General features: G+C 52.9%; 41 protein-coding genes (2 of these 41 cut by a window edge). 29 read left to right on the top strand and 12 right to left on the bottom strand.

Annotation, left to right across the window (positions count from 1 at the left end; all coding sequences use genetic code 11):
- From AB1L42_RS20595 to AB1L42_RS20580, 4 genes are all read left to right on the top strand, one after another.
- Positions 1–456, top strand: partial view of a hypothetical protein gene (locus AB1L42_RS20595; protein ID WP_367060769.1) — the 3' portion only. Its footprint begins 165 nt before the window's first position; the window shows 456 of its 621 coding nt (coding positions 166–621); the start codon falls outside the window, past its left edge; it ends in the stop codon at positions 454–456.
- Entirely contained in the window at positions 449–817 is a 369-nt protein-coding gene (locus AB1L42_RS20590) for a transcriptional regulator (protein ID WP_367060766.1), read from the top strand. Before AB1L42_RS20595 ends, AB1L42_RS20590 begins: the two co-directional genes overlap by 8 nt.
- Positions 818–999: 182 nt before the next feature.
- Positions 1,000–2,268, top strand: coding sequence for an NAD(P)/FAD-dependent oxidoreductase (locus tag AB1L42_RS20585; RefSeq protein ID WP_367060763.1), 1,269 nt, complete (start codon positions 1,000–1,002; stop codon positions 2,266–2,268).
- 77 nt (positions 2,269–2,345) lie between these two features.
- Positions 2,346–3,524: an HRDC domain-containing protein gene (locus tag AB1L42_RS20580; RefSeq protein ID WP_367060760.1), complete on the top strand. Its 1,179-nt coding sequence runs from the start codon at positions 2,346–2,348 to the stop codon at positions 3,522–3,524.
- 134 nt (positions 3,525–3,658) lie between these two features.
- On the opposite strand, the gene AB1L42_RS20575 is transcribed toward AB1L42_RS20580, so the two are convergent.
- Complete coding sequence (locus tag AB1L42_RS20575) at positions 3,659–4,498, bottom strand: phytanoyl-CoA dioxygenase family protein (protein ID WP_367060757.1); 840 nt, start codon at positions 4,496–4,498, stop codon at positions 3,659–3,661.
- An 89-nt stretch (positions 4,499–4,587) separates the two neighbouring features.
- Here AB1L42_RS20575 and AB1L42_RS20570 point away from each other — a divergent pair, with 89 nt between their 5' ends.
- The 4 genes from AB1L42_RS20570 to pabB all read left to right on the top strand — a co-directional run bounded on the left by AB1L42_RS20570 (position 4,588) and on the right by pabB (position 11,547).
- The gene (locus AB1L42_RS20570) at positions 4,588–7,413 is read left to right on the top strand and encodes a DUF1549 domain-containing protein (RefSeq protein ID WP_367060754.1); all 2,826 of its coding nucleotides are present in this window, start codon (positions 4,588–4,590) and stop codon (positions 7,411–7,413) included.
- A 686-nt stretch (positions 7,414–8,099) separates the two neighbouring features.
- Positions 8,100–8,537: a branched-chain amino acid aminotransferase gene (locus AB1L42_RS20565; protein ID WP_367060751.1), complete on the top strand. Its 438-nt coding sequence runs from the start codon at positions 8,100–8,102 to the stop codon at positions 8,535–8,537.
- Positions 8,538–8,672: 135 nt separating this feature from the next.
- Positions 8,673–10,115 (top strand): DUF6513 domain-containing protein, encoded by a 1,443-nt coding sequence (locus AB1L42_RS20560; RefSeq protein ID WP_367060748.1) that lies wholly within the window; start codon positions 8,673–8,675, stop codon positions 10,113–10,115.
- Positions 10,108–11,547: an aminodeoxychorismate synthase component I gene (pabB, locus tag AB1L42_RS20555; protein WP_367060745.1), complete on the top strand. Its 1,440-nt coding sequence runs from the start codon at positions 10,108–10,110 to the stop codon at positions 11,545–11,547. The genes AB1L42_RS20560 and pabB overlap by 8 nt, the downstream gene beginning before the upstream one ends.
- Positions 11,548–11,668: 121 nt before the next feature.
- On the opposite strand, the gene AB1L42_RS20550 is transcribed toward pabB, so the two are convergent.
- Complete coding sequence (locus tag AB1L42_RS20550) at positions 11,669–12,454, bottom strand: glucose 1-dehydrogenase (protein WP_367060742.1); 786 nt, start codon at positions 12,452–12,454, stop codon at positions 11,669–11,671.
- Between the two features lie 195 nt (positions 12,455–12,649).
- Between AB1L42_RS20550 and AB1L42_RS20545 the strand changes: the two genes are divergently transcribed.
- From AB1L42_RS20545 to AB1L42_RS20535, 3 genes are all read left to right on the top strand, one after another.
- On the top strand, positions 12,650–14,119 hold the full coding sequence (locus tag AB1L42_RS20545) for an AAA family ATPase (RefSeq protein WP_367060739.1): 1,470 nt from the start codon (positions 12,650–12,652) through the stop codon (positions 14,117–14,119).
- A 77-nt stretch (positions 14,120–14,196) separates the two neighbouring features.
- Entirely contained in the window at positions 14,197–15,477 is a 1,281-nt protein-coding gene (locus tag AB1L42_RS20540) for an MFS transporter (RefSeq protein WP_367060736.1), read from the top strand.
- A 1-nt stretch (position 15,478) separates the two neighbouring features.
- Positions 15,479–16,219, top strand: coding sequence for a TIGR04283 family arsenosugar biosynthesis glycosyltransferase (locus tag AB1L42_RS20535; protein WP_367060733.1), 741 nt, complete (start codon positions 15,479–15,481; stop codon positions 16,217–16,219).
- Here the strand turns inward: AB1L42_RS20535 and AB1L42_RS20530 are convergent.
- On the bottom strand, positions 16,212–18,773 hold the full coding sequence (locus tag AB1L42_RS20530; protein ID WP_367060730.1) for a hypothetical protein: 2,562 nt from the start codon (positions 18,771–18,773) through the stop codon (positions 16,212–16,214). The genes AB1L42_RS20535 and AB1L42_RS20530 overlap by 8 nt on opposite strands.
- 57 nt (positions 18,774–18,830) lie before the next feature.
- Positions 18,831–22,352 (bottom strand): efflux RND transporter permease subunit, encoded by a 3,522-nt coding sequence (locus AB1L42_RS20525; protein WP_367060727.1) that lies wholly within the window; start codon positions 22,350–22,352, stop codon positions 18,831–18,833.
- Positions 22,353–22,790: 438 nt separating this feature from the next.
- On the opposite strand from AB1L42_RS20525, the gene AB1L42_RS20520 reads away from it, so the two are divergent.
- The 3 genes from AB1L42_RS20520 to AB1L42_RS20510 all read left to right on the top strand — a co-directional run bounded on the left by AB1L42_RS20520 (position 22,791) and on the right by AB1L42_RS20510 (position 26,962).
- The gene (locus AB1L42_RS20520; protein WP_367060724.1) at positions 22,791–23,879 is read left to right on the top strand and encodes a DUF5658 family protein; all 1,089 of its coding nucleotides are present in this window, start codon (positions 22,791–22,793) and stop codon (positions 23,877–23,879) included.
- Between the two features lie 215 nt (positions 23,880–24,094).
- On the top strand, positions 24,095–26,206 hold the full coding sequence (locus AB1L42_RS20515) for an elongation factor G (RefSeq protein ID WP_367060721.1): 2,112 nt from the start codon (positions 24,095–24,097) through the stop codon (positions 26,204–26,206).
- Positions 26,207–26,503: 297 nt separating this feature from the next.
- Entirely contained in the window at positions 26,504–26,962 is a 459-nt protein-coding gene (locus AB1L42_RS20510; RefSeq protein ID WP_367060718.1) for a transcriptional repressor, read from the top strand.
- 85 nt (positions 26,963–27,047) lie between these two features.
- Here AB1L42_RS20510 and AB1L42_RS20505 read toward each other — a convergent pair whose 3' ends face one another.
- Positions 27,048–28,061, bottom strand: coding sequence for a hypothetical protein (locus AB1L42_RS20505; RefSeq protein ID WP_367060715.1), 1,014 nt, complete (start codon positions 28,059–28,061; stop codon positions 27,048–27,050).
- 333 nt (positions 28,062–28,394) lie between these two features.
- Here AB1L42_RS20505 and AB1L42_RS20500 point away from each other — a divergent pair, with 333 nt between their 5' ends.
- Positions 28,395–29,108 carry an ion transporter gene (locus AB1L42_RS20500; RefSeq protein ID WP_367060712.1) on the top strand — a complete coding sequence of 238 codons (714 nt, stop codon included), beginning with the start codon at positions 28,395–28,397 and terminating at the stop codon, positions 29,106–29,108.
- Positions 29,109–29,138: 30 nt separating this feature from the next.
- Here AB1L42_RS20500 and AB1L42_RS20495 read toward each other — a convergent pair whose 3' ends face one another.
- On the bottom strand, positions 29,139–30,134 hold the full coding sequence (locus AB1L42_RS20495; protein ID WP_367060709.1) for a neuromedin U: 996 nt from the start codon (positions 30,132–30,134) through the stop codon (positions 29,139–29,141).
- A gap of 410 nt (positions 30,135–30,544) precedes the next feature.
- Between AB1L42_RS20495 and AB1L42_RS20490 the strand changes: the two genes are divergently transcribed.
- Together AB1L42_RS20490 and AB1L42_RS20485 are read left to right on the top strand one after the other, a co-directional pair.
- Positions 30,545–30,820 carry a hypothetical protein gene (locus tag AB1L42_RS20490; RefSeq protein ID WP_367060706.1) on the top strand — a complete coding sequence of 92 codons (276 nt, stop codon included), beginning with the start codon at positions 30,545–30,547 and terminating at the stop codon, positions 30,818–30,820.
- A 130-nt stretch (positions 30,821–30,950) separates the two neighbouring features.
- A complete protein-coding gene (locus AB1L42_RS20485) occupies positions 30,951–31,397 on the top strand; it encodes a hypothetical protein (protein WP_367060703.1) in 447 nt (148 codons plus the stop codon).
- Positions 31,398–31,419: 22 nt separating this feature from the next.
- On the opposite strand, the gene AB1L42_RS20480 is transcribed toward AB1L42_RS20485, so the two are convergent.
- Together AB1L42_RS20480 and AB1L42_RS20475 are read right to left on the bottom strand one after the other, a co-directional pair.
- Positions 31,420–32,532: a glycosyltransferase gene (locus tag AB1L42_RS20480; protein ID WP_367060700.1), complete on the bottom strand. Its 1,113-nt coding sequence runs from the start codon at positions 32,530–32,532 to the stop codon at positions 31,420–31,422.
- Positions 32,533–32,671: 139 nt separating this feature from the next.
- On the bottom strand, positions 32,672–33,103 hold the full coding sequence (locus tag AB1L42_RS20475) for a hypothetical protein (RefSeq protein ID WP_367060697.1): 432 nt from the start codon (positions 33,101–33,103) through the stop codon (positions 32,672–32,674).
- Between the two features lie 332 nt (positions 33,104–33,435).
- On the opposite strand from AB1L42_RS20475, the gene AB1L42_RS20470 reads away from it, so the two are divergent.
- Positions 33,436–36,030, top strand: a complete 2,595-nt coding sequence (locus tag AB1L42_RS20470) for a zinc-dependent metalloprotease (protein WP_367060694.1) — start codon at positions 33,436–33,438, stop codon at positions 36,028–36,030.
- Positions 36,031–36,215: 185 nt separating this feature from the next.
- Here AB1L42_RS20470 and AB1L42_RS20465 read toward each other — a convergent pair whose 3' ends face one another.
- A complete protein-coding gene (locus AB1L42_RS20465; RefSeq protein WP_367060691.1) occupies positions 36,216–36,539 on the bottom strand; it encodes a hypothetical protein in 324 nt (107 codons plus the stop codon).
- A gap of 802 nt (positions 36,540–37,341) precedes the next feature.
- On the opposite strand from AB1L42_RS20465, the gene AB1L42_RS20460 reads away from it, so the two are divergent.
- The 5 genes from AB1L42_RS20460 to AB1L42_RS20440 all read left to right on the top strand — a co-directional run bounded on the left by AB1L42_RS20460 (position 37,342) and on the right by AB1L42_RS20440 (position 41,538).
- Positions 37,342–37,734, top strand: coding sequence for a hypothetical protein (locus AB1L42_RS20460; RefSeq protein ID WP_367060688.1), 393 nt, complete (start codon positions 37,342–37,344; stop codon positions 37,732–37,734).
- A gap of 16 nt (positions 37,735–37,750) precedes the next feature.
- Entirely contained in the window at positions 37,751–38,221 is a 471-nt protein-coding gene (locus tag AB1L42_RS20455; protein ID WP_367060685.1) for a hypothetical protein, read from the top strand.
- A 603-nt stretch (positions 38,222–38,824) separates the two neighbouring features.
- A complete protein-coding gene (locus tag AB1L42_RS20450; RefSeq protein ID WP_367060681.1) occupies positions 38,825–39,130 on the top strand; it encodes a hypothetical protein in 306 nt (101 codons plus the stop codon).
- 43 nt (positions 39,131–39,173) lie between these two features.
- Positions 39,174–39,821 carry an ankyrin repeat domain-containing protein gene (locus AB1L42_RS20445; RefSeq protein WP_367060677.1) on the top strand — a complete coding sequence of 216 codons (648 nt, stop codon included), beginning with the start codon at positions 39,174–39,176 and terminating at the stop codon, positions 39,819–39,821.
- 433 nt (positions 39,822–40,254) lie between these two features.
- Positions 40,255–41,538, top strand: a complete 1,284-nt coding sequence (locus AB1L42_RS20440; RefSeq protein ID WP_367060672.1) for a PQQ-binding-like beta-propeller repeat protein — start codon at positions 40,255–40,257, stop codon at positions 41,536–41,538.
- A gap of 37 nt (positions 41,539–41,575) precedes the next feature.
- Here AB1L42_RS20440 and AB1L42_RS20435 read toward each other — a convergent pair whose 3' ends face one another.
- Positions 41,576–42,994, bottom strand: a complete 1,419-nt coding sequence (locus AB1L42_RS20435; protein ID WP_367060667.1) for a DUF1501 domain-containing protein — start codon at positions 42,992–42,994, stop codon at positions 41,576–41,578.
- A 93-nt stretch (positions 42,995–43,087) separates the two neighbouring features.
- The gene (locus AB1L42_RS20430; protein ID WP_367060664.1) at positions 43,088–45,238 is read right to left on the bottom strand and encodes a PSD1 and planctomycete cytochrome C domain-containing protein; all 2,151 of its coding nucleotides are present in this window, start codon (positions 45,236–45,238) and stop codon (positions 43,088–43,090) included.
- Between the two features lie 310 nt (positions 45,239–45,548).
- Between AB1L42_RS20430 and AB1L42_RS20425 the strand changes: the two genes are divergently transcribed.
- On the top strand, positions 45,549–47,519 hold the full coding sequence (locus AB1L42_RS20425; protein ID WP_367060659.1) for a YjhG/YagF family D-xylonate dehydratase: 1,971 nt from the start codon (positions 45,549–45,551) through the stop codon (positions 47,517–47,519).
- A 598-nt stretch (positions 47,520–48,117) separates the two neighbouring features.
- On the opposite strand, the gene AB1L42_RS20420 is transcribed toward AB1L42_RS20425, so the two are convergent.
- Positions 48,118–48,951: a sugar phosphate isomerase/epimerase family protein gene (locus AB1L42_RS20420; RefSeq protein ID WP_367060652.1), complete on the bottom strand. Its 834-nt coding sequence runs from the start codon at positions 48,949–48,951 to the stop codon at positions 48,118–48,120.
- Positions 48,952–49,320: 369 nt separating this feature from the next.
- On the opposite strand from AB1L42_RS20420, the gene AB1L42_RS20415 reads away from it, so the two are divergent.
- The 5 genes from AB1L42_RS20415 to AB1L42_RS20395 form a co-directional block, all read left to right on the top strand.
- Positions 49,321–50,691: a hypothetical protein gene (locus AB1L42_RS20415; protein ID WP_367060648.1), complete on the top strand. Its 1,371-nt coding sequence runs from the start codon at positions 49,321–49,323 to the stop codon at positions 50,689–50,691.
- A gap of 317 nt (positions 50,692–51,008) precedes the next feature.
- Entirely contained in the window at positions 51,009–53,450 is a 2,442-nt protein-coding gene (locus tag AB1L42_RS20410) for a hypothetical protein (RefSeq protein ID WP_367060643.1), read from the top strand.
- A gap of 22 nt (positions 53,451–53,472) precedes the next feature.
- Positions 53,473–55,866: a hypothetical protein gene (locus AB1L42_RS20405; RefSeq protein ID WP_367060639.1), complete on the top strand. Its 2,394-nt coding sequence runs from the start codon at positions 53,473–53,475 to the stop codon at positions 55,864–55,866.
- 46 nt (positions 55,867–55,912) lie between these two features.
- A complete protein-coding gene (locus AB1L42_RS20400) occupies positions 55,913–57,670 on the top strand; it encodes a hypothetical protein (RefSeq protein ID WP_367060634.1) in 1,758 nt (585 codons plus the stop codon).
- Positions 57,667–57,671: the start of a hypothetical protein gene (locus AB1L42_RS20395; RefSeq protein WP_367060631.1), read on the top strand. It continues 1,054 nt past the right edge of the window; the window shows 5 of its 1,059 coding nt (coding positions 1–5); the start codon lies at positions 57,667–57,669; its stop codon lies beyond the right edge, outside the window. The genes AB1L42_RS20400 and AB1L42_RS20395 overlap by 4 nt, the downstream gene beginning before the upstream one ends.

Raw genomic sequence — 57,671 nt, 5'->3', positions numbered from 1 at the left:
GCCCGGTTTGTTTACTACTGGGCGACAATTGCGATTTTGAATCTCGTGATCGCAGGAGCGGTTTTGGTTTGGCGGAGTCGCACGATTTCGACTCGAAGTGATCGGAAACTCTTCAGATCCGCAATGCTTGCGATGTTCCCGTCGCTGTTGGCGGGTGCTGGAGTCACCTTCGCAATTCTGAAAGTTGCAGAAGATCAGATCTGGATGCTGCCTGGACTCTGGGCGATTCTTTTCGGCTTGGGGGTTTGTGCATCGCAGTTTGTTTTGCCGCAGTGGACGCTGTTGAGCGGTGCTTATTACATCCTCAGCGGAAGCGCGGTGCTGTCTTGGGGAAGCAGACCGCTCGACGGGACAGAGATGGTGGTCACCTTCGTCGTGGGTCAGGCACTTAGCGCGTTCATTCTTTATTGGACACTCGAACGACCATCGCTTTCTGCGGGAGGAGCCCATGACTGAGTCAGGAAGATTTGCGTTTGAGGGGCTTGACCGCATGATCCATGAGCGAGCACGCTTGGGGATCATGACCTCACTCATGATGTCCCCCGATGGAATTCCGTTTCCTGAGTTGAAGGAACTGTGCGATCTGACTGATGGAAACCTGAGTCGGCATCTCAAGGTTCTCACGGAAGGTGGGCTGATTGAATTGAATAAGAGCGGCTCGGGCCGAACGAAACAGACACTCGTGCAAATGACGTCATATGGACGCGAGCAATTCTTAAGCTACCTCTCAGAGTTGAAGAGTGTTGTTGAGGAAGCTTCCACCGCCGCTGAGCATTTTCCCAACACGACGAAAGTCCAACCAATCCCGGGGGTTTAATTCCGCACGCTGTGCCCTTCGTTCCCTCTGAGATTCAGAAGGTTCACGAATTACGTTCGTTTGCTCGATGTCAATTAACCAACTCCAACATTGCAGTCATCATTTGCACTTATACTTTGCAATACCAAGTAAATTGTAATCCACGTTTCCAGTTCGTTATGGTTCAGTAGTGGAGAAGTTCGATGCCTGACGTATCCAAGGGATCTTCAAGATCGGAGTGCCAGAAATCCTATGACGTGGTCGTGATCGGGGCTGGGCTCGCTGGGCTGGAAGTCACGCGAAGGCTGGCCCAACTGGGACGAATTGTGTTACTGGTTGACGCGAAACAAGACCTTCGCCAACGGGTCCACACGACCGGGATTTTTGTCCGCAGGTCCCTCGAAGATTTTTCGTTCCCCGACGAACTGCTCGGCCCGCCGATTCGGGACGTCTCGCTTTATTCTCCGAGTGGAAAGTCCTTCTCCATTCAAAGCCCGCACTGTGAGTTTCGAGTCGGGAAAATGGGGCAACTCTATTCCAGGATGCTCGAAGACTGTCAAAGCGAAGGTGCCCAAGTCCGTTTAGGGACGAGATTCTCCGGCATCGAGTTATCGCCTTCGGAATGTCTCAAGGCAGTCTCAAGTGACGAGGGCTACGACATCGCTCTTCAGTCTGCCAACATAACCGATCGCATCCGCACGCGATTTTTGATCGGGGCAGATGGCGTCGACTCCCGAGTCGCTCGGGCTCTGAATTTAAGCCAGAACAAGCGCATGATCGCTGGCGTGGAGAAGGTCTTTGAGAGCATAAGTAACTGCGAAGCTCCGAGAATGCATTGCCTGATCGATCCCAGACTTGCACCGGGGTATCTGGCCTGGGTGGTCGACGATGGTGAAGAAGTCCACGTGGGGGTTGGTGGGAACCCTCAACGATTCTCCCCGGTTCAGGCACTCGAGGAGTTCGAATCATGGAATCGGCGCTGGATGGGCGTACCCTGTGGTCGCTTAATTGAAAAGCGTGGCGGGCGCATCCCAGTCGGCGGGCTCTTGCCGCAAATCGGTAGTCCCCGCGGCCTGCTCGTTGGAGATGCTTCCGGAGCGGTCTCTCCTCTCACAGCTGGAGGGCTTGACCCGTGCCTTCGACTGTCGCAGTTTGCAGCGGGTGTTGTCGATGATCTGCTCGATGGAAACCTCAATGACATTACCAAGTTGTATCACTCTCGGATCTGGAAGCGACGCTTTTTGAAACGAAAGATGTTGAGAACGATTCTGGAATCAATTCGCAGCCGTTCGATGATAGATTTCGGTTGGTTACTACTGCAAACTTCTCTGGGGAGAGCCTTCACGCAACGAATTTTCTTCGGTCGCGGTTCTTTCCCGGATTCGCCTTTCCATCGAATCACAAACGAAGATTCTCAGAAATTGGTCACGGCATTTCCGGGACAGCTGCGGGGAATGGATCTGGGAAGATGATTGCGAGAAAACTCTCTCTCGTTTAATCTGGCGATCTCATTTCTCAACGAAGTTCTTCAGCTAGATCCGCCAACACTGTGTCATTGCTGACTTCACAACCAGAATTTGAAAGACTTTGCGAACGAATTCGAAAAGCAGGTCTCGTTGCATTCGATACCGAATTCGTCTCCGAATCGTACTATCGACCGAAGCTCTGCCTGCTCCAATTCGCAGTCGATGACGTCATTTGTGCCGTCGATCCCTTGCGCGTCGACAATCTGACGTCCTGGTGGGACATCATGATTGATGACGAAACCACCGTAGTGGTGCATGGCGGACGCGAAGAGATTCGTTTTTGTCAGTTCGCGACAAACGATCGACCGCGCAAACTGGTCGATACGCAGATTGCTGAGGGCCTTCGCTCACGTGGGTATCCGCTGTCTCACACGAATCTCGTTTCGAGAGTGCTCGGAAAGAACGTGAAGCACGGGAAGGAGACACGCACGGACTGGGAACGTCGTCCGCTGCTGGACAGACAGCTTAGTTATGCTCTCGATGACGTACGCTATTTGCGAGAAATCTGGCAGACGCAAGCTGAGTCATTGGAAGCGGCCGGTCGCTTGAACTGGGCGTTGAGCGAATTCGAGAGATTCGTCCAAACCATCATCGGGGAAGAAGATCGTGACGGTTGGCTAAAGCTTCCCGGGTATTCGCGGCTCAGTCGGCGCGATATGGGAACCGCTCGCGATTTGTTTCTTTGGCGTGACAGACTCGCTGAAATTGAAAACAAACCCGCCCGCAGAGTTCTAAGAGATGATCTGTTGGTCGACGTCGCCAAGCGTCATCCAAAGACGGTCAAAGAACTCAACATGGTTCGCGACATGAACCGGCGAGATTATCAGCGTCACGCAAAAGATATTGTCGACGTTGTGAAAGAATCGCTGGAGAGCCCTGACGAGGATCTTCCGGTCTCAACCAGGAACACCAGCTACCCGTCGCAAGACGAAGTGCTGGCTCGAATCCTGGGACTGGCGCTGGCAAACCGTTGCCAGGAACTCGGCTTTTCCATGCCGCTTGTCGGGACAAGTGCGGATCTCAAAGAATTGGTTCGCTGGCACGTCTTCGATAAGCGACAGGGACCAACTCCTAAACTCTTCGATGGATGGCGCGGAGAAGTCTGCGGAAGCATTCTCATCGACGTGCTCGATGGAAACGTGACCCTTCGCGTCGCTGATCCAACGTCAGAGAATCCGCTCAGCTTCGACGTCGATCGATAAAACAGCCCACAGAATGAGGGCTCAATCGAAGATGGTCTCTCGCGATTGTCTGATCCAGGCCGAGTTAGTGATCCTCTTCCCGCGAGCACCTCAGTCACAAAACAACTGAGATGCCCAATCTAGAGCAGTTTCATCTAGTCTTCAGTCGGTCGATTCCGATTCGACCAGTTGCCTGCAGGGTCGGAACCTCGAACGAGAACGCCCTTCTCGTTCCATCCCAGACCAGCGACGACGTCCGTTGAAGCGTACCGAAGCGTCAGTCCACATCGGCGACGATCGCTCATGTTCGCTTCGGATCCATGGAGCAGCAGATCGGAGTGAATTGAGATTTCGCCCGCTTTCAGCTCGTCGTAAACAACGTCGCCGTATTGCTCCGGATTCTCGACGGTTTGGTTCAGGACGTTGTGGTCGCCGGGCGCACTTGGCCGGTAGGTCAGATGTCCGGAGTGGTGACTTCCGCCGATGAATTTCATGCAGGCGTTTTCGATATCCGCATCATCGATCGCTAGCCAGACTGTCACAGCTTTGGATGGGCTGAGCGGCCAATAGCTCGCATCTTGATGCCAAGCGACTGCTTTCCCGTCTCCGGGCATTTTGCAAAAGAAGTGAGAGCCCCAGCCGACAACATTCTCCCCGAGGATGTCGCTGACAGCTTCCACAATTCGGCTGTCCGTCAGGATGTCGTAAACGTTTCCATACTTCAGGTGGGCGGAACTGATGGAATAGCTGTCCCCGCCGGATGCGATGACTTTATTCAGAAGGTCATCGAAGTAACTCCTCATTTTGGTGACTTCCGCGTCATCAAAAATCGGAATCGGCCGAACGAAGCCGTTCTCATTGAAGTGTTCGACTTGATCCGCAGTCAGCCGTGACGGATTCTGGACCGTGCTGGGATGAAACTTGAGATCCCGATCCATCGAGTCGAGCTCGTCCTGGCCAGGCAGAATTTGAAAGTTGGTTTTGTCGGCGTTCATGTGGCTTCCATTCAATTCAAGACACAAGTCTGACAATATGGTAGTGTTGTTGACATCCGGAAAGAAATCGAAGTTTGTCGGATTCTGATATGTTTTCAAAGTGTCGAGAACGCGCCGGTCGGATTGGCGCAACCGCGATCGTGGGCATGCTCTTCGTTCTGCCAACAGAATCATTCTCGCAGCAGAACGCAGATGTGGATGGGCTCGCGGGATCTGCTCAAGAGATCGAGTTCTTCGAGAAGAAAATCCGCCCGATTCTGGTGGAGCACTGCTACGAGTGTCATTCGGCCGACTCAAAGTCGCTTCGCGGCGGGCTTCTCGTCGATCACTCCGCAGGGTTGCTGGAAGGAGGAGATTCCGGACCCGCACTGGTTGCAGGGAATCCCGCTGAGGGAACGTTGATGGAGGCACTTCGATATGAAACATTCGAAATGCCTCCTCGACAAAAACTCCCGGACGAGGTGATCGCCGATTTCGAAGAATGGATTCGCAGTGGAGCGGTCGACCCGAGAACAGCCGCTTCGACTCGACACGATCGAGCGGGCATCGATCTCGAAAAAGGAAGAGAGTTCTGGAGTTTCCAACCACTCAAGCGACCGGTCCCTCCTTCGACTGAAAACTCAAGCTGGCCAGAGAGCGATATTGACCGATTCGTCTTGGCGCGACTGGAAGCTGAAAACCTCGAACCACTGCCGCCAGCGAATGATCTCACCCTGCTCCGCCGGTTGTACTTTGATCTGACGGGATTGCCTCCGTCGGTCGAGGAGATTCATCAATTTGAGGCAGACAGCAGCGAGAGTCGGATCGAGAATGTTGTCGATCGACTGCTGGAGTCTCCGGAATTTGGTCGACACTGGGGGCGGCACTGGCTCGATCTCGCTCGCTACTCAGACTCGACAGGCGGCGGCCGCTCCATGCTTTACGGATCAGCCTGGAGGTATCGCAATTACGTCATCGATGCATTGAATCGAGATACTCCGTACGACGAATTTGTGCGTCAGCAGATTGCTGGTGATTTACTGGAAGCTGATGATTATCAGGAGCGACAGCGACAACTTGTCGCCACGGGTTTCCTCGCTCTCGGACCACACAATTATGAAAACCAGGACAAAGAACAGCTGCGGATGGACATCGTCGACGAGCAGGTCGACACCATTGGCCGCGTCTTTCTGGGAATGACCATCGGTTGCGCGCGCTGCCATGATCACAAATTCGATCCAATCCCCACAGCCGACTACTACGCGATGGCTGGCATTTTTCGGAGTACACAATCGGCAATTGATGGGAACGTCTCCAAATGGGTGACGACAGCTCTTCCTCAGTCGCCTGAAGTTGAAAACACTCGACGACGAATCGAAAAAGAAATCGCTCACGTTCAGAAGCGAATTCAAAAGTTGTCGACGACTCTGGAACACCTGGAAGCGGAACTGCCGCGAATTGTTGTCGATGATCCACAAGCCATGCTGTCTGGTCGCTGGAAGACGAGCGAGTCCGTAGGAGGCTATGTCGGTGAGGGGTATCAGTTTTCCGATGATCCCACAGCGCGCGCGAGATTTGTGATCCCCACGGACGAAGCTCGCTATGAAGTTCAGATCAGCTATACCTCGCACGCAAATCGTACTCCGCACGGAAAAATTGTCGTCGCTTCAGCTGGAGAGACGGAGACCTTTGAAGTCGATCAGCGTCAGCCGCCTCAACTTGAAGGGGCATATCAGCCTGTCGGTGAAGTGCAATCTTCCGGCGAAGTCCATCTAACAATCGAGTCTTCCGGCAAAGGCATGACGATTGTTGATTCTGTTCGACTGATCAAAAAGCCAGATCCTCAATCTGAGTCTTCAGACAATCTCGATCTAAGCGAGAGTGCTGTTCAATACGAACGCACAAGCCGCGAGTTAAACGGGTTTCGTGCGGAACTCGAAGAACTGACAAAACAGCTTCCGGAGCCGGGACCGCTTGTGATGTCCGTCTCCGACGAAGGTGAAATCAGCGACTACGCGATTTGCATCCGGGGCAATGTGCATCAACTGGGAGAACCGGTCCAACGTGGTTTTCTGTCAGTCATTGCTGAAAGAGGACAGAAACTCCCCGGTGACCAAAGTGGACGACTGGAGCTGGCGAATTGGATCGCGAGCCCCGACAACCCATTGACCGCACGTGTCTACGTAAACCGCATCTGGCATCATCTCTTCGGGTCAGGTCTGGTGCGAACCGTGGACAATTTTGGGTTACCGGGTGAGGTTCCTTCACACCCCGAATTGCTCGATCATCTGGCCATGGACTTCATCGAAGGAAATTGGTCCACAAAAAGTCTGATTCGCAAGATTGTTCTGAGTCGCACATATCAGCTTTCGTCCGACATACCTGAACTGAACCATCCCGACCCGGATAACCGCTTGTTCTCCCGGCAGAATCGTCGGAGATTGACTGCTGAATCGATTCACGATGCGTTTCTGATGTTCAGCGGAGAGCTGACGTTTTCAGCTGTGGAAGACTCAGTTCGTCCCGAGACGAAATCCGAGTACGGCTATCAATTCGAATTCGGAACACGTGCTGTCTACCTCCCCGTCTTCCGAAACCGTTTGCCGGATTTGATGGGCGTGTTCGACTTCCCTGATCCCAATCTGTCGGTTGGAAGACGTGTTTCAAGCACGGTTTCGCCACAATCTCTGTTCCTGATGAACAGTGAATTTGTTCTCGATCGTGCGAACGCGACTGCGGAGCGAGTTCTCGAACACGAAAGTTCGGTTTCTGATCGACTGCGGTGGGTTGGGCTACTCATTCTCAACCGTGAACTCTCTGAAGAAGAAGAGCATTTGCTTGTTGATGCAGTCGCCTCCGATCCTGATTCAGTCGATCGCTGGTCAGCAGTCTGCGCCACGCTCATGCGCAGCATCGACTTCCGTTACCTCCGGTAAGTCCAATTTCATGGCGGCACTGAGGTCGCCGACTTTCTGCTCGCACGTCCGAGCGAAGGGAAAATTATCCACGACGACGTGAGGTCTCGCTGTCATTGAATCGACAGCAAGGTGGCATTGTCTCTCATCGTTCAGTTTCGGCTTCGAACTTCAGATTCTGACGATTTCGAGTCTGTGAGATAAACAATTTGATTCAGATTCTTAGCGCTGCCGGTGAATCGATGATCGACCTGAATCGCGGCTCGTCGTTTTTGAGGCGTCGTAACGTCCGACAGGTCAATTCTTTGAGACGTTTGAGCTACGCGCGGCTCTGGTCTGATTGTAGTGATGGCATGGGTTCTGCGGTCATTAGCGAATGCAATGATTGCAGCGGTTGAATGGAGTCTTGGGTAGACGTCTTACTAGTAAAAGAGGGGGCGGTGGCGGAGCGATGTGCGGCTTGGGCGGAGATTCTCCACATCGAGATTGACCCACTCTGGCAGCACAGGAGAAGACGCATGTCGGGCGACCTGAGAATCCGAAGACTTTGCGAATTCGGGGCAATCCTCGAGAAACTGGCTTTGTGATCACGGTCTTCCTGGAACCGGGTCGTTTCGATCACTGGCAATCAGATTTCTTGAGGACCCCCCTTTACTCCCTTTGCAATTCGCATTTCTCTGTGACCGAGATTCCTCGTGAGGCATAAAATGGCCAACTTCCTGAAGCAGCTGTTGTCAGACGAATCCGGGTTTGTTGTTTCTTCCGAACTTGTTCTGGTTGGAACGATCGCGGTCACGGGAACGCTCGTCGGCCTCGTGGAAGTTCGCAATTCAGCTGTGAACGAACTCAACGATCTGGGCGACAGCCTGGAGAATCTCAACCAATCGTACTGCTACGGCGGTCTTGCTGGTTGTCGGTCAGCGACAGCTGGCTCTCAATTCATCGATCAAGTTGATGTGATCGAAGAGAGCGACTTGAATGTCATTTACGAACAGCCCTCCGAGCAAACGTCTGTCGAGGGCTCTTCGGCTATCGAACAATCCGGACCAATTCGATTTCCGACTCCTATTCGCACACTCCCGCCGACACCAGAGTACATTCAGATCGATCGAGTTCCGACAGCTGAAATCACTGACTCGATCTAAACACGGGCATCGATGCATTTGGGCTCGTCTCGAACACACACGTTGTGTGCGAGGTCGAAAGCATAGCGATTTCGTTTCACCGTGGTACGATCATCGTTTCGTCGATGACTTCGTCCGCTGTAATATCCAATCGTTATGAATTCGCCCCCCACGAACCCGATTCTGAAATCTGGTGATCGTATCCTCTTTTTGACTGGTCGCCTGGCTGAAAACCTGGTTCGGCGGGAAGTGGAAGCGATCACTTCAGATGCAGAGTTCTCAGGCGAAATACACGTTCTCGGAATTTCCGTCGCTGCGCTGATGCATGTTGACTGGCTCCTGAAGAAGCTTCCTGAAAATCTCGGTCAGTACGATGCAGTCATCGTGCCCGGTTTGTGTCGGGGAGATCTGGCAGAACTCACCGAACGCTATGGAATGCAATTTCTGAGAGGACCGAAGGAGATTCAAGAGCTTCGAAACTTTCTCGGCCGGGGATCGAACCCTCCTCCTTCCCTCGAAGCCTTTGATATCGAGATCATCGCCGAGATCAATCACGCACCGCTTAAGACGCGTGATGAAATACTGACTCTGGCCGATCACTATCGAAATTCCGGAGCTGATCGAATTGATCTGGGATGTGTGCCGGGACAATCCTGGGATGAAATCGATGCATGTGCTCAAGAGCTTTTGCAGGCAGGCCATCGGCTGTCAGTTGATAGTTTCGAACGTCACGAAGTCGAGTTGGCAGTCGCTGCCGGTGTTGATCTGATCCTTAGTTGCAACTCAAGTAATCTCGACTGGGTCTCCGGGCTGGGAGCTGAAGTCGTCGCGATTCCTGACGATCCACAGAATCTCGACAGTCTCTGGAGAACGATCGATGCTCTCGATCGAAAGAACTGTAGATTTCGCATCGATCCCATTCTCGAACCAGTCGGGTTCGGGTTCTCTCAATCGCTCGCTAGGTATTATGAAACTCGCCGGCGACTTGAGAGTTGTGACGTGATGATGGGGATCGGAAATGTGACCGAACTCAGCTCCGTCGACAGTAGTGGAGTCAATTTTTTGCTCGCTGCGATCTGTCAGGAGCTTTCAATCAACAGCGTACTGACGACCGAAGTGGCTCCCTGGTGTCGGTCGTCGGTCAAAGAGTTTGACATCTCACGTCGAATGGTGAAGTACGCCATCGACGAACGCACACTCGCAAAGCGGATCGATGCCGACTTGTTGATGTTGAGAGACGAACGAGTCGCGACGATGGGGCCGGAGGAGCTCGAAAGTCTTGCTGCCCAACTGCGTGATTCAAACTTTCGAATTTTCGTGGAAGGTGGCAAGCTTCACATGATGAATCGCGATGGATATTGGACTGGGACCGATCCGTTCGAACTATTCGACGATCTGGAACAGGCGGGCGTTTCCATCGACGCGACACATGCCTTTTATCTCGGATACGAACTCGCGAAGGCTGTGACAGCGATGACGCTGGGCAAGCAATATAGACAGGATGAAGCCTTGAGTTGGGGCTTTCTGACGATCCCTGAAACCAGCGCGGTCGATCGACGCCATCAACAACGCAAACGTGGTTTACATAAGCATGAATAGGCTGCCGATCGTACTGGAGCTGAGTCCGGTTCCCGATGTCGCTGACGCCCTACAAGAGTTCTCGGAATCACGAGATCTTTTGCTTCTGGAGAGTGCGCGACGTGATCGCAAGCTCGGCCGTTATTCGTTTCTTTGCTTCGAACCTGAACAGGTTTTTGAACTGGAAAATGCGAGCTACGGATGCGATCCCTTTGAGCAGATTCGTGAGTTGAGTCGATTATCTCAAGTCGAAACGATTCCGGATCTGCCTCCGTTTCAGGGAGGTTTCGCGGGGTTATTGAGCTATGAGTTAGGTCAGGCCTGGGAAGAACTTCCCGACACGAAAGCGAACGAAGCTCGGTTTCCGGATCTAGTCGTCGGAGTTTACAGAACCGTCATCGCCTGGGACCACGAACTGGATCGATGTTGGGTTTTCAGCCACGGAGATTCCAAGCTGAATGGTCAATCGCAAGTTCGCTCTGCGACGGAGTGTGCTGAAGAAATTCGCAAATGTCTCAACTCATTAGATGGACTGAAGAGTCGGTCGGAACGGGTGAGTCCTTCAACACTAGATCGAGAGAGCGGGTTGGATTTAAGCGGATCGCTTCGAAGTAACTTTACGAAGGAGCAATATCATCAAGCAGTTCAGAAAGTGATCGATTACATTTATGCTGGAGACTTATTTCAGGCAAATCTCTCTCAGCGGATGACAGCTGAAGTTGAAGCAACTCCCGTAGAGACCTATTTACAGCTTCGAGCAGTTAATCCAGCTCCGTTTGCGGGTCTTTTTCAGCATGATGACTGGGCAGTAATTTCATCATCTCCTGAGAGATTTCTTCAGAAGTGCCAGGATCGAGTCTGGACACGGCCGATTAAAGGCACGCGTCAAAGGTATCCGATTCCGGAAGCAGACTTATTCACTCGAGAAGAGCTGCGCGAAAGTTTAAAAGACCAGTCCGAGAATTTAATGATCGTTGATTTGCTTCGCAACGATTTATCGCGAGTCTGTCTGCCGGGCACCGTGAAAGTCCCGGAACTTTGCAGCATCGAAACTTACGAAACTGTGACCCATCTTGTTTCGGAAGTAACGGGTCAGCTTCGCAAGGACGTTGATTTCTGGGATCTGATTCAAGCGACATTTCCTGGTGGATCGATCACTGGAGCTCCGAAGATTCGTGCGATGGAGATTATCTCCGAGCTCGAAGGGGTTCCACGCGGAGCGTATTGCGGAAGTTTCTTCTACTGTGGATTCGACGGAACTGCCGACAGCAGCATTCTGATTCGGACAATGACCCAACGCGGCAGGTCGTTGTCGTTCTCTGTTGGGGGTGGAATCGTCGCCAGTTCCAGCCCTTCCGCTGAATATGAAGAGACACTTCACAAAGCTAAGGGAATGATCGAGTGCGTCAGGCGATTGATCGAGATGAATCAATCTCGTGAGGAATCGATTTAACGATCTATGAATGATGGTTTAGAGCATTTTCTGAATTTGTGTGCGCGATCTCGCACGAGCAAGCACAGCCTTTTAACTTATGAAACAGTGCAAGCGAGTGCACAGGAAAGAGCAACTTGCTCTAGTAATCGAGGCTGGCTCCTCCTTCGACTTCGATTCCCTGACCGGTGACAAAGCTTGAATCTTCGGTCGCCAGAAAGAGTGCAACCTTTCCGACTTCCTGTGGGCTGGCCATTCTTCCGAATACTTGGAGTTCAGAAACACGCTTCAAGGCGGACTCTGGATCGGGCAACGTGGCTGCCCAGTCCCGCATGAGAGGAGTGTCGACGTTGCTCGGCAGAATCGCGTTGACTCGAATTCCCTGTGGACCCAACTCGACCGCAAGCGATTTCGTCAGGCTGAGCTGAGCGCCTTTTGTGGCTGCATAAGCAGAGGATTGATCCTGCCCGAGGACAGCGGTCATGGAACTCATGTTGACGATCGTTCCCTTCGTTTTTCGAAGATGCGGAATCGCATACTGAGCTCCGAGGTAAGTGCTGATGAAGTTGATTCGCAAGAGCGATTCGAGATCAGAAAGCTTCTGTTCATCGATGGGAGTGGCCGGTGGATGCACGCCTGCATTGTTGACGATGCAATCGATTCGCTCAAACTGCTGGGCGACAGCTTCGATTGCGTTTCTCAGTTGTTCGGGATCTGAGACGTCACATTTTCGAAAGACGACTGTTCCCGTCGTGGACGCGGTCAGTGACTCCGCCAGCTGTTCGCCGTCCTCCTGAGCGATATCGAGGATGGAAACAAGGCCTCCCTCTGATGCGAAGACTTCTACACAGCCTTTACCGATTCCGCGGCTTCCTCCGGTGACGATGACTGAGCGCCCGGCGAAACGCCCTTGATGCCCTTGTTCCATAGTTCTGCTTCTCCGGATCGTATCGATTCGAGTAACTGATAAGGGTTGTGTTGCGTTCGAGAAACATTTGACGAACGTCGGCGGTGATATAACGTTGAAGGGTGGCATTGTTGTGTTTGTGTGGCAAGGGATCCACTCCTGCACGACTTGTCGATAAGAACGGCGCGGATCACTCACTGATGGAAGTATTCCAACATGGCGAAACTGGATGACGTCAATTTCGACTTTGATGATGAGTCAACCAAACCGGGAAGCACTGAACGCCCGGCCGGTGTTCGCCACTCACAGGGAGCCCGCGCAGCTTCATCAGACAGAGATGCGATTCGCGGAAATGTCGAACTTGAAGAACTGTTCGATCGCGTTCAGAACCTGCTGGGAGATGCGCGAGGGTCCGATCAGAATTTCATTCCTCCCATTCCCGAAAACCTTGAACAGACCAAACTGAACTCGGATGAAGTCGAACGCCTCGTCTTAAAGTTTCTGTTACAGAAGGGTTCGGCCGCCGGGCGTGAGATCAGCAATCAGATCAAGATTCCGTTCGGGATTCTGTTTCCGCTTCTGAAAGCCTGGAAGCAGGAACAGATCATCACTTTCCGTAATGCTGCGGAAATGGGGGACTATGTATTCGCGATTACGGATCTGGGTCGTGATCGCGCTCGGAAGTATCAGCGGGAGTGTGCTTACTACGGCAGTGCCCCGGTTGGCTTGCCTGAGTATTTGCACGCGATGGCTGCCCAGTCGATTGCTGGGAAACACGCGACAGAAGACGACCTCAAGAAGGCATTTGCGGATCTGCTCATCAGCGAGGAAATGTTCGAAAGACTCGGTCCAGCGATCAACTCCGGGCGGGGAATGTTTTTGTTCGGAGAACCGGGCAACGGAAAAACAAGTATCGCTGAGCGGGTGACCTCCTGCTTTGGAGACACGGTGTGGATCCCGCGTACTCTCGGAATCGATGGAGACCTGATTCGGGTCTTCGATCCAGGAGTTCATGAAGAGATCATTGGAGACGAAGACGACGAAGATGATGGACTCTTCGATTTGTCTGGTGTCGATCCGCGATGGGTCCGGATTCGCCGTCCGACGATTGTCGCTGGGGGCGAGTTGACCATGAGCGAACTGGAGGTGACGCAAAACCCGGTCACTCGAGTTTGCGAAGCATCGCTTCAATTGAAGAGTAACTGCGGAACGCTGGTGATTGACGACTTCGGGCGTCAACAAATGCCGGTCGACACGCTTTTGAATCGATGGATTGTTCCGCTGGAAAAGAGGTTCGACTTTCTGAACCTGCCGAGTGGAAAGAAAATTCAGGTTCCGTTCGACCAGTTGATCATCTTCTCGACGAACTTGGAACCGGACGATCTGGTCGATGGAGCGTTTCTGCGTCGAATTCCGTACAAGATTCAAGTCCCGGACCCTCGGCCTGAGCACTTTGTTAAGCTGTTTGAGATCATGGCGCCGAAAGTCGGTTTGATCTATGATGCGGAAGCGATCGATTATTTGATCGACACGCACTATATTCCGTACCAGAGGCCGTTTCGAAACTGCCAACCGCGAGACTTGCTGCTGCAGGTTCGAAACTATTGCCTTTACAAGAAACTTCCGAAGAAAGTCACGCGCGAGGCACTCGATTTCGCGGTCGACAACTACTTCTCTCTCCTTTAATCACCTCGGCGAATTGACGTGCTCGCGATCACAGTCATTCTGCCGACAAGAACGCTCACGTTGGAAAATCGATTCGCATGGAGGACGAAGCGCACTCTCAACCGTCTCAACAGTTCCGTCATGAGAACTGGAACCTGTTCGTGCTTGCGCTGCAAAGTGTCGTCCTGAGAGTTGGTTGGATCTTCAAGACCGAAAGCGTCATCATGCCCTATGTGGTCGACGCGATTTCGGGCTCTGGCTGGATGCGGGGTTGGCTTCCGATCCTCAGTCGCATCGGTCAAAGCGTCCCGCCGTTGATCTACGCGGAACGACTCAGAAGCCACTCAATCAAAAAGTATCCACTCTTTTTGACAGCTGTCGGAATGGCAATTCCATTTCTCGTTCTGTCCGTCCTCTGGTGGCGTTTGGAAGATCGTCAGGTCGCCTGGATGGGGCCACTGTTCCTCGTCATCTATTTCCTCTTCTTCTCCGCAACGGGTGTCAATCAACTGGCATTCGGAACGATTCAGGGAAAACTCGTCCGTCCGAATCGCCGGGGAGCACTGCTTGGAATCGGAGGGATTCTGGGATCGATCTTTGCCGTGGTCGCAGCGTTGACCTGGCTTCAGGACTGGATTTCGATGCCCAACTACGACGGCTTCACCTGGGTCTTCCTGTTCAATGGCGTCGCGTTTCTGGCTGCGGGATTGGTTTCGCTCTGTTGCAGCGAGCATGCTGAGGAGAGTTCCGGTTTATCCCGCTACAAGATGGTGGAACCGTTTGCCAATGCCTGGAATGTCTTCCGAACGGACCAGTCTTTTCGACGGGCTGGAATCGTCGCGATGTTGTTCATTTCCTCGCTCCTGGTCTTTCCTCACTACCAATGGCTGGGAATGAACGTGATTGGCACATCCAGCAACGATTTGATCATCTGGGTGATCGCGCAAAACATCAGTGTTGGGATTTACAGCCCGCTTCTGGGAGCAGTCGCAGACCGCTTTGGAAATCGGCTGGCGATTCGAATCGGCCTTTTCGCGGTGAGCTTTACGCCACTCATTGCAATTCTGTTTGCACGCGGCTTCTTCCCCGATGCTGAGAAGTGGTATTGGATGACGTTTGTTCTTCTCGGACTCACGCCAGTGCTGATGCGGACGATTCTCAACTACACGCTGGAGCTTGTCGGTCCGGATCGACATCCGCAATACCTCAGCACGATGCGAATCTGCTTTGCAATTCCATTTGTATTCTCTCCATTCGTCGGTGCTCTGATGGACTGGATTCCATATGAGATTCCGTTCATCGGTGTCGGCTTGTTGGTCCTTACGGGGGCACTGATGACCTTTCGAATGTCCGAACCTCGTTTCTCCGATGACTCGTGACGTGTCTTCCACATCGATGTCGACGAAGTGTGTCACACCTCAGATCGCTGTGATCATTCCGACATTGAATGAAGAAGGTTCAATTGCCGGTCTCATCTCGCGACTTCGGAAACTCGGCGACTTTGAAATCATCGTTGTGGATGGCGGAAGCTCTGATCAGACAATCGCCCGAGCACAGAACGCAGACATTGTTCTCGAATCGCCGCCGGGGCGGGCTCGTCAGCAGAACCTTGGAGCTGAGCATGCAATCGCGAAAAATCTCCTGTTTCTGCATGCAGACTGTGAATTGTCGTCTGGCTTTGATCAGGCAATTGAGAAGGTCCTGAGTCGACCCGGTGTGGTTGCCGGATGCTTTTCGCAGCGTATTGATCATCCCGCGAGGAAGTATCGACTGATCGAATCAGGAAACGCCTGGAGAGTGCGCTTCCTGGGTTGGATCTATGGGGATCAGGGGTTGTTTGTTCGACGGCAGACGTTTCTCGATCTCGGAGGATTTCCGGAGATCGCATTGATGGAAGATTTGTTCTTCTCCAAACAACTTAGAAGAGAGGGGCGACTGGCAATCTCGAATTCGCCGCTGACAGTCAGTGCTCGCCGTTGGGAGAAAAGAGGAGTCGTGCTTCAGACGCTTAGCAACTGGTTCATGATCACCATGGTCCACGTTGGGGTATCACCCGATCGACTGGCGAAGTGGTACGGCCACGTTCGCGAAGAGTCGGCAGATGCGAATAAGACTACGTAGCCCACATCTCCAATAACTTTTCAATTTCCGACTTAAGAGATGGATTCCCGAGAGTGGGATAAAGCGTGCGCGTGACTCCGAGCAGTTTCTTCGCGCTGTCTCGCTCTCCCAATCGGTCACTTAGCCTGGCGATTTGCAGCCTCGCTGTGACCCACTCGGTGCTTCCCGGTCTTTGTATCTTCTCGTAGCGAGTCCACCATGTTCTTGCTTCAACAAGATTCTCTCGAGAGCCCATCGACTCCAGGACATCAATCACTTTGAGCATCAAACGGCCGCTACGAGGTTGCTTCGCGATCAAAGATTCGTACAGCTCGACCGCTTCGGGACCGTTTCCGGTTGCGACCATTGCTTCCGCATGGGCGTTATCGAGTAAGTCCTGTTGCGAACTTGAAAGCTGTTCACGTGAGTCGGCCAATCGTTCGATCGCCTGCAATTGCAATCGTCCCAACTCGACCTGTCGACCCGGTTCGACCATGGCGGTCAGTTCGGTCAATCCGAGCAGAATGCTCAACATCGCTGTCGGGCTGGTCTCGCCGAGTTGAAACATCAGATCGCGGGCTGCCGACAGTCGTTGTTGACCAGCGAGGGAAACGATTCGCAGTTGTGATGCTGCTCGTGCGATCTGTTCCCATTGATGTTCAGAATCTTTGTCTTCTGCTTGCCGATCTTGACGAAGTTTACGCTGAGTGATGGTTTCATCAATCCGGGCCAGCCAGATGTCTGCGACGTCGTACCAGCGGTCCTGATGCTGAAGAAGAAGCTGTGAGATTTTCAATGCAGTGCGTGTTTGATCGAGCGATGCGAATTCACGCTGTTGAGGAAAGCCTTCGTCAATGCGGACGATTTCCTCGAGCAGTTGTTGTTCCCAGTCGGTGACGTCTCCGTCAAACTCTTTGAGACGATTGAGAATGCGTTCGTACAGCAGAATGATTCGCAGGCTCGCGATATCGAAGCGTGAATCGGTGGATTTAATTTTGCGATACTGTGCGACGGCGTCCGTCCATTGCAGTCGCTGTTCCTGATGAACCCCCAGCATCCAGGCAGCATCGGCGGCTGTCTGCGTTCCGGAATACTTGTCTTGGACTGACTGTAGCATCTCTTCATAGCGAAGCCGCAGTTCTTGTGACGGATCGTTCGAGTAGTGCCGACCCATCGCGTAGCTCGCCATAAGTGCAGCAGTCGCTGCTTTGGCGTGGTCAGGAAATGCACGCTCGACTTCCGAGAAGGTCTGTTCGGCTGCTTCCCACTGACTTTGATCAATCTGGATCGAACCGAGTGTTAATCCGAAATTGACCGCCTGATCGATCAAGCCTTGCTGCTTCGCAAGAACGGCAGCATCCCGGTATTTGCGTGAAGCTTCGACGAGATCACCCTCGAAGTAACTCGTCTGTGCGGAGCGAACGAGATCTGAAAGCTCCGTTCCAAGTTCCATGTCCTGCTGGATATCGCGAAGGGCTGCGTGAGTCAGTTGACGCCACTTACCGCGCGTTCGTTCATGTTGGAATCGGGCCTGTTGGAGAAGTTGCGACTCAAGGTTTGTGTCTCCCTGACGAACTGCTGCTTCCCGGACATCGAGGAGACTTTCAACGATCGCTGCGCGGAGTTCATCTGACAACGGATGACGCTGTTGGTCGCGATCAGCGATGAGTTGTTGAGCCTCTTCGTGTTCATCGTTTTTAGTGAGAATGCGCAACGACTCAGCGAGATGCCGATCGGTTAACTCTTGGCTCAATACGTCGAGATCGATGGATCTGAGGACGGACTTTGCCTGATGCAAATCACCACGCATTCGAGAGATTTGCGAGCGAAGAAGTTTCACGTCGAACTCGAAATCTGAATCGAGTCGATTTCTCAACAGCGACTTCAGGGCTTCGTCTGCTTCGATCAGCAAGGCAGCTTGATTCGCGTTTGTTTCGAGGAGTCCAGCTAATTGTGTTTGAGCGAGAGCCCGGCTGATGATCAATTGATATTCGAGATTCTGTTGTCCCCGGCGATCAAGGGCTCCGTCGGCGAGCTCCATCGCGGACGGTTTCTCCAGGGCTTTTACTTTTCTCAGGGCGCTATCGATTGCCCCCAGCGAAGTTTCCAACAGAGCTGTTGCTTCTCTTCCGATGGTGGGATGTTCGGAGGCAATCTCAGCTTCCCATGCCAGCGTTCCCCCGATGGTGGCTGGCAGCACGGCGAGTTCGGCGTCTACGACGATCGATCTTGGATTGTCGGGAGAGGTCGAATTGAATTCTTCGAGAATTCGTCGGGCTTCCTGCCAAAGTTCATTTCGTTCGACTCCGCTGGACAGGGCTCCATGCTCAAGCAGAGTCCGCGACAACTCGACTGTCAGAATCGCGCGGTCATGGGGAAGCAAATTGGGATGAGCCAACTGGCTGACGGCGTAGTCTTCGGCGATCAAAAAGAGGTTGCGCTGACGAAGCCCATGATAGAACGTGCTTGTGAGCTCATCCGCCCACGCTGCTCCTGAACAGAACACCAGCAACAGGACGGCCGATTGACGGATCATCCCCGGGCAGAACAGCTTATTCTTCACGACTTCGCTCATCGTACAAGCGTAGCAAAATCGCCGATTTGCGCAAGGTCGGATTTTCTGAGGCTCAGCTTATGTTGTCACCGATGGTGAAGATGCTTGCGGGGAGAGCTTCGAAGTTGACGGCTCTTCCGTGTCCTGATTCCAAAGGGAAGCCAGTGCTTGTTTGGCATCGACAGCGAGACTGAATCCAACGGGTACGAGGACGAGCGTAAAGACTGTCGAAACGATCAATCCGCCCAGCACGACGCTGCCGAGCCCGCGATACAACTCACTCCCTGCCCCTGCGACGAGGGCCAGTTCACCGGTCGCATCAAATGTTGGGAGCGGAATCACAAGCGGGAGCATCCCCAAGACCGTCGTCAGAGTACTCATGAAGATCGGACGTACGCGAGTGCGCACGCTTTCGACAATCGCTTTTCGGGTTTCGTAACCTTCGTCCCGCATGTAATTGAGTGATTGATGCACGATCAGAATCGCGTTGTTCACAACGGTTCCGATCAGAATCACGAACCCGAGCATCGTCAACATGTCGAGTGACTGCGGGGTGAAGATATTTAGAATGGCAAGTCCGGCAAATCCTCCGACGAGTGCGAGAACGACGCTCATCATGATCACGACCGGATAGAAGAATGACTCGAAGAGCGCAGCCATCAGCAGGTAGGTGATGACCATCGCGAGAATTAGATTTCCCTGCATGGCCCGTCTTGTTTCACTCAATTCGTCCGACGTTCCGGCGAGTGTGATGCGGTATTCTCCGCCGGCCATCAAAGGTGACTCAAGGAGTGGTCGACGAATTTCACGATCGACCCGTTCGATGGCTTCTTCCAACGGCATCGTCGGTGACGGTTTCAATTGGATCGCGATGGAGCGCTGTCTCTCGTTGTGCTTCACCACTTCGGGACCACCGGTCGGAGAGATTTCCGACACAGCTGCCACGCTGACGAGTTGCCCCGTCGGAGTGCTGATTGGAAGATGGTCGAGGTCCTGCGTCTGGCGGGCGTATTCATCCGCTCCGTAAATGACGAGATCGATCTTGCGGCCGTTGTGCCAGTAATCACCCGCGAAGGCTCCGTCGATTAGAGCGTCGATGGCGTAACCGAGATCTTCCGTCGTGACTCCAAAATCAGCGGCTGCTTCCGGACGAACATGGACGTGCAGTTCAGGATTGGTTGATTCAAGATTCTGTCGCGGCTGTGATTGATGTCCTTCGGTCGGAGGGAAAACACCCTTCCCCGCGTACTGTCCGATTCCGTTGAGTCGTGAAAAGACATCGAGTCCGATTTCGTTGAGTCGGGTCATCTCTGGGCCAGAAATTTCGATGTCGATCGCCCGTCCGCCATCGAGTCCCCCGGAAAACAGACCGCTTTGAGTGACGATGGCAAACATCCCAGGGACTTTCCCCGCCACTCGTTGCAGGACAGGAACCAACTCCGCTGCCCGCAATTCTTCCTGGGCGGCCGAACCCATGAAGAGATTGCTTCCGCGCGCCACGAAAAAGAAGTTCTTCATCGTGGGGCCATCGAGAGCGTCGGCTTCCTCGCTTCCCAGATCCGCTTCCCAGTAAGGGGCGATCTCGGATTCAATTCCTTTCCCGATCTCGATCATGTGGTCGAGGTTGTAACCGGGAGGTGGGAGAAGTATGGCGAAGACGAGGTTGCGATTCCCTTCTGGAAGGTACTCGGTCTTCGGCATGAGAAGATAAGACCCGACGAGTGATGCGCCCACGAAAATTGCGACGATTGCGATTCGCAAAAAGAAGCCTCCGCGAACACTGAGAATCCAGTCCATGGCATCGGCAAACGAATCGATCATTCGTCCAAAGAAACCGGGACGCTTCTGCATAGCTTCCTTGCGTTCTTTCTCAGGATCTCGGTGAGGTTTGAGAATTCGCTGAGAAGCTGTGGGAATGACGGTGATCGAAACAATCAGCGAAAGCCCGACTGCACATGAGATAGCGATGGCAATATCACGGAACAACTGACCTGCCTGTCCATCAACAAAGACGACCGGCACGAACACAGCCAGAGTCGTCAGGGTTGAGGCCAGAACAGCACCCCACACTTCACGAGCCCCACGAATTGCAGCTGTCTGTGGAGACTCCCCTTCCTGATAGTGTCGAAAAATGTTCTCAAGCACGACGATGGCATTGTCGACCACCATTCCGACGGCGAAAGCCATCCCGGCCAGACTGATGACGTTGATGCTGCGGCCGAAGCCCCGAATAAAGAGGAACGATGCGATGATGCTGATCGGAATCGAGATCCCGACGATCAACACGCTGCGTGGACTTCGCAGGAAAATCAAAAGCACGAGGACAGCGAGTGTTCCACCCATGTAGATGTTCTGAGTGACAAGGTCTGTGGCAGCGTAGATGTAATCTGTCTGGTCATACACCTGCTCCATCCACAAACCTCGCTGGGCGAGGATTCCGAGATTCAATTCTTCAATGGCAATGCGAATGCAGTCCCCGTGAATCAATCGGGCTTCCGCGAGATCGATCTCGGAGATGCGCCCGTCTCCATCGATGTCGAGTTCTTCACGAGTTGGCCCCATAATCTGAAGAACGTTCGTTCCGGGAGCTTGTTCACAGTTGATGGCGAGACCGGAGATTCCCTTCTGTCGAACCACACCGTCTGGCTTCTTGTAGTCAATGCCAACGGTTGCGACGTCTCGAACTCGAATGGGGGAGTTGTCGCGAATTGTGATAATCGTGTCGGCGACTTTCTCAGCAGAGTCGAATTGTCCGATCGTTCGCACGATATTTCGATGTTTGCCTTCCCAGAGGTCGCCAGCGGAGGTGTTCTTATTTTCCGCTCGAAGGGCCCGGCGAAGTTCACCGATAGTGACTTGGTATGCAGCCAACTGGTTGGGATCGACGACAACGCGAAACTCTTCTTCGCGCCCCCCAACCACGTTGGAGTTTGAAATCCCGGGAACTCGCTCAAGCCGGGCTTCAATAAAATCTTCGGCGAACTTTCGCATCTTCGTTGGGTCAGGTCGACCTTCGAGCAGCTCCTCGATTTCCGGATGCATGCGCGAATACTTCAGAAGGATGCTCAGGTCAGGTTTTCGCGTTCCGTCTGCGTAGTCCTGTAGCTCGTTGCTGAGATGAGGGTGCTTCCGAAGAAATGCAGCGATATCCTCCGAAGATGGAGGAAGCGGCTTGAGAATGATCCAGGCGATGAAGTTTCCGCCCTGCTCTCCTTCGGTGATCGTCGGTTCTCGAGCATCTTCCGGGTATTCCGGAACCTGATTGAGCTTGTCGCTGACCTTTGCCCGTGCTTCGGCAAGGTCGAATCCAACAGGAAACTCCAGCGTGATTGTCCCGACAGAATCGACGCTCTCGCTTCGGAATTCGAGCATCCCTTCGACGCTTTTGAGCTGTTCTTCCTGCTCGTCAACGATCTCCCGTTCAACCTCTTGAGCACTGGCACCCGGCCAGCGAGTCGTGACGGTGATCGAAGGCTTGGCGACATCCGGCGTCAATTGGACTGGAGTTTGAAGAAACGCGAGTGTGCCAAAAAGAACCGCGAGAATCACACCAACGGTGACTTTGATTGGATTCTCACAGGAAAACTGAATCGGGTCCATGTCGTCTCACTTGATCTCTGGAGCGCACTCTCAAACGTAATTCTCAATCTTGCCCGGTCTCCGCGAATGCTCTCAGAGCGATCGCTGGTGCGAGTGTCGAGTTTTAGAACGACAACACCAGAAAAACACCATCGAAAGAACAATGCCTCGAAAACGGATTGAAGCTCTGATTGTCTCGGCCAGCTGTAACGTCGTCCAGCTTCGTTCAGGAATTTCTGACACTGGTCGATCATTGCTTTTTCAGCCGAAGATTGCGAGTCTGACTCTGAAGTCGGTCCGAGGAGCTGAGTCCCGGAAATTTCCAGAATCCCCGGCCTCATTCGCATGGAAGCGGTGTTCAACAACACAGGGCCGATTCATTTCTTACAGTGACGGTGGCCAATGCGTCTTGTGGATGTACAGACGGCATGGCGACGGATTCAGACTCAAGGCAGTAAAATGAACGTGACACAACCACTTATCGTGATGGTCTTTGTGTTCTCGACGCTGGTTGGCTCTTCATATGGACAGGAGGAAAACCATCAGGAACCGAGCGTTGAAGATGAGCAATTCACGGATCGTGGTGGTATGAAACGCTTTGGACCTCGTGGACAGGACTGGCGCGGGGCTGGCTCCCAACGGATGTCTGGTCCAATGGGGTGGGGCAACCGAAAACCTGAACAGACGGAATTCCATTCCGATGCAGGATATCTGTTCGTCAACGGAACGTTGCTTTCTCCTCCCTATCGCACTGCATGGGCTGACGAGCAAATCGCCCTTAACGATGAGCTTGTGGATTCCAATCCTCGAGATTGGCGGCTGCGGCCAGGAACGATTGCGGCATCGTTGCAAATGGACTCAGTCGTTGTTGTTGATGATGGATGGGTGCAGTCGTATCTGACTGCCAGTGAACAAGGGGGATGGTTGCTCAAGTCATTCGCCGGAACACCGGAAGAACAGCTGCAAGCAAAAGAAGAGTTAAAGTCGCTGCTGCCAGAGCAAGCTTACAGCAACCTGCAATTCAATACTCCCGATGAAGAGCTGATTACCCACGCACAGAAAGTTCTCGCGGAACTCGACAAGATCGAGAATTCGAACAACAAGCATGTGGCAGCGATCAAGCGAATCGAGCAAGTCAGCTATCCGCTCACAATGTTCGGAATGATTCTGACAGTGATTGCGTTTGGCCACCTCCTTTCAACTCGACCAGAATCGGTCGCGGCGGGCGTGAATGCGACTCCGCAGGCGATGCAAATGGTCGTACGGTCGATTGCTTTCGTTGTGCTTCTCTCAGCACTCGATCTGATCTGGACGATCCTCGCATGGCAGGCGGGGCAGATGAAAGAACTCAATCCGATCGCCAGCCAATTCATCAATGATCCGATCCAGCTTGTCTGCTTCAAAGCGATTGCAACCTTTGCAGGAGCTGCATTGCTTGTCGGACTAAGACAATACCGACAAGCACAACTCGCATCATGGTGGATGTGTCTCGTCTGCACCGTCCTGACATTTCGCTGGCTGACATTCCATTCAATGATGATGGGCTGAGAATCGTCCTAAAGCGAAATTCAGTTCATACGGGTGCTTCGAATGACCTCTGAAAGCACCGTTTTGGGACTCTGGCTGTTCAATAAACGCATCGGTGATGTATGATGTGTTCGCGTTTCGGAGAGGTCAGGTGTGAATTCCTTCTGGACGAAGTCGCACCAGATTCATCCTGGCCTTGGATAGACGTGCGATCATCCAACCAGGAGACCAAGACCATGCCCAAACACCCCGTTGCTGAACTTCGTAACGTGGTCCTAGTCGGCCATGGAGCAGTCGGTAAGACCTCCATGGCCGATCTCATTTTATACAAGGCGGGTGTGAACTCGCGCGTCGGTTCTCCGAATGACGGGACGAGTTTCCTCGACGTCGATGACGAAGAGAAACAGCTTCACCACTCCATCTCGTCTCATGTCTGTCACTTCGAACACAAGAACACGCGGATTAATTTGCTCGATGCTCCCGGGATGCCCGATTTCGTCGGACAGGTGATTGGAGCGCTCCGGGCGGCGGAAACAGCTCTCATCGCGATCAACGCGCCGCACGGGATTGAAGTCAATACCCGCAAGTCGTTTCAGCACGCAGCGAATCGTGGGCTGGCCCGCATGATCGTCATCAACAAGTGTGATGATGAGAATGTACATCTTCCCGAGTTGTTGGAATCGATTCGCGAGCAGTTTGGACAAGCCTGCGTTCTGATGACTGTGCCCATTGGGACAGGTCCTGAAATGTCCGGCGTGATGAACACGGTCCAGGTACCGAATCAAATCCCGGAAGGAATAGATTTCGACCTCGCCAATTTGAATCAGCAACTCATCGAGGCCGTCGTCGAAGCAGACGAAGAGTTGATGAATCGGTATTTCGAAGGAGAAGAACTCGGCCCGGAAGAACTCGCCCCTGCCATCACGCAAGCGATCGTCGCGGGGACGCTCATCCCGGTTTTTTGCACAGCGGTCAAGTGCGACATTGGTGTGACCGAGCTGATGGATGCGATTGCTGACTACGCTCCGTCACCGGATCAGCTGCGAAGGCATGTCATCAGCAACGGAAATGAAATCGAAGTTGTGCCTGATGCCAACGGACCGCTGGTTGCACAAGTCGTGAAAACGCGGATTGATCCTTACGTCTCGAAGGTCAGCTACCTGCGAATTTATTCTGGAACGCTTCACAAAGATGACTCTGTCCATGTCGTTGGAACGAAGTCGTCGATCAAGATTCATCAACTCAACGAAGTTCAAGGCAATACGCTGGAACCGGTGAACGAAGCGATTGCCGGGAACATCGTGGCGGTGACGAAAGTGGAAGACCTCCACACCGGAAATACCGTCACCGACGGAAGCGATGAAATCACAATGCCGCCGATTGCTTTCCCGAAGCCGATCGTCGGGCTGGCTGTGGAACCGAAGAGCCGCGCGGATCAGGCCCGGATCTCGAATGCCCTTCACAAGATCGAAGAAGAAGATCCGACGTTCCTCGTCCATCGGGAAGAACAGACCCACGAAATGGTCATGGAGGGGATGAGTGAATTGCATCTGCAGCTCATTGAACGGAGGCTTCACGATCGTGAGAAAGTCGACATCGTCACTCACGAACCGCGTATTCCGTACCGGGAAACGGTGACCGGAGAGGCCGAGGGAAGCTATCGCCACAAGAAACAATCAGGCGGAGCGGGTCAGTTCGCAGAGGTTCATCTTCGGATTTCATCCTGTCCGCACGACATCAACCCGGAGGAATACTTCACAAAAGATCGTTTCGCCAGCATGCGCTCGTTCCACTACGATCCGGAGTGGAATTTCTGTTTTGTCGATCGCGTGACTGGAGGTTCGGTCCCGAATCAGTTCATTCCGGCTGTGGAGAAAGGCATTCGGGAACAGATGATCGCGGGAGTGATTTCCCACAATCAGGTTCAGGATGTGGTCGTCGAGTTGTACTTTGGCAAAGACCATCCCGTCGACAGCAACGAAACCGCTTTCAAATCAGCGGCAGCTCACTGTTTTAAAGAGCTATTTCAGAAATCGCGACCTGCCTTGCTCGAACCGATTGTCCAGCTGGAAATCACTGTTCCGAGTGACAAAATCGGCGACATTACCAGCGACTTGAATACGCGGCGAGGACGAATGGAAGGGATGGAAGAAGTCCCTGGTGGGTTCACGATGATTCATGCCAAGGCACCACTCGCCCACGTGATGACGTATGCCCGATCGTTGTCCAGCGTGACCGGAGGACAAGGTTCATTCACGATGGAGTTCGCAACCTACGAACTCGTTCCTCCGAACGAACAGTCGAAGGTCATGGAACAGGCGAGTCAGGAACTCGCTGAAGCCCGATAGACCAGTTCGTCGACTTGTTGATCGGTCTCCTGGTAGCACTCCAACTGCCAGGAGACCATCAGGAGTCTAGATCGAACGACGTGACGGCAGAACATCCAAAATCGTCTTGATCGAGAAGCGACCGTTTCTTGAGGCGGAATTCAGCAAGTGAGATGAGTTCCGGCGAGTGTAGAGAAATCACGAATCGTGTCCGGAAAATTGCAAATCTAGACGTTGTGGACGTGAAGCCCTAAGATGACCCATGCGCGAGTAAGCGCATCAGTCTCGAAGAACCTGGCCGAGAGTGGGAATCCGCAAATGGCAGATCGGACCCTAAACGTGAATCCAAATGAAGTTGAAGAAATTCGACAGTTGCTACGGGAACGGAAAATCCGAGCAACACCGGCTCGAATCTCGGTCATGCAACAATTGCGTGCTGCGACATCACCTCTGACTCATGCAGACCTCGCAGAGACTCTTGTCCCGCTCGGTTTTGACAAAGCGACTGTCTTCCGTAATCTCGCGGACCTGACCGAAGCGGATCTGATTTCCCGCACGGAACTTGGGGATCATGTCTGGCGGTTCGAAATTCGCGATCCGGACAATCCCGAAAGCAGCAATCATCCCCACTTTGTCTGTGTCGATTGCGGGGACGTACGGTGCCTTGACGATATGACCTTCACTGCGGGGTCGCGTCGCAAAGCCAAAGACATCGGCAGCATCACGGAGATTCTCATCAAAGGGCATTGCCGCGAGTGTGATACGTCGCCGGCATAAACTCTGAGACGTTCAGCAACAGCAGCTCATTCAATCGATTTGGTTTTGGCTGTCTGGTCTTCGCTGTCTGAATGCGAGACACAGATTATTGCGGCTGGCTGATGGGGTTGTCGCGATACTTCACGTGACATGCTTTGCAGCTCGCAGAGATTCGCTGAGCGTACTTCGCAAAGTCCTTCGTCTGTGCAGGATCCGAGCCCGCTGCTTCCCACTTCTGGAGTTCCGATCGCAGCTCCTTCGCAGCTGCTTCTGAGTCAATCAACCAGGCACGAAAGTCTTCCGGTTCGCTCGCGACTTCCTCAGTTCGAAGGAGTTCGGTGAACAACTCGCGCAGCAACAGCACTTCGTGAGCTGGGTCCAAGTCGGGATGATCTTCCGGGGACTTCCAGCCTGCTTCTGCAATCAATGCCACGTGGTCATTCGCGTGGCTGAGATGAACCATCGCTTCGGCCATAGGGGGGATTTGCTGGACCTCTTTGAATTCCACTTCAAGCTGATCGAGCAATCGGGATTCAACTGCGGATGCCCTGCGGGCAGAGTCATAGAGTCCGACGTACCCTGGATTTGTTCCCGCAAGTTTCAGGATCGGGATCGCAAGTTCCGTCGAGATCAGACCAGCAGAAACACACGCGACACTCGCAGCTGCGGGGCTGCGATGTTTCCCGTGGTGACAGTGAATATAGATAGGGCCTTCCAGATCTCTGACAGCCTTCGCCAGTTCCAAACTTCTTTGGTCGGAAATGCCATCGTAGCCGTGAGGCAGATGGACATATCGCAATCCGAATTTGCCAGCTGTCTCAACGTCTGGCGTCATCCCATCAACGCTGATAATGGTTTTGACACCGAGATCTGCGAGTTCCTGAAATGCTTCTTGCCCCTCGGGAAGTCCTCCGGAAATCACTTTCGGGTGAACTCGAACGGGATTCGGAAGATGATCGCTTTTCAACTTCGTGAGAGTCTCTAAAGCTTCTTCAGACTCTTGAACGACAGCATCATCGGGAGTTTCAACCTGAGACGAAGCCATCGGGACGAAGAGAAGAACGCTCAGAACGAAATATGACCCCATACGTGAGAATGTCCTGAGACTGAAGGCATTCATCTGTCGGTTCCTGAAACTCATCCTCGCCCTTCGCTGAAGTTCGACCATAGAGTACGCGAACGAGCGATCCGTGATCCAGTGTCACCGGTATTTTCACCCGCTTCTGATTGCGAGCATTCCGCATCAGTCTAGCACGCCATCCGATACGACTACGCCACAGCACACGAGATCGCTGGAACGAACTTCGAAATTGGCCCCTGCACAAAGGCTTATGGCTGATTCTTTCCCTTGTCAGTTCTGACACCAACTGGAACGAACTAAAATCGTCGAGTAGATTCTCTCACCGAAATGGGTTGCTTGAACATTCCGCTCTCTTCTTTCGATTCGAGTCATATGTCAAAGTCTCATGATCTCGTTGTGTCCAACAGCACTCGACGAGTGCGAATATTCGAGATATTTATTCAGGTTTTGATTATCCTGTCGCTGATTGCCTTTTCAGTCGAAACTCTTCCAGACTTGAGTGAGAGAGCAAAGCTATGGCTTGGAGTTTTCGAGTTCTTTACAGTGATGGTGTTCACCGTCGAATACGTTCTCCGAGTTTGTATAGCCAAGCCGACTTCCCGATACGTCTTCAGCTTTTTTGGTTTCGTCGATCTTGCTGCGATCCTTCCATACTACATCGGATTGGGAATCGATCTTCGCTCGGTTCGTTCTTTTCGGCTCTTTCGCTTGTTACGCCTCTTTAAAGTCGCTCGTTACAACGCAGCACTCCAGAGGTTTCACGTTGCCCTGAGTATCGCAAAAGAAGAAATTAGCTTGTTTCTGGCGGCGACCATCATCCTGCTGTACCTAGGTGCAGTCGGAATCTACCACTTTGAATGTGACGCTCAACCGGAAGAGTTTGGTTCAGTCTTTCATTGCCTTTGGTGGGCCGTTGCCACGCTGACAACGGTGGGGTACGGCGATGTTTATCCCATCACAACGGGTGGGAGAGTCTTTACTTTCTTCCTCTTGCTCGTCGGACTCGGGGTGATTTCGGTCCCCGCTGGACTTGTGGCATCAGCTCTCGCACAAGCAAGAAAAATGGAAGATGAGGCGAAGGAATGAGGTCAGATCTACACTCGAGAAGTGAATGGACTATTTCGGGAAGAGCAAATTGAATTGGAAGCGGAACTGCCAGTCTGGTCCGCCGTCGGGGCTGATGACGTAGGGTGCAAATCTGCAGAGGACGTTGACCGGTTGTCCCAAGATTGGAAAGACTCGACCAACTCCACCACCCAGCGGAAACGACCAGCGCGAATCTCTGGGAAGTGTCCAGTCAGCGTTGGCTTCCCCTGAGACATTTAAGAACCAGCCTTCAGGCAGGTTGTAGTTAAAGAATGGTTGCGCGAGGAACGGGTCGGAATGCCCTTTCGATCCCCAAAGCTGTGTGATCAAAACTCCTGTCAGGATCGGACCTTCCTGGATCACTGCAACCGCATCGACTCCGGCTGCCCACTCTTGAGCACCGAGATTGGGGGTGCTTGCCGTTGGGAATTGAACGGTCGGCCCGACGCCCCAGATGAACTTTTCCGCGTTCCGGGGACTGAAGAAGAATTGTCCGACAACATTTCCGATGCCGTGCTCTTGCTCATCGAGTCCAGTTGGAAGGTTGACGAACGGGATAATCACGCGGTTGATCAAGTTCCAGTCTTCGTTCAGCTTGATCGGGATCACTGGTTGTAGATTCCCGATGTAACGCTGATCATTTCCCGGCCCGATTCCAAAGTCCCAGTTGCTTTGCAGTGGCAACGAAACGAGGTCACTGATCGGATTCTGAGACTTCGCGGCGAGGTCACCCGAGCCTCCTCCTCCAGCTTCACCACCTGCTCCTTGCACCAGCAGGATCGAGTTTGAAGACTCGTCAGCGAGTTGTGCGGTCAGATCGGGAGAGCTCTCTCCGAACAAACCCTGCTCGAACCACGAACTGTTCTCCGTCCCCTTAGTCTCCCAATTTACGGCGGTCTCAACTTTCTGGACGCTTTGTGACGTCGTCGATCCGTCAAAGGAAAGCCACTTCTCCTGCGCTTCGACGACTGCTGCCGAGCAGACGACGAGACAGAGTGTACAGACGAGTTTTACAGGCAGAGTCATCGCCGATTTCCCGATTGAAGACGGTTCTTGATGAGACGCTGGTCGATCAGCGCACACTCACAAGCAATCTATCGGTCGATGGGGAAATTGGAGTCTTATCGCATAGCGCGGTCGGGTTGATATCATGAGATGTAGCGATTCTGCCGCCCGTAAAGTTTATCTAACCCTGACGTGCAGTCCTTCGGTTCGGCGAATTCTGCCGGGTGGGACGGGCGAGCCTTCTCGAGCAAATCTATTCAGGTGAGGAATGATCCGCGAGAACGCACATCGTTTTCAGCAGGGCAAAAGAGTTCAAGCGAGTGCAGACCGACCTTGAAAATGGTCTAATTGTGCGGTGAAGTCCGTGATGATGACGATTCATCCGTCGTCGAGTTGCAGCGGATGGTCTCTCGCGAATTCAGGAGATTGAAATGGCTGATAAGAACGAACAGCTCGATGAGTTGATCAGTACGCTGAAACAGCATCGAGATGAGCTGAAGGTGAAGCTGCACCTGGCTCAGATGGATGCTCGTCAGGAATACGACCGCCTTTCCAGCAACATTGATGAATTGAACAAGCAGTATGAACCTGTTCGCTCAGCCGCCAAAGAATCGGGTGAGAATGTGCTGTCTGCGTTGATGCTGGCAGCGGAAGAGATGAAGAACGGATTGCAGAGGGTTGGAAAAGCGATTTCCGACTCCAAATAGTTGGGTGGGAAGCGAAGAAGTATGGTGGGCTTCCACAGACGCTTTCGAGCCCGCATCGCTTGATGGAAGGGCTCCAAGCGTCGCGTAGCTCAACAATGGATCATTTTCATCGACAAAGCAGTTCACGCCCATGACAACTTCAAAATCGACTTCAGGTGAATCGTCGAGTCGATCGTCTACAGCGAAGGATAGCGCAAGAAGCACCGAAGAACTGGTCACGATGCTTGTGGAGCAGGCGGAACGGCGTGAACGTCGACGCGAGCGATTGAAGCGAAAGAGACGCAAAGATCGCCGTCGAGCCGAACATCTCGCGATGGTCCGTATGCAGCGATCGGTCGAAGTAATGAAGTGGTGTCTGGTCTCAATCTCCAGCGTGATGGCAATCGGGTTGATCGTGGGGCTTGTCGTCTTGAATTCAGTTCGAGCCGAAGCGGAGAGGATCAAGTCAGAAGTTCAACACATTCAGCGCGAAGCAGAAATGATTCGGGACAAGATTCGGCATCCTCTGGAAACACTTGGCGGGACACTCGGGAGAAGCCTTGAGTCACGGATTAGCGAATCGTTTCAAGATGAATAGTGCCTGCTGGAATGCACGTACTTCAGCGATCGTTGGAGAGCAACTCGTCGATTGCGTTGGAGTAGCCGTCGACCATTTGGGAGATGCTGAAGTCTTCCGACATTTTTTTTTCAGCTGCTTCTCCAAGTTGGTTCGCGAGATTCGGTTCTCGGAGAAGCCTGACTGTGTACTGAGCGAACCCGGCGAGGTCTCCGAGGTCCACCAGCCACCCTTCTTTTCCGTGACTGATGAGTTCACGGTTAGGAGGAATATCGCTGACGACCGAAGGTTTCCCGCAGGCCATAGCTTCCATCAAGCTGTTGGACATCCCTTCAAACTCGCTGGCGAGCCAGAAGACATCCGCGTGGTGAAGCAGTTCTGAAGCATTCGGGACCGCACCCAGGAAGCGAGTTTGCTCCTCCGCTTCGCATTCCTGTGCAACGAGTTTGAGTTCTTCGCGTTCTGGTCCATCGCCGATGACTAGAAAGTACGCGTTCGGGCATGAATGCCGAAGCATCTGGACAGCCCACAGCAGGTCTTTGATTCGCTTTTGCGGTGCCAGTCGACCCACAAACATCAAGAGTTGTGCGTCTGGAGGAAGACCACACGATTCGAGGAATTCATCTCGAGTCATCGATGGAGATGTTGGAGTGTCGACGCCGTTTGGAATGACTTGAATTCGTTGTTGGGGAAACCCCTGCTCTGCGTAGAAGGCTTTCACGCTTTGCGAATTCGCGATCATCAAATCGGTCGCTGACTGAAGCCGCCGGTCCAGCCAGTGTTGCCAGCTCGACTTCCAGGAATCGACGCAGCGTTCAGAGATCATGATCTTCGGTCGCATCTTTCTAAGCCCAGTCGTGGCGAGTCTTGTTGCAGAGTTGGCTGCGAACAGACACGAGAGAACGACATCCGGAGTACGTTTGATGATCTCTGAGCGGAGTTTCCAGACGGCAGCTACGTCAAACCGAGTTTTCTTGTCGAGAACGGTGACGGAGATACCAGCTTCGCGAAGCGGTTCCTCATACGGACCAGAGCGGGTCAAAGCGATGACTTCGACCGAGTCACCTCGTTCTTTCAGCCCGATCGCCAGCGAGACGAATTGCTTCTCGGCTCCAGAACGATCGAGAGTGGGAATGACAATCAGAACTTTTCGCACGGTCGTTCTGTTCGAAGCTAAACGAAATGGGGAAGAGAGAGCAGAAAACAGTTTTAAGGCGAAACCTGGCTCTCGTAAAGATCGCGAAACTGACGAATTGGCCAGTCTTCAAAAAGGTTTCGGAGCTTCAAAAGTCCTGTCAATGTGGATAGACCGACTGTCCGTACGTCACCGCTGGATTGGCAGGCTGCTGGTAAGGAACGGAATATTGAGGAGTTCCGTACGAAGATGGAGCGAGGGTTGGCTGGGGAATCAGCGTCGGTCCTTGCGGTGACGGGGCGATTCCTCCCTGATTCTGTCGACGGATCATCGAGACGTAGAATTGATCCTTGGCCTGCTGTGCTTCCGATCTTGGGGTTTGATATCCGAGCGGGCGGAATCCCATATTCGGCCCAATCTGGTCGTCTGGATAGGGGTCCATCACTTGAGCTTCGCGACGTTCCAGTTCCGCAGGACGAGTCGCACACGTCGGCATGCGAGTATTCCAGGCGGAGACACATCCCGAAGCGGAAATCGTCGCTGTCAAAGCGACCATAAGGAGGCCAGAAATGCAGTTTGTCGATCGAGACATGAGACGGAGGGAGAACGAAGGAAGAGAAATTGGGGAGGTGTGTCGAGCACACTACTCGAAAACCGGCAATTCTGGCCAGATCAGTTTTTCGTCCTAAGAGGGTTGTTGTCAGAATTGCAAATGCGAGAATTGAGTCGATTGGGAAGCTGATTCACAGACAGGACAGCCGTTACTGCCCGTTTCTTCAGAGGATTCGATCGTCGACAGCCCCGGAATCGAACGCTCCCCAATCTCGGCTGAACCGCGCTGAGAAAGCCTTGCTAAACTTTGCTGTTCACAGAATCTTGGTAGAATAGGCCAGTTTCTTAAAATTAAATTCACTGGGGGAATTCATGGGTATTCGCAAATGCCTGGTTCTCCTGACGCTGATTGGTCTGTTCGGACCATTGGGTCAGGTGAACGCTCAGGAAAGCAAGTCGAAGTACGAGCAGCTGATTGACAAGAAGAAAAAGCTGTCGGGTATGTGGACGCTCTATCAGAGTGATCAGCAATTGCTCGCTGAAATTTCTTCGACCGCACTCAAGAAGGAATACATCGTCATTCCTTCGATCTCTCAGGGGATCAGTCGAGGCGACGTTCTCGGCGGAATGAGCTGGGGATTCGGGGACGAAATTATCTGGTCGCTGAAGCTTTCCGGCGAGAAGCTCTTCATCAGCCAGAAGAACGCGCGGTTCCGTGCGAAATCAAACTCTCCAGAAGAGACAGCTGTCAAACTCGCTTACAGCGACAGCATTCTTTTCGCCCTCCCCGTGCTGACGAAGTCACCATCTGGCGGAATTCTCGTTGATGTCACCAGAGTCTTCATGAACGACGATCTCGAAGTCGGTCGCGCCATCGGATCTTCATTTCGGCTGATGACTGACCGATCGACGTTTTCCAAGATCAAGGCATTCGAAGAAAACATCGAAATCGGATTGAACACCGTCTTCTCCGGAAGCACTCCCATCGAGACGGTTCCAAACTCCAAAGGCGTTCAAGTCGGAATCCACTATAGCGTGAGTGTTCTCCCAAGTGTGGGATCGAACGGCTACAAGCCACGCATGGCTGATGATCGAGTCGGGTACTTCCTGACAGCGATCAAAGACTTTTCCGACAAAGACGAGCCCGAACACTTCGTTCGTTACGTGAACCGATGGAACCTGCAGAAGCTCGATCCATCGATTGACCGGTCGCCTCCCAAAACTCCGATCAAGTTCTACCTCGAAAACACCGTTCCAATTTTCCTGCGTCCAACCGTTGAAGCAGGGATTCTCGAGTGGAACAAAGCCTTCGATAAACTCGGATTTGCCGGAGCAATTCGGGTCGATCAACAACCTGTCGACGATCCAGACTTCGATCCAGAAAACATCAACTACAACACTTTCCGTTGGATTACAGCTGACGCTGGTTTCGCGATGGGACCATCGAGAGTCGATCCTCGATCCGGTCAGATTCTCGATGCAGACATCATTTTCGATGCAAGCTTCCTGGACAGCTGGAATCGTCGCTGGGAAATCTTCCGTCCGGAAGAAAGTCACATGTTCCAAATTCCGGAATCAATGCCTGCTGAAGGACCACTCGGAACAGGTCATCTGCACGGACCTCACTGCACCCTTGGACACGAAATGCAGCGTCAGTCAGCGACCGCAGCTGCAATGTTCATGGCGGTTGGCGTTTCGAAAGATGGAAACCTGCCCGATGAATTCATTCATCAGGGGCTGAAAGAAGTCGTGATGCACGAAGTCGGGCACACGCTCGGACTGCGACACAACTTCAAAGCGAGTGCTTGGAAGACGCTGGAAGAAATCGATGACCCAGAAGCAGACGCCGAAGTTGCGACCGTTGCCAGCGTCATGGATTACAGCCCAGCGAATGTTGTCATCGATCGCGAAAAGCAGGGATTGTATTACTCGCAGACGATCGGTCCGTACGACTACTGGGCCATCGAATACGGTTACAAGCCAATCTCTGGCAGCGAGAAAGATGAGCTGAACAAAATCGCTTCACGCTCGGGTGAGCCGGAACTGGAATACGGCACAGATGAAGACACGCGCTCCATCGATCCCGATCCACATTCCAATCGCTTTGACCTCGGAAAAGATCCGCTTAAGTACGTGCGTCGACAAATGGAGCAATCGATCGAACTTCTTCCGAAGATCGTCGAAAGCACTGTAAAAGAAGGCGACGGATACCAGCGAGCACGTCAGGCGTTCGGTCTTCTCCTCGGACAATACGCCCAAGGGGCTTCCTTCGCATCTCGCTTCCCAGGCGGGGTCTCGGTTCACAGAGATCACAAAGGGGATGAAGATGGCCAAAGTCCATTCGCACAAATTCCTGCAGAGAAACAGCGGGAAGCGATGGATCTGATCGCCGAATCCGTCTTCGCCAGCCCTGCGATCAAAGGCAGCGACTTGAACTACCTCGCTGCTTCACGCTGGTCACACTGGGGAACATCCAGCCCGTCACGCCTCGACTATCCGATTCACGATACCATCTTGAGTATGCAGGAAACGGTCCTCGGTAACTTGCTCAGCTCGATTGTTCTGGAGCGAATCCTCGACAACGAATTCAAAGCTGCCGAAGAAGACGATGTCTACACTCTGGCAGAACACGAACGACGTATCGTGGAAGGCATTTTCAGCGAGCTCGATCAGGAAGAAGCTGCCGAGTTTACCAACAAGGAGCCGATGATTTCGAGCTTCCGTCGAAATCTGCAGCGAACGACAATTCGACGTTTGGGTTCACTGATCTCGTCCGGATACAGTGCCCCATCCGACGCAAGAACACTCGCCCGGATGCATCTCGGAGATCTCAAAGACAAAGCGACTCAGCTTCTTGAGAACGAAGAGATCGAACTCGATGACTACTCGCGAGCCCATCTTCAGGAGTCTGTTGCTCTGATCAACAAGGTTCTGGATGCCCAGCTCAGCTTGCAGATTGTCTACTAAAGCGTCTTCAGAATTGTTAGCACTCTCTTGCACGTGCAAGCACAGCCTTAGACGTGCTGAAACAGCACAAGTGAGTGAACAGGAAAGAGCAACTTGCTCCAACAATCAAACGCAGCGACTTCGTTAAGTCGCTCTTGGAAGACCAGGTGCATGGCCAGTCTCGAATTGATCGAGGCTGGCTATTTTTATGCGCCGACATCAATTCCGATGATTTGCAGAGCGATAAAAATCACGATCAATGCTACGAAGAAGACAGACCCGCCTAGAAGCACGCTGCTGAATGAGATTCCCGAAACAAACGCACAACAGCCCGCCCCTCCCAGAAGGACCATCAGACCAAACCTCGCCACCTGCTGATCTCGCTTCTCGTTCTCGTGAGCCACATCTTGCGTAAGAGGCGGTCCGGAAACGGAATTCAACCCAATCAGATCCGCTTGCACAGCCCCACAAGATGGACACGTCTGGGCCGACGTCGGGATCGGAGCTGCACAACTCTGGCAGGATCGCATGTCAATCTCCCAGAAGGTAAAGGTCACAAAAATCGTATCACATTCCGACAACCTCCAGAACCCGGCATCATCACGAAATCAGTTCCTCAGATCTCAAAGACCAAAACTCACAAATCATTCGCTGTCATCAAGAACGAAAACAAGACAGCTCCCGATCAAAGAATTTTCACGACCTGAATCGAACCAGGGTTGTGCTCTGCCTTCGTCGGAGTGGGCAAAATTCTCTGGTGCTTCCATTAACGAATGAGGCTCCTCCTCCTTCCCACCGCTCCACCGGGTACCAAGGAATCTCTTGTGAAGTACGACTTGATCAGTCGAATTCGAATTGAGAATTCGGAGTTCCCGTCTGGCAGTTCTAAGGACTGCGTGCCAATGTCCGGGCAACAAGATGATCGCGATATTCTGAAATGGGTGATTGCTGCGAACTCGATCGATCGCTTGACGTGGATAACGACGACCCTTTCCCGTTGTCAAAATTGATTGACACTTGTGTGCGATGATTGTGAAGAAGAACGTTGGTTCGGATTTGGATCGACAGTCATTGCGTGTCCAGAGAGGTGATGTCGTTTGCTGGGGCCTGTCCCAGCAAATGTCGACGGAACTGGTGGATTTTGTGGTGCCCTTGCGAGCGTGGCCAAACTTGGATTTCCCACAATGGCCACAACCTCGGTGTGCGATTCGCCTAGTGATCCGGAATCAAAAAAGACTATTGGGTTGACCAATGGTTAACCCGTTGGTAGACTCGCCAAATTGTGATTACCCTGGTCCAACTAAATGCTTTCTTGATGAGGGAGATGGTGGAATGCTGACTGGTGTTTTTGTAGATGCGGGAGATATCAACGACATCCGGCGTGGAATCGATTTGTTGCGACAATGGGAGACTGCGCTTGGCGGTGATGAATCGGCAATGAATTCGCTTCGTCAAGTGTTGGCTCTCGATTCGGCACGGTTGGTGCGCCTTGCCCACCGGCACTTTTCGACAGACCGATTCAATCTCCACCAGTTAGCGGAAGCATCGGGAGAGAAAATCCGAGTGCTTCATGGCATGACCGGCTCACTCGGACGTGCCTGCGAAAACCGAGGTGTAGAAGTATTCGAGAGGCATGGTGGACAGCCACTCGTCCTCAGCGTTCGACAAGAAGTTGCCGGCATCCTTGATGCTCAAGTCACTGACACCTTACCGCTGCAAAACTAAATGGAGAACTAGAACCATGAAACAGACTCACGACAGCGACTCAAAGTCACAGCGGGAAGTTGAAGTTGAACTCGTTGCCCGACTCGGTAAGTTCCTCGGTGTTTCTCTAAGGCCAATGTCGATTTCGCTGGATGGTTGCCACATCCAATTGGACGGCCACTACGAGGACGAGAAACGATGCGTAGCAGCGGAAGCCTTTTCGAGAATTGGAACGTTGCGCTCAGGGCAGCGACGCAAAATCATGACCGACATTTTCAAGTTGGTATTTCTTGATTATATGTCCGACAAAGAGGTGGAAAAGTATCTGGTTTTCGCCGATGAAAAGTCCGCTACTTTCCTTCAGGGGAAATCATGGGCAGCAAAGGCTCTCAATGCGTTCGACATTAAGATTTACATCGCTTCGCTCCCAGATGCGTCGGTAAAACGTCTGCTGGATGCGAGAGACCGACAGATCCGTGGAATGACTCAAAGTCCATCAGGCAACTAGGGTTTTGGGCAGGGCAAGTTTCGTTCGCAGGGTGGCTCGACCGAGATCGGCAAGGTTGCGTAGCAACAAGATGCTTCACCGTTCGGTTTCTGTCTCAAGCCGACAACAAGATCCTCATCCGTTTTCAGTCCCGGTGGCCGGGTGGCATCCCCTCGCTTGCGTGGGCATGTTTCTCTGGTCGCATTCGCGTTGGAGATTGATTCTTTGAAGTCACTCCCCTACGCGTGTTCAATGGGCCGATGCCCTGCTCTGCCGGTCTCGAGTGATCGATCAATTCGTTCTTTGTTCGTTATTTGTTTCTCGCCCACCGTCGGTTGGATCTCGCTTGGCCGTAGCATCTCTCCTTCGACGAGACAAATGGATCGCGGCAGCGAGAGTAAGAAGGGCCAGGCAGAGGAGGTCTCTGCGCCACTCATGTTCAGGAACGACAGTGGCTGCCGAAATTGTAAAGGTGATTGCTATGAGTGAAATCACAGGTATGCTGACATCTGCGATCGAGAATTTCTATCGCACAGCGATTGAGAGAAAACTTTCGCGGTTATGTCGATTCCCACCTCTCGATGCTTGTTCAGAAAGCCAGTTCTTCGCAGTGCCACCTTACTCATGAATAACGACAAGACACAAGTTGCCATTGAAGAACGCAACACGATGTGGTGGTACACGATCGTTGTTTTGTTGACTTCAGTATTTATTCAGGTTGATCTCTGGAGTGTTGAATCTTCATTGCTGCCGTCTATGCCAGTTTCTTTTGCAACAATTATTGCGATCCCGATCAATCTCGTTTTCGCATTCCGAGTGATTCGGGCTGGACCTGCATACCTGAAAGCAACTTGTGGGTTTGCAGTTTTGCTGGGTGGCTTGTACGGAATGTTGGCTGTCTTAGTATTCTTGTACAGTCATATACGCTGAGGCATGTCTCAGCCTACGGAACTGGCTCAATAAGAGAGTAGTGATGGTCAAGTTCTTTCATTTGGTTGTTGTAATTATCGCCGCACTTTTTTTCGTGAGTTCGATTTTTGTGGCCATGGTTCTATTCCTTGTCTCAAAACCGAATACACCCGAAAGGCAAGCGTGTGAAATATGTATGGCGATCCACAATGGGAGTGGTCTGCACACTCCGTTCGTGTTGGATCGCATTCGTGGCGTGCGGGCGTCATGTGACGATGCGGGTCCATTTGAGGATCGTACACCGTTGCACTGCGCTGCAACTTATGTTGATTTGGAGGCGGTCAAAACTTTGCTGGAAGCTGGCGCAGATGCGTCGGCTCGCAACTACTATGACGAGACACCGCTTTCGTGCCTCGTGGACAACTGGAGGCATGGGGATACTGACGCGGTTATGTGCGCGGATCTTCTGTATTCGTATGGTGCGTCCGTGTCGTTAAAATATTACAACGGTAACACACTTCTGCATGTAGCTTCATTCTATTTTGAGAATGTAGAATGTCTGAGGTGGCTTCTGGATCACGGGTGCGATATTGACGCAAGAAACAGGGATGGTGAAACTGCACTCGATCTGGCTCTCCGCAAGGAACATTCGAAAGCTGTTGCGTTCCTGAAAAACTACGTCACACTTAATCCGCCCCAAGCTGCGCCCTAATGAGTCGGTCGATTTGTTCGGATTTCTGAGTCTGAGAAGATCGTGCGTGTCGAGCATTTCTCGGGCTTCGAAGAGAACCCGAGATGTGGGAGACTCATTCAGGATGGCACGAGGATGTTGGACTTCATTCCACAAGAGTGTCCTGAGAAGGCGACAATCATTTAGTGGGCTGGTGAAGAACGAGTTGTCGACGACAGAACGGTCATTCACAGCGAGCTTCATGTCCAACCTTCGCAGTCGCTAGTGTCCAATAGATCGCCATTCGCTAAGCATGGTCTCCATGAACTCGTGTTCAAAGTGCAGCCACGTAGCTCGGGAGATGTGCCTGCCTACGGATCTGATTCGGTGCCGAGAGTGGAATTCGTCGCGGGATTTCTGGCATACTCAGCGTTTGATTCTCCACGTCTTTCGGATCTCAGCAAACGGAATCGCAATGTTCGGATTGTTTGTGTTTCTTGTTTCGTTATCGATTTTTGTGACCACAGCGACCGGTGATGATTGGCCGCAGTGGGGTGGTCCGCAGCGTGATGCTGTGTGGCGAGAGCCGGGGATTGTCGAGTCGCTTCCGACGGGATTACTTCCCCGTGTCTGGTCGACGCCCATTGCGGAAGGGTATTCGGGTCCGGCGGTCGCGGATGGACGTGTTTTCATCACCGATCGAATCCATGGGGCTGGGACGAACGGGACGGAACGCGTTCTGGCACTCGATGCAGAGACCGGAGAGATTCTCTGGAAGCACGAATATCCGTGTCTGTACGACATCAGCTACCCGGCCGGGCCACGCGCGACTCCCGTAGTGGATGATGATCGAGTTTACACAATTGGGGCTGTCGGGAATTTGTATTGTTTGAATGTCAGCACTGGAGAGGTGATCTGGAGTCGGGATTTTCAGAAGGACTTTGGAGTTGTGTTGCCAACGTGGGGAATGGCAGCCAGTCCTCTTGTCGATGGAGATCAATTGATCACTCTGGTCGGTGCGAAGGACGGTCTCGTGATCAGCTTCGATAAACACTCTGGTGAAGTGATCTGGAGAGCACTCGACGATCCGGCGATTGGTTACAGCCCGCCAGTCATTCACGACTTCAATGGCCATCGCCTGTTAATTCAATGGCACCCGCAGGCGATCAGTGCTCTTCGTCCTGAAACGGGAGAAGTTGTCTGGCAGGTTCCGTTTGCTGTGCGGTCTGGACTGACAGCTCCAATGGCTCGTAAGGAGGGGCAAAGAGTCTTTGTGACAGCGTTTTATAATGGACCGATGATGATTGAAGTCGCTGAAGATGGCTCAGATGCTAAAGTGATTTGGCGAGGCGAAAGCGACAGCGAGATTAAGACCGATAAGCTGCACTCGATTATCTCGACTCCCTGGTTTGAAGATGATTTGATTTTCGGTGTCGACAGCTATGGTCAGCTTCGCGGATTAGATGCTGCGACCGGTGAGAGGCTGTGGGAGACACGCGAGGCCACCGGCGAAGGGCGTTGGTGGAACGCGTTTCTGATCCCGCATGAAGATCGATTCTTCATTCATAACGAGCAGGGTGAACTCATCATTGCTTCTCTGGGAGCAGATGGATACACCGAGCACTCACGGGCACTGCTGGTTGAACCGACTCGAAAAGTGCAGCGGCGAATGACAATCTGGTCTCACCCTGCGTTTGCAATGAAGAGTGTCTTCGCTCGAAATGACAAAGAGATCGTGCGTGTGGACCTGAGTCGCTGATCGAGTCGTAAGGGGCCAGTGAGTTGGGTGTTCGCTTCTAAGCGATGATGTCGTTGACGACTGATCCGTGGACGTCGGTCAGTCGGAAGTCTCGGCCCGAGTAGCGGTAGGTCAGCTTCTCGTGGTCGAGGCCCAGGAGATGGAGAATTGTGGCATGCAGGTCGTGGACGTGAACTCGGTTCTCGACCGCATCCATTCCGACTTCGTCTGTCTTGCCGTAAGTGAATCCGCCTTTCACTCCGCCACCAGCGAGCAACGTCGTGAAGGCTGTGTGATGGTGGTCGCGGCCTGCTTTTTCGAGGTCCTCTTTTTTATCCATTTGCGAATAAGGAGTGCGGCCGAATTCGCCCGTCCAGACGACGAGTGTATCGTCGAGCAACCCACGCACTTTTAAATCGGCGAGCAGGGCAGCGGTGGCTTTGTCGCTGTCAGCACAAAGTTCGCGGTGCTTCTGGTTATTTCTTGTATGTGTATCCCAGGGTTGTTTGCCGTTCTTCGTAACGTAATAAACCTGCACGAATCGGACGCCGCGTTCGCAGAGTCGTCTGGCGAGTAAACAGCTTTGGCCGAATGGAGTTTCGCCATACATGCCGCGAGTCTCTTCGGACTCTAGGCTAATATCGAAGGCTTGGGATGCCTCGCTTTGCATTTGATAAGCGAGTTCCATGGCTTGGATGTGTTCATTCAAGACCGCTTCGTTTTGTCGCTGCTGTGCATGACGACGATTTAATTCGAGGAGCAGGTCGAGTTGCGTTCGTTGTTCCTTTCGAGTTAAAGAAGGGTGTTGAATGTTGGCGATGAGTTTTTCGACGTCGAGGTTATTCGTGTCGACGGCGACTCCCTGATGTTCTCCCGGGAGAAACGAACTCGACCAGAGTTGCGGGCCGACAACAGGTCGTCCGGGACAAAGTGCCACGAACGACGGCAGATTCTGGTTCTCGCTGCCCAGTCCGTACGACATCCACGAGCCAAGGCAGGGGCGGATTGGCTGGAGATTTCCGCAGTGCATCATGAGAAGTCCCGGTTCATGATTGGGGACATCTGTGTGCATGGAGCGGATGACGCACAGGTCGTCGGCGCATTGAGCCATGTGTGGAAAGAGTTCGCTCATGACGACGCCATTTTTGCCGTGCGCCGCGAATTTGAACGGGGACGGCATGAATCCGCTGCCCTTGGATGGCTTGTAGAGCTTGCCGGATGGCTGTTGGCCAGCGTGTTTTTCCAGCGCGGGTTTGGGGTCGAACGTGTCGACGTGAGACGGTGCTCCGTTCATAAACAGGAAGATGACACGCTTGGCTTTCGGCAGAACATCAAGCTGCGAAACTGTTCCGGCCGAGGCTGTTCCGAGACTTCCGGATTGCTGCAACGCTCCAATCAGGCCAACAGATCCAAAACCGGTCGCGGACTTCCTAAGCATCTCGCGTCGCGAAACAGGCTGAGTGAAAGAATCGAACATGGCTGTGTTCTCGATGAGTGATGTAAGTCAGTGATGCGATTGAGGCGTCGAGCGAGTTTTACTTACCTGATCCTTCGCTTATCGTCGCGACTGTCAGTCGATGATTAGAAACTCGTTTGAAGCCAGCAATACCTGCGCGAATTGAGTCCAGTCTGCTGCTGCCAGAAACTTCTTAGCGAGGTCTCGTTCGTCGGGCTCGGGTGTTCGATGAAATAGAATCTGATAGGCCAGATCAATTTGCTCTTCTTCAGTCTCTGCACTGTTGTGGATACGCTGTTGAAACTTGTCCGCTTGAGCCACCATGAACGGGCTGTTGAGAACGAACAGTTTCTGGAGCGGCGTTGTTGTTTCGACTCGTCGGGCGGAGTGAGCGTTCGGGTCTGGGAAGTCGAACATTGCCAATAGCGGATTGAGTTCGAAGCGGCTGCGAACGCTGTAAACTGTGCGTCGCAATTCCTCAAGCGAATCGGGTTCCATCGACGGACCGCCGATAGAACTTTCGAGTTGACCCGTTGCTGAAAGAACAGCGTCGCGCCATTGCTCGACGGTCATTCGCCGTCTGTTCATCCTCCAGAGGTTGATGTTCGCTTCATCGGCGGCCATTTCGTTGTCGTTGAGATCACTCGATCGCTGATACGCGTTCGAGCTGACAATTTCATTGTGGAGCCATTTCAGCGACCAGCCATTTTCCATGAACCGAACAGCCAGGTCATCCAGAAGCTGAGGGTGGGAAGGGGAAGTTCCGAGGTGGCCGAAGTTGCTTGGCGTCGAAACAAGCGGCGCTCCGAAGTAGGCAGCCCAGATGCGATTGACGATCACGCGGGCTGTGAGTGGGTTGTCTGGAGAGGCGATCTGTTCGGCCAGTTCGAGTCGACCACTTCCCTGAGCGTAGGGTTGTGGTGTTCCTTCCGAGAGAACTTGGAGGAATCGTCGCGGGACGATTTCGCCTTTGGTGTTGATGTCTCCTCGAATCAGAACATTCAGGTCGTGAACATCTTTGTCCCGGATGATGTGGAGGGCTTGTTCGGGATCTTCTGCATGGCCATCTTTCTTGACTTCAGCAGCTTCATCGATCGGTCGGTTCCACATCTCGGTGCTGGCGAACACACCGGCCAATGAGTAGTAATCTTCGGTCGGGATCGGATCGAACTTGTGATCATGGCACCGGGCACATGCGACGGTCAGCCCCAGCAATCCGCGGCTGACGACATCGACGCGGTCTTCCCATTCGTCCGCCATGACTTCTGGAGACGATCGCCGATAGTACTTCGGACCGAGACCGATAAATCCGAGGGCGACGTCATCGCTGACATCTTCTGGAGTGAGCAGATCGGCAGCGAGTTGTAGTTTGACGAACTGATCGTACGGCAAGTCGAGATTAAACGCTTGAATCACCCAGTCTCGATAGCGGTATGCATTCGGAAAGAAGAGGGCTTTGTTGTTGCCAACAATGTGTGCCTGATCTTCAGCGTATCTCGAGATATCGAGCCAGAGGGTCGCCCAGTGCTCTCCAAATCGAGGAGAGTTGAGCAGCTTGTTGACCGTCGTCCTGAGTGCCTGATGGCGGTCAACTTTGGAGAGCTCAAAGAACTCTTGGGTTTCTTCAATCGTCGGCGGTAAGCCGATCAGGTCGAAATACAGTCGTCTGAGAAGTGTTTTATCGTCGGCTGGTCCGTTGGGTTGGAGGCCTTCTTCTGCCAGTCGCTTGTCGACGAAGTAGTCAATCCGGTTTTCGGCTTCTTCGGGAATAGTGGTCTGTTGTGGTGGTTGAAATGACCAGTGCTGGCGAGCTTCTTCCCAATCGATTTCAGCCGCTTTGCGCGCGATGATCGGATCGACTTTCTCGTCGCGCGGATCGGGAGCACCCATTTTGATCCACTTCTCGAAATGAGCGATCGTTTCAGGAGGAAGCTTCGACTTGGGAGGCATCTCGAAGGATTCGTACTTGATCGCTTCGACCAAAAGGCTTTCGTCAATCTTCCCCGGAACAACGGCCGGCCCGGAATCTCCTCCGCGTCGAATTCCGTCTCGAGTATCAACGGTCAGGCCGCCTTTGGCTTCGCTGTATTCTTGCGAGTGGCATCGGTAGCAGTGCTCAATCAGAACGGGACGAATCTTGCTTTCGAAGAATTCGACCTTGTCGTCTGCCAGCAAATTGTCTGTCGAGACGAACGAAAGAGAAGTGGCTGCCATCAGCAGAAGTGTGCAGAACCGATCGAGAGACACATGAGAGGTGAGAAACATGGGAAGGCTCACCGCAGGAGGATGGAGGCACAGGGGAACACAAGGCGGGCGATACATCAACGATACGTGATTCGAGGTCCGTTGTCGATTGGAAGCAACGCGACGCGGGAGGAAATTTCCTGATCGAGGCTGTCAGATTCGTTGTGATCCAATCATCGTCGGAACCATCAAAGAAAGGAGAGTTGATTGAATACGGAACTCTTCGCGGAATCGCTAAGATGCGTTGAACGCAATCATCGAGCGTTCATCAGAACGAAATCATCACTCAACAGCACACTTCAGTCGTTCGATACTGGATTCCGGAAACACTATGGCTTTCGACACGAATAGACTCCTCAACGGTTCTCATCCCGATCTCTTCAGCCTGACGACGCACGGCCCCGGTCCGGAGGGAGAGCTTCCACTCAATGAGCAGATGTTGCTTGATTTGCCAAGTGGAGAACTGTTCGGCATGACGCAAAATGCCGGGATGGGCTGGGATCCGAACCAATTGCTTCGCGATCAAATTCTGATCTTGAGCACGATGGGGGGAATCCGGGCTGAGGATGGTCGACCGATTGCGCTCGGGTATCACACCGGCCATTGGGAAGTTGGTCTGTTGATGCGGGAAGCTGCCGAAGAGCTAAATCGCAACGAGTGTCTGCCTTTCGCGGCGTATGTGTCCGACCCGTGTGATGGTCGTTCACAGGGAACGACTGCGATGATGGACAGCCTCGCTTATCGCAACGATGCAGCTGTCGTGATGAAACGGCTCATTCGATCGCTTCCTACTCGCAAGGGCGTGATTGGTGTCGCCACGTGTGACAAGGGGCTTCCAGCTGCGATGATGGCGATCGCTGCCCAGCATCATCTGCCATGTGTCATCGTTCCCGGTGGAGTAACATTGCCTCCCACGGAAGGAGAAGATGCTGGCAAGGTTCAAACGATTGGCGCCCGGTTCGCGCATGGAGAAATCGACCTTCGCACCGCAGCCGAGATGGGTTGCAAGGCGTGCGGATCAGCAGGGGGAGGATGTCAGTTCCTCGGAACCGCAGCGACGTCTCAAGTTGTCTCCGAAGCTTTGGGGTTGTCGCTTCCACACACTGCGCTCGCTCCGAGCGGGCAACCGGTCTGGGTCGACGCAGCGACGAGATCGGCACAAGCACTGGTCAACATGATCGCGGCGGGAAAGACCGTTAAAGATATTCTGACTCCCGATGCACTTCATAACGCGATGGTCGTCCATGCTGCATTTGGAGGCTCGACCAATTTGTTGCTGCACATTCCCGCGATCGCTTTCGAAGGGGGACTCGAACGACCGGTCGTTTCCGATTGGAATCGAATTAACAGACAGACGCCGCGACTTGTTGATGTGCTACCGAATGGTCCAGTCGGTCACCCAACGGTCAGAGTCTTTCTGGCTGGTGGTGTTCCCGAAGTGATGCTGCATCTGCGAGAGCTGAATCTACTCAAGCTTGATGTCATGACGCCTGCTGGCATCACATTGGGAGATGTTCTCGAGTGGTGGGAAGCTTCCGATCGACGAACACAGTTTCGTAACATGTTGCAGGAGAAAGATGGTGTTGATCCGGACGATGTCATCCTCTCTCCTGAAGCAGCGAAACAGCGAGGAATGACGAGTACGGTCACGTTTCCAGTTGGAAATATTGCTCCTGAAGGTTCTGTGATTAAAAGCACGGCGATCGATTCGAGTGTTGTCGATTCCGATGGAGTTTATCGTAAGCTCGGCCCGGCGAAGGTCTTTACCTCAGAACGGGAAGCGATCCGGGCTGTCAAAGGGCAAGGCGACCGGAAAGTTGAAGCGGGCGATATTCTTGTGCTGATGTGCCGTGGTCCACTTGGGTCCGGAATGGAAGAGACCTATCAAATCACTTCCGCCCTCAAGTTCCTTCCATGGGGCAAGCACGTGGCAGTCATCACCGATGCTCGCTTTTCAGGAGTATCGACAGGAGCCTGCATTGGTCACGTCGGTCCGGAAGCCTTAGCTGACGGACCCATCGCCAAGCTTCAAGATGGCGATCTCATTGAAATCGTGATCGATTGCGGAGAGTTAACCGGCTCAATTAATTTCGTCGGCACGGAAAGCGAACGCGTCGATCCACAAGCCGGTGCGGCGATTCTGGCTGAGCGCTCCGTGACAAACCGACTGCACGCCGATCCAGACCTTCCGGACGAGACGCGGATGTGGGCACTGCTGCAACAAGCCAGCGGAGGAACCTGGGGCGGCTGCGTCTATGACGTCACCGCCATCGAAAACGCCCTGTTGGGATCAACGCGTTGAATAGCCGGTCTTCGCAACTAGGGAAGAAGGATCAGCACGAAAGTCTTAGGTTTCGGAAAAGCAGTTCGTCTGAACGCTCTTGAGATTCTGAAGTGCGATTCAGTTGAACGATGCTTTGCAAATTGACATCAGTATTACGCGGTTAATCAATGAAGTGTCCGGGAATCCCTCGCAGGCGGTTTGCCTCACATTCATTCGGAAGACGGTCTGTCTTCCTGTTCCTGCTCTTGATCGCTTTCGGTTGCCGTTCGACGTCCGAATTGATTACGAGGCCTGCAATTGTTGCTCAGATCCCAAATGGGACGTCTGCCAGTGACGCCACGCTTCAGATGGAAAGCTGGGGTTATGAATGCCAGTTTCAGTCTGCAGGACGATTTGTTGCTCTTGATGAGAAAGGCTCGAACGTAACACACGACTCCATCAATTTTGTACGTTGCAGTAAAGCTGTCAGGGACGGACTCGTAACCACTGCACACAGCGTCGCAATCGTACTCGATGACAATGATCAAGTAAGTGACGTGCTGGAGCGTTGGGATTATGTAGGACCTTAGTCGGTCAATTCTTTAGAGTGGGCGCAGCGAGACTTCTCACGGTATGGTCAGCGAGATTCTTGGCCGAGGTCGGACAGGATCTGGCGCATGTAGTCGATGCTTTCTTGAGTGATCTTCTCTGCGCCGGGGGAGTAGTCGAAGACTTCGACGGAGACCCAGCCGTCGTAACCCGACTCGAGGAGTGCTTCGAAAATCGGATGATAGTCCGTTTCTCCCATGCCTGGGCCGAGGAGATTGCTGTCGTTGACGTGGAAGTGCCGTGTGATCGCTCGGTGTTTGTGGATCAGCTCTGGGAGGGGAGTTCCTTCTCCCAGCATCGCTTTCACGTCTTGATGCAGGGCAAAGTTGGGATGATTGACGGCAGCGATCAGTTCGGCAGCTTGATCGCAGGTGTTGATGAAATCTGTCTCTTTGGTTGTCAGAGGTTCCATCAGCAGGTGCACACCTCGATCTGCAATTCTGGGCATTGCAGATTTGAAGACGTCCGCAGCCCGGTCGAATGCCTGTTGTGAGTCCGTACCTTCTTCGAGATTCCGTTGGAATGGAGAGCCGAAGACCATCACTTTTCCGTCGAGATCGCCGCACAAGTCTCCGAGTTCGATGAGATAGTCGCTCGTAGCTTTGCGAACGTCGGAATCGGCAGTTGTCAGGTGGAGGCCTTCTGTTTTCGCGAGGAGCCAGTGCAGCCCGATGATCTCAAGACCGTTGTCAGCTGCGACGCGAACCAGTTCCTGTCGCTGTTCTGAAGTGATTTCCTGAACATTCGAGCCCAACGTGAATGGAGCCACTTCCATTCCGGTATAACCGACAGAAGCCGCAAACTCGCACTGTTTCTTCCAACTCCAGCCTTCGAACAACTCTTGGCAAATGGCAAACTTCATGAACCAATTCTCTCTTTAGCGATTGGTGGTCTTTGGGAAGGTAGTCAAGGGATGACAACCTTGAGGGGGTTGCCGGATTCCTGAAGCGATAGATCCACTTCATGTCTCGACCGGCTGATCGAGTGTCAAGCGTGCGGGTTCTACCGGTCGATCCATTCTGACACATCCTGACGTTGATTCCCAACGTATCGAGAACAACGCATTCACGTGTCGTTGCGGTTGCACAAGGTTAGTGATCGCGAAGACCTGCGAGAGTAGGGAAGACGTTCCGATTGCGTGAAGTGCGGAAGATGGATGCGCCGAAATCCTGACTAGTGGTCGCTGTTGGAGCGTCCAGAGAGTTGGGGTTAGTTGAAGAGGACCGGAGTCATGAGACACAATTTATGGGTGCCGCTACTTGCTGCCTGCATGGCAATGGCAAGTGCTGCTGAAACAGAGGCTGGGCTGTTCTGCGGAAGTGGTCGCTTCCGTTGCTGCCCATTGGACACATGCGGAACGATGGGCGACTACTGCAATGCACGAGTCAATTGCGGTCCATCGTACAAAACAGTCCGCGAAACGATCATGTGTACGGAAACGTACAACGAATGCGTGACTGTCTACGACACTTGCGTTGAAAAGACACCTGTCACCTGCCAGCGAGTTGTCTACGACACTCACTACCGCGACGAGTGCTACACCGTCCGCAAGCCAGTCTACAAGACTTGCTACCGGACTCAGTGCTACACCGTTCGGGTTCCTCACTACAAGACTTGCTACCGCTGCGTCACGCAGACAATTCGCAAGCCTGTCTACAAGACCTGCTACCGAACAGTCAGCTACTGCCGACCAGTCTATAAGACTTGCTACCGCAACCAGTGCTACACTGTTCGCATTCCTGAATACAAAACTTGCTACCGCAACGTTTGTGTTCGAAGCTGCAAAGTCGACTACAAGACTTGCTACCGCGATGTCTGCCAGACAGTCTTCCGACCTGTTACCACAACTCAATGCGTTCCTGTTCAGTGCGGTGAGTGGAAAACAGTCTCCGAAACTGTCCCAGGAGAATGCTACGAGAAGTGCGTTCAGGACCCAGGCACTTTCTGCTACGACGAAAACTCATGCTGCTGCGTTTACAAGCCAGGCCAAACGCGACGTGTGATGGTCCAGGATCCACCACGCACAATCTGCCGCAAAGTCTGGTGCCCAAAGACTGTCAACAAAACAGTCACCTGCACCCGCATGGTTCCAGAAGTCAAGACCTGCAAAGTTCCTTACACTGTCTGTGTTCGAACTCCAGTCTGCGAAACCAAGCAAGTTCCTTACACCACTTGCACCTATCGCTGCGAAACTCGCACCCGACAGGTTCCTTACACTACTTGCTGCATGGTTCGTGAATGCAAGCAGGTTCCTTACACCACCTGCACATACACCTGTGAGCAGGTCTGCCGTAAGGTTCCTTACACCACTTGCACCTACACCTGTGAAACTCGCACGAAGCAGGTTCCTTACACAACTTGCTCGTACACCTGTGAAACACGTACACGCAAAGTTCCTTACTGTGTCCCACGCACAGTTTGCGAAACTCGTTACGTCACAAACGTGAAGCGAATTCCACGACAGGTCAGCGTGACCAAGACTCGCTGTGTTCCAAAGACTGTCTGCCGACAGATCCCTGTCTGCAACGATCCTTGCGACGCCTGCGATGTTGCCGGACCAGCTTGTGCCGCTCCTTGCGACACTTGCGATAGCGTGAACTAAATGAGTTGACGTTCTCTCAGCGTCAGGAGGGAGAAGTTCTCGCACTGACCCCAAGAGAAGCTGAAAAACGCTGAGAGATGCCAGATAGATCGGTTGCCTTCGGGTAACCGATCTTTTTTTAATTGAGTTTTCCGCGATCACAGCGGAAGTGCATCCATCCCGGACAGATCGAAATTCTGTTGCGCATCAACCAGTCCCTGTCGACGCGTGTGCTCAGACTGCTACAATTTCCGGGAGTCCCTGTCGGCGGGAAAAGTCTCGTCAGGTGATCCACAGGGCATGGAACGGATGACACCTTTACTAGTAAGTCCTGTCAATTGAATTTTTCGCCGTCATTATTGTTGGGCCAGTCCGGAACGTCGTCGACAACGTCCAATCTGGAGTTTGACTGGCCATACTTATGGTGGGAGTGGTTGCCGTTCTTTTTGATTGGCATGGCTGTCATCGCCACGCTGCTCTTCGTCCGCAAAGATACGTCTCGACTCCCCTGGTTCTGGAAAACGCTGCTCGGCGGATTTCGACTGTCGTTCCTCGCCATTGCGATTGTCATCGCTTTGAATCCTCATGTGCGGACTCAAACGAGTGCGTTTCGCAGCTCTCGCGTCATTCTGCTCGTCGATACATCAACGTCGATGCAGCAGCCCGCTGGCAACGATCCCGGAACTTCAGCAGCCCCAAGCACCACGCGGGCAGAGGTTGTCCGAACGCTTCTTGAAGACTCACCACTGATCGACGAGTTGCGGTCCGACCATATCGTCGACGTTTACACGTTTCAGGACAACGTGAGCGAATTGCTCGTCCGGCTTCCTCAACGCTCTGAAGGCGATGGAACTGCTTCGCAGCAAGCGACAGCGTCCGCTCCGATCTCTGATTCTTCGAGTGAGTCGGATGTGGATTTTGACTGGTCTGCCGTGCTGGCTCCCGAAGGGCATCTCACTCGTTTGGGAGATGCTGTTGACCAACTGCTCGTCGAAGCAGGCGGAGCGACGCTTTCCGGAATCGTGGTTGTCTCTGACGGAGCAGTGAACGCCGGCAAGGAAGTTTCGATTCCGCGCGAACGAGCCATCGCAGAACAGGTCAGGCTCGTCACCGTTGGTGTTGGAGGGACTGAGGAACCACGAAATCTCGAAGTTGTCCGCGTGATTGCTCCGACCGACGTGCAGAAGGGCGACTCCTTCGAATTCTCCGCGATTCTCAACGGGCAGGGTGTCACCGGAGATTCTGTGCAAGTCGAGCTTCTTCAACAGGGACCGAACGATCCCGAGCCAATCGTTGTTCTCACCGAGAATACGACCATGTCAACGGACGCAGCCCCGACTGAGATTCGTTTTGATCTTAAGCCAAGTGAAGCTGGCGAATACGAATTCACACTCAGGGCCAAGCTGCAGGACGGTCAGGAAATTCGCGATGAAGACAATCAGCTGAGCCGCACGGTCAGCCTGTATGATCGTCCGCTGCGAGTGCTCGTCGTCGCAGGTGGTCCGATGCGAGACTATCGATTTTCCAAAAACGTTCTGCATCGCCATCCGTCGATTCTCGTCGATGTCTGGCTGCAAACGGGAACCGTAGGGATCAGCCAGGAATCCAATCGCCTGCTCTTTCGATTTCCAGAAGACAAGGAATCGATGTACGAGTACGACGTGGTGCTGGCGTTTGATCCTGACTGGTCGCAACTTTCCGATGAGCAGCAAGAGTTGCTCAATGAATGGGTTTCGAACGAAGGTGGAGGAGTTTTGGTCGTCGCTGGGGATGTCTACACGTCCGAACTGGCTGCCAGCGAGGAACTCTCGCAGATCAAAAAGTTGTATCCCGTCTTGCTCGAAGAAGTCAGTCTTCGGCTGGGAAACACCGACGTGGCGACAACTCCCTTTCCAGTCGGGTTTACTCAAGAGGGGCAGGTCGCCGAGTTTCTGAAAGTCGATGAAGATGGTGAATCCGATGCGTGGGAAGAGTTTCCCGGTGTCTACCGGACGTATCCCACCGTCGGAGCCAAAGCAGGCGCAACTGTCTTTGCAGAATTCACCGATCCGCTCGCACGTGGGCCAGGAGGGCAACCGATTCTGATCGCCAGTCAGCGATTCGGGCAGGGGAATGTCCTTTATCTCGGAAGCCCGGAGATGTGGCGATTACGTGCCATCGAGGAAAGCTACTTCGAACGTTTCTGGATCAAGGCAGTTCGCAAAGCTGCGGAAGGTCGTTCGAAGAGAGGACTTCAGCGCAGCTTCTTCATTCTCGATGGACGCGAGTTTGATCTGGGCCAATCTGTCCCTTTGCGGGTACGATCTCTAACACCTGAATTCGAGCCGCTTGTGGCGGATTCGATTTCTCTTGATCTGTACGGTCCTCGAAATCAACCGATTCTCCCGGGGCCGACACTCACGAAAGATCGAGTTCGGCCTTCGGAGTTCGTTGGAGACTATCGACCATTACAGCCCGGGCGGTATCGATTTGAGTATGATGTCCCTGATTCCAATGAACGTATTACTCAGGAGATCGACGTGCTCTTCCCTCGACAGGAGGCAGCTTCGTTTGTTCAGGAGGTTGGAATTCTCAAACAGCTGGTTGAAGGGACCGGAGGGGACTATTTCCCAATCGAACAAGCGGCGGAAGAGGTCGCCTTGCGTTTGCCAAACAGAAGTGAGTCCGTGACGATTGATCAGAAAATCCAGGAAGTTTGGGATCGAAAGTGGTTAATGGTCCTGTTGGCTGCCCTCTTGTCGGCAGAATGGCTGACAAGAAAATTGCTTCGTCTTGCCTGATCACAACAGAAGAGGTGCATCTGTGCTCCCCCAGGAAATTCAGAGTGTTCTGAGCAAGTTTCGGCAAGCGATTCGTCGGTACGTTTTCCTCGAAGGGATTGCTCTACTGATCGCCATTGCCTGTGCGATCTTCTGGATCACCTTCGCCGTTGATGTCATTTATTTCCGCATTTCCCGATTGGAGCTGCCGAGTTCGTTTCGACTTCTCGTCTTAATGGGCATGGTCATTGTCCTGGCGACAGTCGCTGCCTCTTGGTTTTTCTTCCGATTGCTCCGCAGCTTTCGCAACCGTGACCTCGCACTCGCTTTGGAACGACGATTCCCTCAGCTGCAGGATCGATTGATCACAACCGTTGAATTCGAAGGTGAGGACGCATCGCAACTCAAGTCAGCAATGATGGAGCGGACGAGTCGAGAGGCAGTCGACGCACTCACGAAAATTGACATCGACGAAAGCTTCGATCCCACGCCTCTCAAAAAGCTGGGTATGGTGGCAGCCGTCCTGTTCTGTACGCTCGCGGTCTTCAGCGTGGCCAATGCTGCTGGAGTGAAGCGTTGGATGCAAGCTTATCTGTATGGAGAAGAGAACTATTGGGACCCGTTCCGAAAGAACTCACTCAATCTTCGTGTGCTCGCGCAGCCCGGCGATCGTGTTAAAGAGTTCGATTCCAATCGAATCTATAAACACCCTCGCGGGTCTGACCTCGAGTTGATTGTCGAGAGTGCGGAAGAGATGACAGTTCCGGAACGTGTCGATCTCAACTATCTGATCTTTGCATCGGGAGGCACAAAACGTGGACGGGCCACGATGTCACCGGTTGGATCGGGCCGTTTCGTGCAGACCATCTCACAAGTGGTGGACGATCACGAACTGTGGATGATCGGCGGCGACTTCGTGAATCGGCGACCGTACCGAGTTCAAGTTGTTGATCCACCCGAGATCGACTCCATCTCACTGCAGTGCGATTACCCGAGCTACACCGGCATGGACGGGCAAGAGGATCAAATCGTTCGCGTCGTCGCAACGCAGGTTGCACTCCCGATGGAGACAGAGTTCGTTCTCAATGCTCAGGCAAATAAACCAATTCGAGAAGTCGACCTTCGCAGCGACAGGTTTCGACTCCGTTTCGGTCGGCGCAGCGAAGCAGCGGACAGCGCCGAAGAAGTCAGCCTCGAGTTGCTTGATGAAAATGGCGTGACTCAAAAACGAATCGCACTCGCTGCGCCGGTTGAAAGTCTTTATTCGAGTGATCGAAGCGCCTTTCAGTTTCCCCTCGTGGTGACGACTATGGCCGAGGAAGAGTGGGAGAAAATGGACAACGCTGTGCCGTTTCCGTTCCCAATTTCGGCGGACACGAGTCTGAAAATCTTCCTACACGATGAAGATGACATCTTCAGTCAGGAACCAACTCAATTGTTGATTGAAGGAATCGCGGACCGAGCGCCGGTGATCGATACCAAACGGACCGGAGTTGGGACCATCGTGACCCGTAATGCCAGCTTGCCAATTGAAGGCCGCATCTCCGACGACTACGGGCTGGCAGACGCCTGGTTCGGTTACCGGATCGGAAGTGACACAACGCTCAATCAAACTCCGCTCCTCAATCGCCCCGATGGTCAGAAAGACTTCGTCTTGAACGACTCATCATCAGGGGAATTTGAGCGGTTCGCTCTTCGTCCGCTCAAGCTTCAGGAAGGTCAGACTCTGACGCTGGGAGTCTATGCAGAAGACAAGGATCACCTGAACGGGCCCAACGTCGCACATGGAGAGTTGTTCAGCTTTAAGATTGTCTCTGATGACGAATTGCTCGCGCGACTCTTTGACCGCGAAGTAAACTTGCGTCTGCGATTCGAACAGATCCGTTCTGAAGTCGGCGAGTTACGGAATTCGCTCGGAAACGAAACTGAGCGGGCGCAGCGATTCGATAACGAGCCAGCGGTTCGATCAGCCGAAAGCCCGGTGCTGTCGTCTTTTATTGAGCGGTCACTGCATCAATTACGAAAAAATCACACCGAATCGCGAGCCATTGAAGTCGCCTTCCGAGAACTGCGCGAAGAAATGGTGAACAATGGAATCGACACAAAAGAGAAGCTCGACCGCATTGATTCTGGGGTGATTGCCCCGTTGAAAGTTCTCAATGAACAGCTTTTCAACACAGCTGACGAACGTTACGCATTGCAGCGTATACGGTTACAGCAAGTCACGGGGGTCGAGGAATCAATCAACGAGACGATTCCTGCTGTGGATGAATTGTTGGCCCAGATGGATCGAATTCTGGATGAAATGCGAGATCGGGGGACGATTAACGATCTCATTCAGAATCTCCAGAGAACAATTGAACAGCAACGTAAGTTGTTAGAAGAGACTGAGAACAAGCGGATTGAAGAAAATTTCTTCTTTGATTTCGACGAGTGAGTGAGATGATTCATCTCACAGCACAGTAAATGACGAGATGTTAAATATGCGGAATCTGCCAATTCTCCTCATCTGGATGGTCATGGCGGCCGCGCCGGTGAGTGAAGCACTCAGCCAATCACCGACAGGCAGCAGCGAAGAATCTCCAGCCGCTCCCGCTGTCGATCTCTCAAACGCTCAGAAACAGCTCTTTCGCGACTACGAGCGCTTCGAAAAATCTCTCTACGACGTCGCTGAGCAGATTCGTCGAAAAGATCCAGAACAGGCAGAAATCCTGTACCGGGCTCGCAGCAAAAGCCAGGAGGAGAACGTCCTTCAGGAAATGGAGCTCATTTCCGAGCTTCTTTCTCCAACTGCACAAGGGGATCAGCCTGCGCAGTACGGACCAGCTGTGGATCGGCAAAAAGAAGTGCTGGCCCGCATGGAAACCATTCTCAAACTGCTCCAAAGCCTCGACGAACGGCAACGGCTGGCAGATGAGATGCGGCGAATTCAAGAGCTGCTGAAGGAAACCAATCGGGTCATCGCCGGACAAAAAGATGTTCGAGCAGAAACTCTCCGCGGACGTGATTCACAACAACTAAGTGACTCACAGCAGAAAGTCGCCGACAAGGCCGACGCACTCGCTGAGAAGATCGACGAACAGGACAAGGCCCGCGAGGACTCGCAAGAAAACGGCAATTCCGAGGAGGGAAACGAAGAGGAATCCAACTCTTCTGAGGATTCATCCTCCGATGAACCGAAAGAGACCTCTCCAGCGGAACAGTCCGAAGGCGAGAAATCGGAGAGCAACGGCGAATCAAGTTCGAGCGAAAGCTCGTCGTCGGAAACTGGTGAACAGTCCTCTTCTTCTGGTGAGCGTTCAGAGGGTGAAAAGTCCGAGTCTTCTGAATCAGAAAGCAGCGGGCAAAAGAGCGAAGGTCAGCAGCAACAAGGCCAGCAGCAACAAGGCCAGCAACAGCAACGCCAACAACAAGAACAGCAGCAGACTGCGGGTCGAGAGCAGTTGGAGCAGGCACGTAAGGAGATGGAAAAAGCCATCGAAGACCTGCTCAACGAACAGAACGAAGAAGCTGTCGAAGATCAGGATGCTGCCATCGCTCGCCTGGAAGAATTGAAGGCGGAGCTGGAGGAAATCCTCAGGCAGCTTCGCGAGGAGGAGAAAGAATCCTATCTCACGCTGCTGGAAGCACGGTTTCAGAACATGCTGACCCGTCAGTTGCGCGTTAATTCAGAAACGGTGCGAATTGATCAAATCCCGGAAGACGCGCGACTGCAGCAAAATTATGCATCGCAAACTGCAGACGTGCGCAAACAACAGGAAGACAACCTGATCGATGCCCAAAAAGCACTCAATCTGCTGATTGAGGAAGGTTCTTCGGTCGCATTTCCGGAAGCCGTCCAGCAAATGAACAAAAATATGCAGATTGTGATTAATCGCCTGGCCAATCAGGACACCGGAAAAACAACTCAGTTGGTGGAAACTCTGATTGCAGAAACACTTGAGGAAATGATCGAAACCTTCCAGCAGGAACTTGAAGATCAGGAACGAGAGCAACAAGAAGGCCAGCCGGGACAACCTTCCGAACCTGATGACCCTTCACTTGTCAATCAAATTGCCGAACTGAAGATGATTCGATCCCTACAATTACAAATCAATCGAATTACTCAGCAGATTGGCACGGAAAATGATCCTTCAGTTCCACTCGATGCGGATCAGCTTGATTTGATTGACGATCTCGCCCGCCGCCAACAGCGGATTCAAAAAGCCACTTATGACCTTTCAGTCGGGAGAAATAAGTGAG

The organism is Thalassoglobus sp. JC818 (assembly GCF_040717535.1).
GTDB lineage: Bacteria > Planctomycetota > Planctomycetia > Planctomycetales > Planctomycetaceae > Thalassoglobus.
This window is presented reverse-complemented; position numbering and strand designations above follow the sequence as displayed.

Bases quoted from the DNA above. Each gene is read 5' to 3' on its own strand.
- AB1L42_RS20590 (WP_367060766.1), top strand. From the start codon at position 449: ATGACTGAGTCAGGAAGATTTGCGTTTGAGGGGCTTGACCGCATGATC.
- AB1L42_RS20585 (WP_367060763.1), top strand. From the start codon at position 1,000: ATGCCTGACGTATCCAAGGGATCTTCAAGATCGGAGTGCCAGAAATCC.
- AB1L42_RS20575 (WP_367060757.1), bottom strand. From the start codon at position 4,498: ATGAACGCCGACAAAACCAACTTTCAAATTCTGCCTGGCCAGGACGAG.
- AB1L42_RS20570 (WP_367060754.1), top strand. From the start codon at position 4,588: ATGTTTTCAAAGTGTCGAGAACGCGCCGGTCGGATTGGCGCAACCGCG.
- AB1L42_RS20565 (WP_367060751.1), top strand. From the start codon at position 8,100: ATGGCCAACTTCCTGAAGCAGCTGTTGTCAGACGAATCCGGGTTTGTT.
- AB1L42_RS20560 (WP_367060748.1), top strand. From the start codon at position 8,673: ATGAATTCGCCCCCCACGAACCCGATTCTGAAATCTGGTGATCGTATC.
- pabB (WP_367060745.1), top strand. From the start codon at position 10,108: ATGAATAGGCTGCCGATCGTACTGGAGCTGAGTCCGGTTCCCGATGTC.
- AB1L42_RS20550 (WP_367060742.1), bottom strand. From the start codon at position 12,454: ATGGAACAAGGGCATCAAGGGCGTTTCGCCGGGCGCTCAGTCATCGTC.
- AB1L42_RS20545 (WP_367060739.1), top strand. From the start codon at position 12,650: ATGGCGAAACTGGATGACGTCAATTTCGACTTTGATGATGAGTCAACC.
- AB1L42_RS20540 (WP_367060736.1), top strand. From the start codon at position 14,197: ATGGAGGACGAAGCGCACTCTCAACCGTCTCAACAGTTCCGTCATGAG.
- AB1L42_RS20530 (WP_367060730.1), bottom strand. From the start codon at position 18,773: ATGAGCGAAGTCGTGAAGAATAAGCTGTTCTGCCCGGGGATGATCCGT.
- AB1L42_RS20525 (WP_367060727.1), bottom strand. From the start codon at position 22,352: ATGGACCCGATTCAGTTTTCCTGTGAGAATCCAATCAAAGTCACCGTT.
- AB1L42_RS20520 (WP_367060724.1), top strand. From the start codon at position 22,791: ATGAACGTGACACAACCACTTATCGTGATGGTCTTTGTGTTCTCGACG.
- AB1L42_RS20515 (WP_367060721.1), top strand. From the start codon at position 24,095: ATGCCCAAACACCCCGTTGCTGAACTTCGTAACGTGGTCCTAGTCGGC.
- AB1L42_RS20510 (WP_367060718.1), top strand. From the start codon at position 26,504: ATGGCAGATCGGACCCTAAACGTGAATCCAAATGAAGTTGAAGAAATT.
- AB1L42_RS20505 (WP_367060715.1), bottom strand. From the start codon at position 28,061: ATGAATGCCTTCAGTCTCAGGACATTCTCACGTATGGGGTCATATTTC.
- AB1L42_RS20500 (WP_367060712.1), top strand. From the start codon at position 28,395: ATGTCAAAGTCTCATGATCTCGTTGTGTCCAACAGCACTCGACGAGTG.
- AB1L42_RS20495 (WP_367060709.1), bottom strand. From the start codon at position 30,134: ATGACTCTGCCTGTAAAACTCGTCTGTACACTCTGTCTCGTCGTCTGC.
- AB1L42_RS20490 (WP_367060706.1), top strand. From the start codon at position 30,545: ATGGCTGATAAGAACGAACAGCTCGATGAGTTGATCAGTACGCTGAAA.
- AB1L42_RS20485 (WP_367060703.1), top strand. From the start codon at position 30,951: ATGACAACTTCAAAATCGACTTCAGGTGAATCGTCGAGTCGATCGTCT.
- AB1L42_RS20475 (WP_367060697.1), bottom strand. From the start codon at position 33,103: ATGTCTCGATCGACAAACTGCATTTCTGGCCTCCTTATGGTCGCTTTG.
- AB1L42_RS20470 (WP_367060694.1), top strand. From the start codon at position 33,436: ATGGGTATTCGCAAATGCCTGGTTCTCCTGACGCTGATTGGTCTGTTC.
- AB1L42_RS20465 (WP_367060691.1), bottom strand. From the start codon at position 36,539: ATGCGATCCTGCCAGAGTTGTGCAGCTCCGATCCCGACGTCGGCCCAG.
- AB1L42_RS20460 (WP_367060688.1), top strand. From the start codon at position 37,342: ATGCTGACTGGTGTTTTTGTAGATGCGGGAGATATCAACGACATCCGG.
- AB1L42_RS20455 (WP_367060685.1), top strand. From the start codon at position 37,751: ATGAAACAGACTCACGACAGCGACTCAAAGTCACAGCGGGAAGTTGAA.
- AB1L42_RS20450 (WP_367060681.1), top strand. From the start codon at position 38,825: ATGAATAACGACAAGACACAAGTTGCCATTGAAGAACGCAACACGATG.
- AB1L42_RS20445 (WP_367060677.1), top strand. From the start codon at position 39,174: ATGGTCAAGTTCTTTCATTTGGTTGTTGTAATTATCGCCGCACTTTTT.
- AB1L42_RS20440 (WP_367060672.1), top strand. From the start codon at position 40,255: ATGTTCGGATTGTTTGTGTTTCTTGTTTCGTTATCGATTTTTGTGACC.
- AB1L42_RS20435 (WP_367060667.1), bottom strand. From the start codon at position 42,994: ATGTTCGATTCTTTCACTCAGCCTGTTTCGCGACGCGAGATGCTTAGG.
- AB1L42_RS20430 (WP_367060664.1), bottom strand. From the start codon at position 45,238: ATGTTTCTCACCTCTCATGTGTCTCTCGATCGGTTCTGCACACTTCTG.
- AB1L42_RS20425 (WP_367060659.1), top strand. From the start codon at position 45,549: ATGGCTTTCGACACGAATAGACTCCTCAACGGTTCTCATCCCGATCTC.
- AB1L42_RS20420 (WP_367060652.1), bottom strand. From the start codon at position 48,951: ATGAAGTTTGCCATTTGCCAAGAGTTGTTCGAAGGCTGGAGTTGGAAG.
- AB1L42_RS20415 (WP_367060648.1), top strand. From the start codon at position 49,321: ATGAGACACAATTTATGGGTGCCGCTACTTGCTGCCTGCATGGCAATG.
- AB1L42_RS20400 (WP_367060634.1), top strand. From the start codon at position 55,913: ATGCGGAATCTGCCAATTCTCCTCATCTGGATGGTCATGGCGGCCGCG.